This is a genomic window from Aeromonas sp. 96A (assembly GCF_051919165.1).
Classification (GTDB): Bacteria; Pseudomonadota; Gammaproteobacteria; order Enterobacterales; family Aeromonadaceae; genus Aeromonas; species Aeromonas veronii.
In genome coordinates this window covers 458,119-514,761 of record NZ_JBQBFE010000001.1, presented here as the reverse complement: position 1 = coordinate 514,761, position 56,643 = coordinate 458,119, and the positions used below count along the sequence as shown (strand labels likewise).

Sequence of the window (56,643 nt, the reverse complement as noted above, 5' to 3'; positions counted from 1 at the left end):
GACACCCCTCCTTCTGTGGGAAGTCCTCAGTCAGAAAGTCTAAGGCAATTTAGGTTGGAAATAGATAAATTTAACTCCAATTTTTCTCGTGGAAGTAATATTTCCAAGTCAAAGGCTGAATTGATGAAAATTCTTGATAAGGTGGCTGTGAGTCCTTAACCATCCCCTCATATGAGCGAGGCGTGGCGCGGCTTCTGAGGTATGATCGCCATCCTTGACCAGCTAATACCCAACAGACTATCCCCATGTTTAACCACGAACTAATCCTCAACCACATCGACGATATATTTGGACAGGACATGCATGCTAAGCGTGTTCTTTCCCTCGCCAATGCTACCCTCGGGGTTATCGAGTCAGGTTCACTGGCCATCCACGCCATCGGTAGTGGCCTCTCCTTGGCCAACGGTCTCGAACGTAAACATGCGGTTAAACAGGTGGATCGCCTGCTCACTAACACCAAGCTCAATGTCTGGAGCCTCTTTGACGATTGGGTGCCCTATGTGGTCGGTGAACGTACCGAGATCGTAGTCTCCATGGACTGGACCGAATTCGATGCCGATGATCACAGTACCTTGGTTATCAGCCTGCAAACCAACCACGGTCGCAGTACTCCGCTGCTGTGGAAAACCCATCGGAAATCGTTGCTCAAAGGGCAACGCAATGCCCATGAGAAAGAGCTGCTCACCAAGCTCAAGCAGACGTTGCCAGAGGGTATCTTCGTGACGGTAGTAGCTGACCGCGGCTTTGGTTACATGGAGCTGTTCGAACGCCTGGAGCAAGAGCTAGGCTTTGCTTATCTCATTAGATTTAAAGGAAATGTTTTGGTTGGTTACCCTGGTGTAGAGCAGGTTCCAGCTCGGGACTGGCTAACGCCGACCGGGCGCACCCGAACCCTCAAAGCGGTGGAGCTAACTGGGCAGCGACAGCCTGTCGAACGGGTCTATTGTTGTCATAAGAGTGGCATGAAAGACGCGTGGTTTCTGGCCAGTAACCGGACCGACCTGAGCGCCGCCAAGGCGTTGCAACTATACGGCCAGCGCTGGGGTATCGAGACCAGTTTTCGTGATATCAAAGATTACAAATTCGGCATGGGTATGGGAGATGTGCACATCAGTAATCCGGTCCGGCGCGACCGACTGTTTTTATTCAGTGCCCTGGCCATCGTCTTGCTGACGCTGCTGGGTAAGGCTGGAGACAGTGTCGGTCTAGAGAGAACGATCAAGGTCAATACCAGCAAGAGCCGAACCTATTCGTTCTTTCGGCAAGGGGTCATCTATTACCAGTTGTTACCTAAAATGAAAGAAGCCAATGCGGTCTTGTTGATGGATAAATTTATCTACTACCTGAAGCAACACCGCTTATATACCCGCACACTTGGAATTATTTGAGTCTCTAAAAATGAGGGGATCTCTGAGCTGTGAGTCTGATGGAATCACTCAAAAATAATTGAATCGCCCTTAGATGGATCGCTTATGAAACTGCATGCTTTACGGTTATCGAACTTCCATTCTTTCGGTGCTGCGCCTGTCGAAATTCCACTAGAGGAGATTACTTACCTCATCGGGCACAATGGGGCCGGTAAGACAGCTGTTCTACAGGCTTTGTGTCGACTATTTGCCTTTGATCCATCACTGCGCCGAATCTTACGCTCGGACTTTCATATCCCATTTAATGAGGAAACGCCACCTACGGAACGGCAGCTATGGATCGAAGCCGACTTTCTGTTCCCGGAACTTGGCGATGACGAAGACAACAGTACGGTTGCACCTCATTTCGGCCATATGCGCCTCGACGAAGTCGATGGCTCGCCACGTGTGCGTTTTCGCCTCAATGCAGCCATGGGGTTGGATGGGGACATAGAGGAAATCATGGTCTATGTGTTGGACATCAATGCTGATGGTTCGCCACTGACCACCGCTCAAGTACCCCGATCTGAACGTAACCATATTCACGTCCACTATCTGCCTGCACGCCGAGATCCCGCCGATCACATTGCCTACGGCGCCAATGCATTGCTGGGTCGCATGCTGCGGGCTGTAAACTGGAATGCAGAGCGAACTGTCATCAAGGGGCTGACCGACCAAATCAGCGATAGCTTGGCGACCAATCCGTCAATCAATGCGTTCAGCACAAGCTTGAAAGTGGTTTGGGGTACTTTACACAAGGGCAGCTTCTTTGCAGATCCAAAGCTCACTTTTGTAGCGTCTGAGATCGAGGCCTTATTACGGCACATGTCGGTGTCTTTCACACCAGGGCATGGCGAGCAACTAGTTGACTTCTCACGATTAAGCGACGGCCAGAAATCGATGCTGTATCTGTCGCTAGTGCTATCTTCGCAAGCCATCGGTCACGCTGTCTTGGCCGGAGATGACGATTCATTCGATGCAGACAAGCTACGCCCGCCCGTGTTTACGATAGTGGCGGTCGAAGAGCCTGAGAATAGCCTCTCGCCGCACTACCTTGGGCGGATTGTCAATGCGCTCAATGAGATGACTAGCGATGGTGATGCGCAAGCATTGATTGCGACCCACGCACCGTCAATGCTACGACGCGTCGCCCCGGAGCGCATACGCTATCTGCGGTTGACGCAGGTACGGACATCGCGGGTCACACTCATTCAGCTACCGGAAAGCACGGACGAAGCACATAAATTCGTACGGGAAGCCGTCCAAGCGTTTCCCGAGATCTATTTCTCGCGCCTTGTCGTCTTAGGAGAGGGGGATAGCGAAGAGATTGTGTTGCCGCGCTTGCTGCATGTCAAAGGAGCGCCGGTTGATGAGTCCGCAGTCACGATTGCGCCGCTAGGGGGCAGGCACGTTAATCACTTCTGGCGCCTTCTTTCCGCTCTTCAGATTCCTTATCTGACATTGCTTGATCTGGATGTGTCGCGTTATCAAGCTGGGTGGGGGCGAATCAAGTACGTGAATGATCAGCTCAAAAAGTATCGGCCCAAAAATACGTTGCCGAAGGATCACTGCATTCCACCATGGAACTCAAAGGAGTATCATGTCAGACGCTACAGCCACTATCTTGATCTGCTTGAAGATCGAGATGTGTACTTCTCATACCCTATGGATCTAGATTTCGCTATGTTACTTGCCTATCCAGATGCGTATGACGTGCTGAAGGAAGAGCCTGAGGTATCAACTGTCAAAGCTGTATTGGGTAAAAATCACCACGATGCAAGTCAGTACAGCAAAAGCGAACAGAAGTTGTTCAGTACTTACCATCAGCGCTTCAAGCTTGGCAGTAAGCCCGCAGCTCACATCGATGCACTGGCCCAATTGACCGATGAGAAATTACTGGCAGACATGCCAGCATCTCTACACAGACTAGTAGATGCCGTTATCACCAAGCTCGCGGAGCTGCCGGAATGATCGCAATTTATGCTTGGAAGCCTGCAGATGGGCTGACTCTTGAGCCGAATGCGCTACTTGCTGCCAAGGAGCAGGTGCGCAGCCTCGCGCTGACAGCAGGCCCTGGAGCGGGGAAGACAGAAATGCTTGCGCAGCGAGCCGACTTTCTGCTTCGCACTGGCACTTGTCGTTATCCCAAACGGATTCTGGCTATTTCGTTCAAAGTCGATGCCAGTAGCAACCTGAAAGAGCGAGTCAAGCGGCGCTGCGGTTCGGAGCTTGCTACGCGGTTCGACAGCTATACTTTCCACGCATTTGCCAAACGCATCATCGATCGTTTCCGTCCCATTCTAGTGGGGCAAGACGCTCTGAACGCTAACTACAAAATCGTTGAGCGAAAGGCTAGGCCGTCCCCCCAAGAAATTGAGTTTGGCGATCTCGTGCCTCTGGCAATCAAGATCCTTCAGACTTCCGCCGTTGCAAGGAACGCTATCCGTCAAACCTATAGCGACGTCTTCCTCGATGAATTCCAAGACTGCACTAACCTACAGTACGAGCTGCTCAGGCTCGCGTTTCAAGGCACGATCATTCGTCTGACCGCTGTGGGTGACACCAAGCAAAAGATCATGGGTTGGGCAGGAGCTTTGGAAGGTATCTTCCAGGACTTTGTTGCTGATTTTGCAGCGACTCCGCTCAACATGTACCGTAACTTCCGCTCTAAACCACGTTTGCTGTGCTTGCAGAATGAGATCATTCGCAAGCTTGACCCCTCATCCGTTATGCCTGATGAGCAGCTTGCAGGTGACGAAGGTGAAGTATTCGCGTGGCGCTTCGAAGACAGTCGTAAGGAAGCTGGCTACCTCGCAGACTTGATTACTGGTTGGATAAAGACCGAGCAGCTGCCTCCTGCAGAAATTGCGATCCTGATTCGTAATCAGCTCAACCTGTATGCCGATCATCTGATGGCGGCACTGGAGGTTCGTGGCATCCCCTTCCGTAATGAGCAGCAGATGCAAGACATCACGGTCGAGCCGGCTGCACGTTTGATCGTGGACTATCTCTCCTGCCTCTATGGTCAACGCGAGCCCAAAGCATGGATTCGGCTCATGAACCAGCTGATTCCTTTTGCTGATGAAGAGATTCAGTCGAACGTGCGTAAGGACTTTGATCGGCTCGTCAAGCAGCAACGAAAAGAGATAGCCATTGCCGGGCTGATCGACGAGTCCTTCTCCGGCTACTGGGAGTTTGTTCGAGCATTCCTGAAGCAGGTCAGTATCGAAACACTGGTGTCGCTTTCCCCGGACTACGAGTCGCATGGTCGGTTGAAAGAGGTTGTCCGTGATACCAAGGCCAGGATCGAGGAATTGCTAAAGCTGGAGCCTAACTTACCCAAAGCCCTTGAGCGCTTCTCAGACGACCAAGCAGTACGAATACTGACCATTCATAAGAGTAAGGGCCTTGAGTTTGATTCAGTCATTATCATGGCCGTCGAAAATGAAACCTTCTTTTTCAAGAACGAATCGGAACAGAAAGAAAATCTTTGCGCCTATTTCGTTGGGGTTTCACGTGCTAAGAAGCGCTTAATCCTTACCCATGCGGTTCAACGAGAGCGCCCAGCTGGATATACGCGACGCTGGGATGTGCAACGCTCGGCTCAAACTGAATATTTCGGTTATGTTACACCATTTGTGAAGTAAAAAAACAATATATGGTGTTAAGGGTGAACAGTATGGCAGGCCATAAAATGGTATCCAGACCGGGCAGGTGACTAACGTTGATCTTGCGAGAGTTATTGATAATCAGAAGATAAGATATTTAATAGCGCTGATTCGGATATTTTCATATTTATGCTATTACTCTTGATATGAATGAGTTGTTTGCCATGTATCAGTCAGGTCCATGAGGTAATACAACACTATTTTATCAAAAAAATCTACATCAGACGGATTAACTACAAGGTCAATATTTCGACCAACTCGTTTTATATTTCGATACGCCAGAGACGGTTTTGCGATAAGACATCCTCGCATTGAATCCCATACTGTACCGTTCAGAATGATAGTGTCTGATTGCTCTGTGTGGGTCCATTCGATTAATCCATAGGCAGTTTGTTGTAGGTACGAGCGTCCTGTTGTCATCATGGTTAACACTGCCAATGGGATCTGAGAGATCCATCCGTGCATACTGAGAGCACTCGCCAAGCTGATGTACGACAGCTAACAAGAGTGCAGTCGATTGATGAGATGCTCTAAACGATACATAGGGGTTGATCGGGCATCAGGCCAAGCATACAGACCTCCGCCCACTTTTAGCAGATTTCCTGCTTTACACTGGCGCACTAGAGCGTTTTTGAGCTGCTGTGGCTTCTCACCCGGGCAGAGTAGGGCAAATTTGTGCACACTGTAGAGCCAGTAATCGTGTTGCTGGTCAAAGTGTCTTAGCTGCTTGATGAGATTGGAGGACTTCATGCACATATAATAATCAAAAAAAATTATTTTATGTAAATTGTGAGTTTGGTTGCAATTGACGCCTGTGTCAATGTTGTACAATTCGTGACGTTTGTCGTATTTGCAGTCTCGACTGTGAGGTCTATGGCTTGTGTCTCAAGTGAGATTTTATGTCTTGGGGCATAGTTTGGTTTGCTATAGGATTTGGCTCTTATGAGCCTTGACCATCAATTATTTTAGACTTTCAAGTACCCCTAGTGGTCAGAACTCTTTAAATCGCATGAACGCCTTAATGGCCTCGCCCAGGTTATCCACCCCTCTAGCAACCGGAGGCTGTGAAGCCCCTAAAGTGTTCTTCACGTAAATCGCAACGGACTTAAAACAATGTGGCATGACAACGAAACAACCGTCGACTACCTCAATTTTGGCGTAGTGGCTGATGCGTGTGCCAGCCTTCTGCGGCAGAGCCATGGTGAGCCGATTTCTATTGGGGTGTCAGGTGGCTGGGGGGCAGGAAAATCATCCCTAGTTAAGATGATCGCAGCCCGCTTGGAAGCTCCCTTAGTGCCACCATATCCAGGAATAATCGACACCAAGATACCGTCAGTGGAGCACCAATACGTTGTCGTTACTTTCAACCCATGGCTTTACCAAGACTTCGAAAGTGCTCGCAGTGCCTTGTTGCAGATCGTAGGCGATGAAGTTCTGAAGCTGGCTAAGGGCAATGAATCTCTACAGAAGAAAGCTTTCGATCTCTTGAGGCGAATAAATCTCCTACGGCTGGTCCAAATCGGGGGTGAAGCTGCGATTACGATCACAACTGGTGTACCCGTTGGTACGATCGGCAGGGCCATCGGCAAGTTTTCAGATTTTTGGAATCCCCAAAGGGACGGCCCCCAAGTTTCAGAAGCCAGCAAGAAAGACGAGGAGACATCGTTGGATTTAAAGGCTGATGGTTTGTTGAGTCCAGCAAAATCACTATCGTTACCGAACGAAATTCATGCGTTTAGGCTAGCACTTGAACAAATATTGGAAGAGCTAGGTATCACTTTGGTGGTGTTTGTTGACGACCTCGATCGGTGTCTACCAGAAACTGCTATTTCTACCCTTGAATCCATCCGTTTGCTCTTATTCCTCAAACGTACTGCCTTCGTCATCGCTGCGGATAACGACTTTATCCATGGCGCGGTGAAGAAGCATTTTGAAGGCACCGGCATCACGGGAAATATCGCCACAAACTATTTCGACAAGTTGATCCAAGTGCCACTGCATGTACCTCGTATAGGTGTCAACGAGGCGAAGGCATATCTGGTTCTCCTCTTGCTGGAGCGTGAGGCTAGGGCTGGGTCATACCCTCAAGATAAATTCGATCAAGCAAAGCTGGAAATCCCCAGACGTCTGTCGAGAAGTTGGCTCGGAGAAACGATCACCTCCACATTTTTGCACGAACTAGTGGGAACTGATACACGCCTCCTGGCGCTCATGGAGCTGGCTCAAGGATTGGCAACCCTTATGTTTAAGTCGACCAGCATCAGTGCAAACCCACGGCTAATGAAGCGATTTCTCAACACTGTGTACCTTCGTGAATCGTTGGCTATGCCTCAAGGTATAACCTTGGACATCCCCTCCTTGGCTAAATGGCACTTACTGGAACGCTACAAAGAGGAGCTGGCCAACACATTATCCTCTATGGTCAGTTCCGAAAATGATGGCCAAGTAGCGGAGCTTTTGCGAGCAGAGGAAGCTGCTCGAGATGGCGTCGCATTAGCCAAACCCTTTGGGGATGACCCGTTCGTCATTGAGTGGTTGCAGTTATCTCCGCCGCTAGGTGCTACCGACTTGCGTCCTTTACTCCACCTCAGCAGGGATACTGCGACACGCGATTTTGGCGATGACAACATGACACCCGCTGCACGCGAGCTTCGAGATGTATTGAAAGTTGCGACAGGGCCAAACGAACACCTTACGAGAGCTATCGCAGCCGTCGACTGCGAGCAAGCTGAGCTGGCAATGGTGAAGGCCTGGCAGAGTAATGCATCGTCACGAACATGGAAGGCCAATGCCGAAATGATAATCCTGATCGAACCCTGTAAGGTTCATCCATCTCTCGGTAAGCGTGCATCTGGACTTTTAAGCCTTGCCCCTATTGGTGCCCTTGGGCCTGGAATTATTCCCGCATTGGCTACCCAGTCTTGGGCTAAGGACATGTTGCAATCGTGGATAGGAGATTCAGCCATTCAACGGAATACAAAGAGGGCCATTGAGGCTGTATTAAGGAGTAAAGTCTGATGGGAACTTCGACATCAAGTGGTGGTGGTAAAGCAGGCTCTCCATTTGATCCTGAATGGTTAGGTCAAGTCGAGTCCGCCGGTGGCGCAGGGCCTGGAGAGGGTACTGCAGATGGTGATCCGGATGGAGAGGAGGGGGTCAGTCAGGACGTCGCAGAAGATGGCAGCGCGGCTTTAGAACCAGCCCAGGATCAGGACGTCGCGCCAGATCGTAGATTTATGCCGGCCCGCTCAAAAATGGGCAAATACCTTTCAGGCGGCGGCCGTGAAGCCCTGCGTGGTGCTGCTAGTAGCATGATCAACAAAGGTATGGGCGGTGCGGGGCGAGCAAATAATACCTTACGTGGGGTAGCCCAAGGCGCCGGACGCCTGGGCTCGTTCCTCGAAGCTGTTAGGGTTGGTACCGATCCTCAAGTCGTTGATTGGATTCAGAGGATTCGCGGTCTGAATCTCTCAGCAAGCGATCTCGCGCTTGAAGTCATCAAAGAGGTCATGCCCGAGACCGGTAGCGTTGATGATGAGTCGTTGAGAAATGCTGCAGCTGATGCATTAGCGCAGTTGTATGAGCAAGAGCCCAACGTGGATATCTTCCAACTAAATGATGAGCAAATCACAGCTGTCATCGGGTTCACTATTAGCAATGAGGTTTGTAACCGAATAGATCTGCAGTTGGGCCAGACCTATGAAAAGCTCAAGTACTCTCCAGTCGAGATCCAAGAGTTACGAAACGATATCAAGGAATGGGTTCACGGAGAGGTGCAGCGAATCATGGAAAATTTTATGGGGCAGAGAGTTGATCCTCAAACGCTTGCCCAAACAGTGCTTCAAACTGCGTTGGAGGTATTTGCAGAATGATTAAGGTCATTTGTACAAGTGTGGCCCGTCTTCCTGCTGAGCTTGCCGAGGGCGAACGGGTATTCACCTACTTCAAAGGGGCTAAACGCGAGGGTGTTGGCACTATTGCAAAGAGTTGGCACGGCTCCTTGAAGCGCAGGGGATTCCGCCCAAGTCCTGCCACGTGGGATTTCGTTCAGTTCTGTTTGGCGGTGTGCGCTACTGATCTCTGCGCCATGAGAAACACAAGCGCGGATGGCTGGACGAGAACGATCGAGTTGAGCGTCGGGTTGTACGAACCTGAACGTTGGCAACCATGGAAGTCAGAGCTAGAGCAATTGCTTAAGGTTTTGACAGGCGATTACTGGACGCTGATTTTTACCGACGCGGGTTTACCTCCCCCCCAGGGGCGGCTCACCGCCAAGGATCAAGATTGTGTTTCTCTGCTCTCCGGCGGCCTAGATAGCTTAATCGGTGGGCTAGACTTGGTTGCTCAAGGACGCCGTCCGCTTTTCGTTTCTCAGCTTGCTCACGAGGATTCTGAGCGTCAGCGCCGCTATGCAAGTCTCCTCGGTGGTGCCGATGCTCACTATCAGTGGAGTCATGGCATTAGCTTTAAAGGCCCCCGTGAGCCTTCAACTCGTGGTCGATCATTGGCGTTCTATGCCTTTGCAGTGCTAGCAGCCTCCCGGCTGGATGTTGTACGCCCGACAATATACATTCCAGAGAACGGCTTCATCTGTGTTAATCCACCGCTTGTTCCGGGGCGAGTGTCGAGCCTGAGTACCCGCACTACGCATCCGTTGTTCATCAGTAGATTGCAGCAGGTGCTGGACGGCATAGGGGTAGCCGTGCGATTGGAATTGCCCTATCGGTTCAAGACCAAAGGGCAGATGATGAATGAGTGCTTGGATCAGGCGAGGCTTATTCAACTTGCCTCTGATACGACAAGTTGTGGGCGGTTCCGCACCTATAATCGAACTCATTGTGGGCGATGTGTCCCTTGCATGATCCGCCGGGCAGCCTTCTCTGCTTGGAGATCACAGGTTGATGCGACCGAATACGTGTTTCCCAGTCTACTCGGTAGTGACAAGTCTAGTGGGCCTGACGACCCGATGGCAGTTGCATTGGCGGTGCTAACGGCGAGAGAGAAGGGTATCGACAGGTTCTTGGGGGCATCACTTGCTTTTGCATCAGTCCCTGAACGATCTCAGTATCGGTCTGTGCTTACCAATGGAATTCATGAGTTGGAGGCTCTGCTGACCGGAGACGGACTGCTTTGATGGATTTTCACTGTCATCTCGACCTCTATCCAAACGCGAGGGATGTGTGTTCCCAGGCGGCTAAGAAAAACGAGTTCACTTGGTTGGTAACAACAAGCCCACGAGCATTCACTGCCACCAGTGAAATTCTAGGAGGGTATACAAATGTCCTGATCACTCCCGGTCTGCATCCAGAAATCGTACATGACCGTTATGGCGAACTTGACAATCTACTTGAGCAAATTAAGCATGTGTGTGCCGTTGGAGAAGTGGGGCTGGATGGTTCCAAGCGTTTCCAACACAGTTATGAAACTCAGTGCAAAGTATTCTCAGCTGTTGTATCGCTATGCGCGAGCGTGGGTGGAAGAGTTTTGAGTATTCACTCGCGCCAAGCTGTTAGAGATGTGTTGTCGATCCTTCGTGCTCACCCAGGCTTCGGGACCGCCGTGCTTCACTGGTTTACCGGAACAGCAGCAGAGCTCAAGGCTGCTTCTGATATGGGGTGCTGGTTTAGCATTGGCCCAGCAGCATTCAACTCTGCATCTGGAAAAGCACTTGTTAAAAAATTGCCTCGGGAAAGAGTGGTTCCGGAAAGTGATGGACCATTCGCCAAAGTCAATGGAGCTACCGTTATGCCGTGGAGTTCAGATCAAACTGCGGAGTTGCTGGCTCAGGCTTGGGATTTACCATTAGATGAGGTGAGGCTCTGCCTTGAACTCAATTCGAGGCGGCTCTTAAGCTTGATAGCGCATCCTATTGTGATCCTATGAGTGAATACAACCGCTAGGTGGTGCTATAAAAAAGCTGGCTTTCTGTCTACGAATAGTTCCTGAAATTTACGAAGACAGAAAGCCAGCTTGACGAAGATTGCAACCCACCGCCAGCGGCTCATTTTTTATTGCGAGTTAGCGAGATTTCCTCAACCTTACGCACGACAGGATCACCACATGTCGCTTGCTATAGTTCTTCATTTGTTCTTCATTTGTTCTTCATTTGTTCTTCATTTGTTCTTCATTTGTTCTTCATTTGTTCTTCTTTTTGGCTAAGATACTTCAAAAGTTCTTCAAAAGTTCTTCAAAAGTTCTTCAAAAGTTCTTCAAAAGTTCTTCAAAACTGCGTGGCATGCCCTTGTGTTTAGATCTCGTTAGAAGAGGGTTAAACCTTAAAATGGTTTTCACTGCCCTAATCACGTTCCATTTTTGTTTTTTTGAAGCTCTCTTATCATATGTTCAGACAATAAGCTTTCGATAGGGATCATGGTGTTAAGCTTTACTGCCTTGACGATATCAATTAAAGAATAAATGTTCCGTGCTAAGTGTTCATGTGCCTCTATTACCTCATCTTGGAGTTGTTTATTTCTGGATAATAAGGCTTGGCGGGTTTTTCTGTTAACGTATTGTTGCTTTTCCTTAGGCCGTAGGTTCAGAGGGCTAAGTTGTTGATCAATATATGCAGCAATTAGATGCTTGCGAGATATAGTACTCAATGTGCTTAACCCACCACCAAGAATACCTTTTGTTTTTAGACGTGTATGCAGAGCCTTAGCTGAAATAGGAGCTTTTTCAAATCCTTCAAGCAGCATCAATTGTAATTCATTTTCTATGAGAGCATCTAAATCCTGTCCACGCATTATTATTTCCCTTTTTTAAGGTTCTTATGTTCAAGAGCGAAAAGCTGCGCTAATGTTTTTATTTTACCATCTCCACTTAGATCACCACTCAGCAAGTTTTCTGTACTAACCGGCCGGTTAGATTCTGAAGATCGTAACCATTTGGTCTCCATAACATTAAGTTGAACCATGCTTTTATTTATTTGGCTTAATGATTTTTGATATCCAGGTGTATCTTTGGAAAGCTTCTCCAGTTGAGTTTTTGCTTTTTGTAACATTTGTTGTTTTATAAACAAGTTGGGTAATTCATCTATCCTGCCGGTCAATGTGAAGTGTTCACAGAACATGGATGACTGACATTTCATACGGTAAGGACATCCCCAGAGAGCAATCTCACGCATGCATGAACCAAATTTAAGAGGGTGCAGGGTTGCATGGCGCGCGACCATAGCAGCAGCTTCTTTCAAACCTTCTTTATTTGTGATCTCCTCGAATGCTGTTGCTATATCATCGAATAAGTTGTTATTAAATGATGCTTCGATGAAGGCTGAAACCTCATCTCTATTATCGAATGTATGTAAGTTGGCTTTTATGTTATGTTCAAGATTAAGTCTGTCAGACAGAACAATATGCCCAGTTTGCTTAACTAAATCTATAGGTAATGTCGTATTGGCCGTAGGCGAGGCGGACTGAGCAGTAAGTTCAGTCGAATTGCTTTTCTGGTTGGACAAAGATGCGTTTTTTCTACGTTCCGCTAAAGCAAGATGTTGGTAATGGTGGTTCTGTGATATATCCATACGCCCCATTAACATGGCCTGTAAGTGGTCAGATACCTCTGCTATAGCTAGAAAAGTATTTATATTATGTCTGGGTATGTGGGTGCGTAAACGGGTAGGAGAGCCACTATCTTCTAGCAGATTGTATTTGCTAAAAATTGAATTGTTACTATCTAAGTTGCCAAGGAATTTATTTATTAGGTCATTTTTAAGGGGGACCGGATTGGCTTTAAACACCATCGTTCGTTTTAATGAAAGCGACCCTAAATTATATAAAAAAAGAAGGTCCTCATAATTTACGACATACCTCTTACCATTTTCTACCCATGAGTGAGTGCAGGGAGTATTTAAATCATGCCGATCAAACTCAGACTTTATTAATGAATTAATGCTGCTTTTAGAATAAAAAAATAACTTGCTGCGTCTTGGACCGTCTTGTTCATGTCCTGGGGTCACGCCACGCTTTGCTAAAGCTTTGGAAGCCTTGTCACGTAAACCTGACTGTCCACGTAACTTAGTTGTACTATGCGCAACATGGGCTACGATATCATCCAACTCAATCATATCTCCGGGTAGGGCACTGATAGATCTAGGTAGATAATCGCTAAATGATTTTTCGCGCAGGTATAGCAAATGCTCTCGCATTGGTGCTGTCAATGCTTTCACTGCTGAGAAGATATTTTCAACTAATGGTACAGCCAAGGGTTCTACCCAGTGAGTTCTCTCACCCGCACCTTTCACGCCTACGTATTTAATGCCGAGAAAATAATCAGGAGACCTTTATTTCGTAGTCTTGCACTGATTGTTGGATCATCAACATGGCGCTTTATCAGTGCATTATGCCTGAGGTTGAATGCCTCTACAGAACGGAAACCGGTAACTATTAACAGTAACAAACAGTTAAGTGCAATTTTTTCGGCATCACTTTCAACTCGTTGAATGAGTGCCACAACATTTAAAAAACCACGAATGGTAATCAGGGTATTCTCGTCTTCCCCCGAACTATCATCTAACCTCTCTTGGTGCTTAAGCGCTATAGTTTCTTTAGCTTTACGAGTTAGGTTGGTTTTGTTGGTGTATTTTAGATCTGACACATAATTTAAGCTTACCAAGCTAAATGACTGATGATTGACTAATTTTTGTAGGCTAACGCATCTCCCTTTGTAGTTGGCTACATTAGGGTCGCCTGGCATTGATACGGCACTGAGGATATCCATTGAGCGTTGAATTACCTCTGTGGTCAGATACATTGGATGATTTTGACCAGTATGTTCAACAAGCGAATGATACCAGCGCTTCAAAACCATCAATGTTGCTACAGCAACTGAGGGTGACATGCGTCGGTTATTGCTATACGATAAACAATAACTAACATGGCTTTCATAAAGTGACAATACTCGTTAGCCACTACATGCTTACGATCAATTCCTTTAACCCTATTTATCTCGTCAAAACGCAGGGGGTTTTTACCATTGCCTCGAAGCCATCCAGTACCTTTGCTGCCGCTTATCCATACAGGTTCATCCCATGCGTGGGCAAAATCGAGAGCTAAATTCAGCTCAAACCAATCCTTCTGCTCAGTGATGAATGCATTAAATCGGTCAAGATGTGCTTTCATTTCACATCCTCCATTGCCGAAATGTACTTACAGCGATTGATCACGGACTGGATTTCTAGTTGAGTTGTTTCATGTACCATTATCAATGGATTTCGTGCATTTCCGACAGAGTCTGATAATTCAATAAGTTCATCTTCTTCTCTGTTAACACTGTTAAGTACTGCTTGATGGTCACCGTCCAAAAAAGGTCTGTAATAAAGACAGCCATAGCAGCAGCGTACTTCAGCGAAAGGACATTCATTATCAACGTTGGCTCTGGAACAACCACCAACCTCACTATGCAGCTGATCCCCAATAATACCCGCAACTCGTTTTCCTCGCCATTTAGCTGAAGACGTCACTTCTCCCGTTAGCATCATTGCCACCATATTTTGCCAGACGGGGTTAACCCCAAGAGCTTTTGCTCTGACTAGGGCGAGGGCTGGGGTTGCAAGAATGTAATGTTTTGCAACAACTAAAGCTGAGTGTCCTAAGATGTGCGCAATCTCTTCAGCGCTAACACCTTGCATGGCTAGGGAATGGCCAACATTGTGCCGTAAATCGGTAGGGGTGATCGTGGGGAGAGCGGCTTCGCCTCGAGCTACTGCGGCTTGGTAATCTGGAGGGCTGAAGCGAAGGACCGCTTGATTAATGGCTTGGGATACATATGCTGGGGCGGAGGCACCCATTTCGAAAAGTTTATCGCTCCTATCACGATTTGTTTGCTCAATATAGTGTTGTAACAGGGAGCCAATTTCTGGTGGTAATGATAAAAAAAGACGCTCAGTGGTGACTGTCCTTTGCTTCGCGTATGGTAAAAGTACACTGTACCGGACTAATCCGCTTGTCACATCTCTAGTATCGACGCGGATATCTTCAATCGCTAATCTTGAAAGCTGGACAGGTCTAGCTCCAGTTGTATAGATTAGACCAAGAATAACAGCATCAATTACTTCTTGTAATTTGTAACATTCACCATCTTTAATAGCTGCAGCCATTTTAAACAGACCATTCACAATCATGTTTTTTTCTAATGGTGGTATAATATTGTCTATTTCTTGATAAACATCCCAACGATCTGAACATGGACGTGGGATGAATTGCAATTCTTCATACTCATCAATACTGAAACCAGGAAATTCCTCCTGGCACAAAACTTTTAACCCAAAAATAATAGAGTAAAATCTTCGGCTGTCAATGGCTGGATTCTCTATATATCTTCGTAGTGTGGCGAATGAAAATTCACCTTGTTCGATACAAAAATCAATCGTATGTCGCCAATCATATAACAAGTTTTGGAGGTGAGTTGGTATTTTTGTAGATGCATATTTAAAACAAAAATATTGAGTTAATTTTGCAGTGTTCTCATTGTGAGGGAATAAAATATAACGGCGACTTCCTGAGTAGTCAAAAACCCATCTATTGCCAGTCGTCAAAATAAATTTATCATCAAATTCACTCGCGGTCTTTAAAAAAATCCGTTGTGGAATTTTTATATCTTTTATTTTCAAAATAAACCCAGGGGAGTAGATTGCGCTCTCTGGCCTATTTTTAGTAATAGTGTTAATCGGCAGCATGATTCATACCATCCATAACATAGGTCATTAATTCTTCTGACATTTTTGTATCTTGTTCAATTCTTTTTAGGTTGGCAGCATTAGCTTGTTTTGATAAGAAACGTTTGGCATAAACATCTGGCATTCGACTTTTCATGCTCCAACCTCCAATCAGGCGCAACTCTTCCTTTGCTTCTTCCATCAGGCCATGGATTGAAAAATCGACATCAGCTAATTGTGCAGTCTGGGTGTATTTTTGATATTTGTCCCAGTATATTCTATGCAATGTAAGAGTTGCCCAGGTATGCCGAGTTACATGAGGTGTTAGACGTTGAATAGCATCAAAGTGTGCTACTGATTTATACTCAGAAAAAGTCTTTTCAAAAACCTTGTCAATTTGTGAAAATATTGCATACACTGCATTATAAGATAGTGGATTCAAATTGTGTTGAAGTGATGTGAATATAAAATCATGATGTTTAATCGAAGGTCTAATCTTATCTATATATATGGTTAGAAATTTATAATCTTGTGAGTCTAGTTCTAACACTCTATGTGCATATACATTTTTAAGAGAGGGTACTCTTTTCCTGGGGTCTTCTACTTCACCTGTCGAAGTTATGATCAGACTATATTTATCCATACGAATATTTGGTTTTATTGAACTACATTCCAATAGTAATAATTCGCTGATGCGAAGACCATAATTCAACAAGAGTCGAACAATCAAAAAATTACGAAATTGAATATTGCCAGTAGGGAAGGGGTTTAATAGATTGGTTTTTCTGCTTGAATCAGGCGTTATTATTTTATACATGCTCATCACCATATCGGCAGTCATACTCTGAAAGCCATGATAGCTCTCGTTTCTATCGACAACCTTCTTAGGTGACAGCGATCGATATTCCTCTTTACAAAGAAGCAATCGTGTATGTAAACGAGATGCCAAACGGGACAATTCTTTAGGTGAGCCATCCTGATATGTAGGTGATATATATGTGTTTATCAAAAATGAAATAAAGCGGATTACTGCATGGATCCTGACTCCATTGGTAATACGGTTGGCTCCTGTCGCTAATGGAAAAGCCAGTAGGTTTGATTGGCAGGTACGACCATTTTCCAAGTAGTGAAAAAATGAGCCCATTTCATGAATAGCAATCAAGGGGTCGTGGCCAGAGGTGTGAAAGCTGTAGCAAAAAGTAACTTTATGTTTTTGCAGCCAGAATTCGTAAAAGAATTTGATTGCCTGTAGCGCTGCTGACTGAGTTGATAACGCACGAAATCCGAGATGATCGGTACAGTATCTGAGTGGATACAGAAGAGGTAAACAGGTCTGGCAATCCATCAGGATCCATTGGCGTTCTCGACCAGCTGCTGCCAGTTGAACAAGTGAGTACATGAATAGTTTGCCTCATAAACATAAAGGATATGAAGCAAATCTACTGTAAACATAAGGTAGGAAAAGAGAGGGCTGTCAAAAATCAGTAACTTGTTGATTTAACACAGCATAGGTGGTCTATATGAAGTAGTTTACCTCTGTAGGCTTTTTAACATAATATACATTATGCGCAGTCATGCCTGTAGATAGGACAAAGGGGCCGGAGGCCCCTAGATATGAGATACATCAATGCGTTGTATCATTTTTCATCTATGTTATTGGGCTTAGAGCTATCACGATTAGCACGAATATATTCAACATCATTCACCACAATAACATGATGATTTGGATGCTTTTTTTGCTTTACCTCTGTAACCGCTTTACTACGAGAAATCGTGCCACGACCAGGTATGGTGTAGCTCTGATTTTCACCATTTTTACCGTCAGCATTGCCTCTAATGATTTTAGCCATAATCATTGTTCTCAACGTTGAGCTGCTTTGAGTCGTTCTTCTGGCGTAAGTTGCTCAAACTGCAAGTAACGGCCTTTTGGAGATTGATGCAATGGCTGCAATCCACTTCCCAAATCAACAATCCCAACGATTTCGCCCGAATCCTGCAATGCCCACATGGCTACAGGAAAGACAGCAACATTAACGGCATCTACACGATAGTACCAACCATCAGCAGGTGTGATCTGCATGATTTTTTTTGGATTATCCATACGCCTCCAGGCTATTGAATGATAAAAATCGAGTTCAAGAGAAGAACCAAGCTACAAGATGCCGATAAATAGGGTTATCGGCATAATGAGTAAATCCTACTTCTTCCAAACGTTTTCTGGTTTCGAGGCCGCATAAAGTACGTTAAGCGCATCCTGTTCCTCTTCCATAGTGCTGCCAGCCTTCAAATTCTTTGGTAGCTCTACGGCAACAGTGAACTTTACCCTGCTGGTTTGCTGATATGCGTTGGATTCCTGAGCTGATCCACCAAGGCTAAAAACCTTTATCAATGACACTTTCCCCTCCCCCTGCAACTGCGAACCTTCACTTACAACCAGCGCAACATCAAAATCTATATTGGTAAGACGTGGAGAGCTTGATGGATTATGAGGGTTCACTCGCCCTCCTAGGCTGGCAACATCCTCAGACGCATTGGATACGCCTTTGGCTATTTGTTGAATAGCCGATTGAACAAATTTCTCTAGCTGCATCACGATACCTCGAGTCAGATTCTCTATTAAGCGGCATGCTCCATACGGATATTGGGGCGGTTGCTTGCAAAACAAGAGCTTAATGATAAAACCTTCACTTAGTGAGAGATAACACCCCTCCCCCGTGGATGTTGTGAGCATGGTTGTCTGGGAATTCCCCCCGTATTACGTTTTGGAGGTTTTTCGATGAAACACAGCCGTCGCCCACAGGATCGACTCTCGCTGGATGCGTTAACCGCCGGTGTCGACCTGTTGGCACAACTGCGGCTCCATCGGTTTCGGCGGCTAGATGTCACTGTGCCCGATGACCACCAGTTGCTGTGGTTCGACGTGTTCCCGTTGGCCGGTGCGTTGGTGCTGGTTCATCGGGACACCCCGTTGTGGGTCTGCCGCTGGCAGTTGGTCGACCGGGTGGCGGTTATCCACGACTGGCGGGCGTTCTGGTACACCCATCAACAAGACTTGGCCCATCTGCCGCTGGAGGCGATTTTCTGGCTGTCCGGTCGTTACCTGGTGAAATGGGCAGCCCCCAGTGGCGAGCACTTTTGGCGACGTTGCCTGCGGGAGGCCCACACCCGGGGTCTGTCGGTGAACTCTGGTGCCATCGGCCAGCCCTAAACATTGCTCACCGGGTTGCATGGCTCAGGCATGATCGATTGGCGCGACCTCGCGGCGTGCCGCATGCAGAACGTCGGACATTGTTCCCGGGCTGACCCCTCGCACCACATCGGCCGGACTGGCACTGCCTAGCCAGCCATTCGCCGACTGGAACCACACCGCAAGCGCCACAGGGCCGCGCTGGGTTTGCAGGACGCTGATGATCTCGTTCAGTTCCGGTGATGTTGGCAGGTTCAACTCGGACAGGCTCAGCACATATCCTTTGGCCAGCAGCTCTTCACGGGTTGCGACCCGAAAAACTGGTTTGGCTATGACGTGTTCACGTTCTGCCAGAAATTCCGGATTAACGGGGTCCGTTGAATCGCTGAAATCGTTCCAATTTCCCATATTGTGCGCCTGCTCCGTTAGAGATGTTGAAGGTCAAAATGGAGATGTTGAAGGTCAAACTTCACAGAATCTTTACAATTTATGCCGATAAATAGGTTATCGGCATAATTATAGGTAACTGTTACCGTAATTATATTGATGACCGGCCATCCGCCTGTCCGCCGCCCGCTAGCGGTCGTCGCCCAGTCGCACGGCCCTGCGCCTGCGGCGCCTACCGATTTGCCATCAGCGCGTCTGCGTCCTGTTGCAGATACCCGACCAGATCAGCATCCCGTATCACCCACTGGGCCACATCATCTCCAGCGTGAGCAAGCAGCAGCACGTTGGCGCCCTCGATCCGGTACGCCGGGAACGTATCCAAATTCGCATACCCCCCGCCCTCCCCCAGTTCGACGCGGTATTCGGGGTGACCGTTCACCACTACTCTGGAACGGAAAAACGCCTGCGGGATCGGCGGCGGCAGGCTGGGCTCGGCACTGGAGACGGCGGCGGACACCGCCCCCTGCTCGGCGGTGGTGACGGTGGCGGCCTGCTCTGACGGGATATCGCCCTGCCCCTGCTGCCAGATAGACCAGAACGACCAGGCAAACAGCGAAACTGCCGTCAGCAGCGACCCGATGAGCAGTGCAAATTTTTTCAGTGGTGGCCGGGATTTATGGGTATGAACCTCGGCCGAGGTATACAGCTCATACAGCGTTTTATCAAAGGGCTTTTTGGTGATCAGTGCGTTTTTCTCTCCCTGGGATGGTTCCGGATCCTCGTTACATGAGTTCCACTCGAAAACTTTCCGGTGCTCCATGCCAAAAGGCCTGTACGCGTGCAGGTGCCGCCCGACAGTTTTACGAGCCAGCACGTCGATGAGTTTCGGGTCTGGGGTCATCAGGATCAGGTCGATCCCTGCGTGACGATGCTCGTTCAGGTACTGCACATGGTGCGGCACTCGGGCACCGCTGGCGCGGGGGGGCATAAGTTTTTGGCATTCGTCGATCACCACGATGGACCCTGCTGGCAGATCTGGCCAGGTGGTCGGGTCCTCCAGTGGAAAACAGCGCAGACGGTCGTAGGCCAGGCCATCTATGTTCGCGAACAGCGGCCGGATCCGCTCGCCGTTCGCGTTGTCGCGGATCATCTCAACGGCCAGCAGGGTTTTGCCGCTCCCTGGGCGGCCGGTGATGAGGGTGATCATATGTTACCTCACACGCATCGTGGTCAGCGCCGCCATGGCCAATCGTGCGGCATAGGCGGACAGGATCAGGTTGATGCACAGATCGATGCGGGCCAGCCCCATCAGCCCCAGCGCCGTTGCAGGAAGCCCGGTGACCAACGCTCGGATCTCCGAGGTAGCCAGCGACAGAATGGCGTCTAGTCCCTGATAGGACACGACAGCAACACCCAGCGCGAGCAGAATTCTGGCCACGAAATTTCCGGCCATTAGTGTCCCAAATGCACCCCACATCAGCTAGGCCTCCCCACTCCGACGATCAAGATCGATAGGAACCCAAACAGCGAAAGCAGTCGCATAACTGGGGCGACAGCGCTCTCGATCAGCCCGCACAGGGTCGTGTAGTCGATGGAAAAATTTTGCCCCATGACTGGGACAACCGTGGGCGCTGGGCACTGGCGGGGTAACCAGCCGCTCCCCCAGTCGTAAAAACGGCGCACGTCGATCACATCCCTGGGCACATCGGCCATCGAGGCCAGATCGGTCTGAGCCTCGGGGTCCGGATCCGGGTTGGGTTTAGTCCCCTCGCCCGGATTTGGGGCCGTCTCATCGACGATGACTGGCTCAAAAATGTCGGGATATAGCCCTGGACTGATCTGTATCGCGGCAGGGTTAGACAGGACCATATCGGCAAATTCGGCATCGGAAATTTCACCGCCGTTTTCCGGCTCGACCTGTTGTTCCCCGCGGGCCCAGTTACGTTTGTAGTTCCACAGGTCGCCAGGCTGCGGGTTATTGAGGTCGCCCCAGGTGGTGTAGAAGATCCCGCGCTGGACACTGGGTGGGATGTCCGGTGTACGCCAGCTGTCCGCTGCGCCACTGGGGCCAGCAGTTTTGAGGACCCAATAGCCGGTTTTTTTCTCGATACAGGGCAACCCCTGGAGCGTTTTGACGCGTGTGCCATCGGGGCCAGGCAGAAAAACCCAGTCACGGGGGCATTCCCCAGTAGCGGTCGATGGCCGCTGTAACCAGCCGTTGATCAGATCGTACCCGGCGTAGGCGGCTGCGGCGGTGATGGCGCCGACCGCCGCACAGCGAGCTGCCCCCGCAGGTGACAGGCAGGTGCGACCGAACCGCGCCAGGGCGTCAGGCACGACCCGTAAAACGCGGTTAACCCTGACCGCGTTCCCGAATCGGTCCCGAGCATCGATAACGGCGCCGACGGTTCGGGCTGTTCGGTCGATGCTGGTGACACCAACGATCCGCCCAGTGGTGCCGTTGGCCACCCGAACTGTGCCCGCCCCAGGGAACAACTCGACCACATCCGCGTGCACCGGTGCAGTGAGCGCGATCAGTGGTAGAGCAGCCAAAAGGCTCCGATTACTGCTGATATGTACAGCCACCATTCACTCCCCATACTGTTGGCCTCCGATATAAAGAGGGGGGCTGCGGCCCCCCTAGTTCCTTACTTAAACGCTCCGCGCACCCAGGTGAACGTGCGGATCGTGACGTACACGGACAGACAGGCCAGCCCGATCGTGGTGATCTGAGTGACAGCGCCGGTGATCGCCGTGGTGATGGATGTAAGATCCATAAAAAACTCCTCATAGGTTGTGATTTAGCGGATTATTTTCCGCAGTTGACGTAGGACCCACGCAGTGGCCCAGAGCAGGCCGATGGCCTGCACCAGTTCGACCGCCTGCGCGGGGGTAATATCGGGGAGCAGATCCATTGTCTGTCAGACCCCCAGAATCGGTGTTGTGGCCAGCCGTCTCTCTGCCAGCATCAGCTCTGCGCCTCCGGATCCCGGTACTGTGTGTCCAGCACGCGAGCGCCATCGATCTCGTGCCCCGGCACGACGTAAAACCCCATCTTTTCCCCGACCAGCCGCTCAAAATGGGCCACGGGATCGGGCAGGAGTTGCAGTGCTAGCGGCGGGATGATCACATCGACGTCGCCCTCTGCTGTGCGCACGATAACGGCAAAATCCGGTGCATTTTTAACGCCGGCCAGCACGCCGGTGACAGTGGTCGTGTGCATACCTAGAGCCCCAAAATTTTCTGTTTAGAGTCCAGCATCAACGCGTGCCCTGCCCCGCGTTTTCCGGTGTAGGGCTGCACCCAGACAGGCAGACTGAGGATCTGACCGCGCAGCCCATCGAGCTGACGCGGCAGACCTGCATCGACGGCGGCCTGCGGCAGCCTGACCTCGACCAGCTCACTGGTCTCACCGCCATAGGCGTCGACCGTGGTGATCCGAACGCCGACGGTGTGTCGGATGATCTGCTGCTCCCCGTTGCGGAATGAGTCCTGCTTTACCCCGGCGATCTCGCCGACCAGGTACAGGCCGGATGCGCCGACAGTAGGTTGCGTTTTATCGTTCATCTGAATCAGTCCTTTTTGGTAACAGTTACTAAAATTGGTGCCATAAAAACCCCTCACACCAGCCGTAGCTGCGGATGGCGGGGTACGGCGGGAACACGGAGATCGGCCACATCGGACTGGACAACGATCAGATCCCAGTCGACCTCGGGCGGGAACAGACCAGCGTGGGAGCCCAGGCCGTGGCCGGCTGAGCGGTCGAGGAACGCTCGGATCTCGGCGTCGGTGTCGGGTCGGGTATCGACCGGACCGCAGAGGCCGTCGTCGGTGCCAACGCAGGCAACCAGACCGTCGCCCACGGCGAGGCGGTGACGGAAAGGGACCTGCATTAGGTCGCTGTCATCCATCCAGCGAGACAGGTCAGCTGGTTTGAACCATGTCGGGGCCGTGTTGACGGCTTGGACCTCGAGCACGGAGCGGATGGACACCACGACACCAGCGGCGAGGCGGCTCTCAGCCGTCCCCTCACAAGACTGGAGGGCTGCACGGGAGATCCCGGCGTCGATCAGCTCAGCGACGGTGCGATACCAGCTGGCCTGACTGGCTGGCGGCGATTTTTTTGCCGCAACCCAGCCGCGATCGATGATCGCCCGCAGGTGACACAGGGCCCGGCGCAGGCCCATAGAACGGGCTCGGCCAGTAAAATTTTGTTCGTAATAGTCGGCGAGTTTTTGCTCGAGCTCGGTCTCGTTTGCGAGCGACATGGTGGGATCTCCCCAGAGTGCAGATAAAACCGGGCGCCAGACGTGTGCCCAGAGGCTGTGTGTGAGTGATGTACCAAGGGCCGAGAGCTGATGCTCGCAGCGGATGAGATCGACGGCTGTGCCATCCCAGTCAACGATGCCGAGCCGCTCGAGCTGGCCGAGGATGCCCCGACGCATACTGCGGGCCTCAAAACGTAAGAGTTTTTCGCAGTAGCTCTGGTAGGCGGGGTCAGACAGGGCCTCGACCCGGGCAGCCAGGGCGACGTTGCTGGGGTCGCGACGGGCCTCGGCAGTCACGCGCTTCAGTTCCTCGCGGGCCTCGGGGCCCTTTGGGTAACAGACGCCGCGCTGGTGCTCGGAGGTGGCGTTGAAATAGACGCTGGTGCCGCATTTTTGGCGGATTTTCTGCTCGGCATCGGCGTAGTGATCCATTGTGCCAGCAGCGTGGACGTGGCCGATCTGCACGTGGCCAACCCGGTCGAGCATGGCCCCGACATCGGCCACGGTGGCGCACTGCACTCCGGAGGTGGAGTCGATCCGCATTACCCGGGCACCGGCCACGTCGACCAGCGCGGCGAGTTCAGGGCAGGCGCGGACAAACGCGCTCAGCGCGATCGGCAGAGCCTGGGCGAGGGTGCGAATGTCGCTATATGCGTTGCAGCCGTAGGTCAACTTTGTGGGATTTAGCTTCACGGATACGTAAGGATCGCGACCGAGCCGGGAATTGCCCCGGTTATAGATTTTGACCGCCATCGATCCTAGGTGTGATTCAACAGATTCAAACGGCGTGCGCAGATCGTCAGCGGTAAACGTACCATCCGGCTGGGGTTGGACCTCTGCGCACAGGCGCAGGTCAGGCACCAAAAGCGCCAATTTTTTCAGGTCGAGGTCGAACGATTTTTCGGTGGAGAGGGAGACGATGCCATCAGACTCGACCGCATCGGAGGCGCCGACGCAAAAACGGGCATCCCAGGGGAAAACAAAATCGAGTTGCAGGAAATCGCAGAACGGCCCGAACGACGCCAAAAGCGCCTCGAGGCTATCGTGATCGGTGGTGTGCTGTGATACGGAGTTCATGCGCCTGCCTGCAATGCGAATAATGAAAAATTCGGCCTCGGCGCCAAGGCCGAACCAGAAAACAATTTTCATTACCCCGGAGGGTGCATTGCCCGAAGGCGTCTTATCCCGAAGGATTGGATTGAGACACGAACGTGTCTCGAACTGACCGCCCCGCATAAAAATACGGGACTCGATCATCCTGCCACAGGGTCAGACGGAACACAACGAATTTTTACAGGTGAAAACAGACCCCAAAACAGGCCAAAAGAAGAGCCTCAAATGACATCGAATTTATCGCGGTGAGAATTGGGTGGGAGATTACAGTACTCCCACCCGACCCAACCACCCTCCCCCAGACCGACCGACACACAACAACAAAACCGCCCCCTACGGGGTCGCGCTCTCTGCCGCTGGGCAGGCCGACCGGCGTAGGTGGTCGCACAGATGACCACCTGTGCGGACGGCAAAATCAGGGCTCTGACTTACCGGTAACCGCCCGGTTGAACTCGGCGAACTCCTCTGCCCGCTCCTCCCAGTGCTCGATGCTAATGGACAACTGCTCTATCAACTGCTGATTGGCGTCATAGTCATCAACCAGCGCATCCATCAGCGCCAGCGCCTGCTCATACTCCTCCCGGCTAGAGATCTGCTCGTTCATGATTCCGCCAACGGTGCCAGCTGCGCTAGGGTGGCGGCCCGGATCGATTCCAGGATAGAGGCCGCGTGCTCTGGGGGGATGGGGGCATCGAGACCGGCCACGATGGCGCGAATGTGGGTGTCGAGCGCATCGATGGCCGCTCTGTCAAACGTCACAGTGACGCTGCGGGCCCGTTGGCGTTGGCGGTATCTGGCCTGTTTCTGGGCTGGGGTCAGTGCCGTTCCGGTGCTGGGGCGGCCACGGCGGCGGGGTGTAGGGAGCAGGTCATGGGTTTGGGTGTCGTTAGGGTCGCGCATCGGATATCCATTCTGGTAACGGTGACCAAAATAGAATAACACCATTTATGGTAACTGTTACCAAAAAAAATAAAGGCAGGCATCCATGATGCCCGCCCTGGTGTAAGAGATACCGCAAATTTATCAGATCAGGGTTGCCTTACCGTCGATGAACACCAAGCGCTTGCCATCCTCACGGGGGGCTACACGCGGCAAAACAGTTTTGGTGTGACCGACGACATAAGCGCCGTTACGGAACTGGAATACATGGTCAGTGGTATCAGATTTGATTTCAACGGTGTTCGGAGCATCTATCAGATAAACACCATAGTTACCCTTTTGAATGCTCAAAATATCACTGAATTCCATCCCATTTGCAGGTCGGACAGCAGCTATATAAAACTTATTCTTTGGAAATGCAGGATCCGCACACACATAGTCGAAGCCCTGAAGAATCGTACCCTCGCAGACCACATCGTTGAGCGTACCTTTTGCCATGAATGGCCTGTCATAACTGGCATGACTCTTCGCACTGAAATGTGTCACATCAAGCACTTGGTAGCTTGATTTCAAAACCCGTAATGCCGTTGCTTGATCGTCGTATTTCTCGCCTGGATTGAGCCGGGCAGTCCAGACATCGGAGATATTCAGAGGATATAGGGCTGTCAATCCAGACATAAATCCCAACGCCAGCCCCATGCCACCGCCCAGAGTTGCCCCCATATCTGATGACAGAAGCAGTACATTGCTGGTTGTTGTAGTAAGGGTATCTAAGCTCTTGCTGTAGTTATTATCCTTGAGTACACCGTAATACCCTGCATATGCCCCTACGTTCCCTGCATAGCTCATGTTTTTGTCTTGCACATAGAATTGCCCTGGATCCGAAGGGAGAGTAGCGCACCCGGACAAGGTGGTTACGGCCAACACAGAAGCAACAATAAAATTCCCTTTCATTTTTCTCTCACAGAGTCGGACGCACCGGCAAGTTTGATGGAGTCATTTGATTTCGCAGGGGATTCTAATGGAAATTTTTTCGCGCGATCTAGGCCTTTTTCTATTTTTTCTCACAGAACGTGATGGAGATAGACAATGACGCCTAGTGGTGGGTGCGGAGAGAAAGGATGCAACTGACGCATAATAGACATTATGTTACGGGCGGGAATTGGTATAACGATGCCGCTTCGCGGCCCACGTTCTACCAACCCCCGTCAGCACAAGTGCTGCAAACCCTCAACATAATGCTCGCATTATGCGCAATGACGGATGCAGGAGGACAGAATGAAGAAACCTGAGCAATGGAGCCGTTTTGATGTGGCTGACGGCTTGGCCACCGAGGTCGACATGGTTGCCTATCTGCAAGCAGCTCTTGAAGATGGTGATCCGGCGCTGCTGAAAGTTGCGTTGGATTATGTAGAACGTGCTCGCGTAAAACTGAATGGTCAGCCGCGCTACACGCTGGAAGAACTGACTGTTGGCTCAGTGTGACCCCAATGCCACGTCACTAGGTGAAACAGATTGGGGAACCGATGTGGGTTTAGAGCGTCAGAATTATCTGCCGGAGCTACTGGCCAAGGTCGATCCTGACGAAATCGGTTGAGATTGGGATGCATCCGACAAGTCACCGAAATCAACTGAACAATAAAGAATTACTCATCAGGAGCCGCTTCTGACGGATTTTCTTCCTAGTCTGGTCCACGCATTGTGATGACATCCTCGCGCTCAGTCAGGAAATCTGGGGATGCCGGTTCGGTATCAAAGAAACCATTCAAGTCACGTGAATTTGACGGCTCTGATCTAGAACTGCGCTGAGCTTCAGACAGGCTGTAAGTGAGCCCCTGTTCTATATCTGCCATGGACAATTCCAGCAGCTGAATCAATGGATCTTTTTGATGTTCGGACATGCCTGACCTTTTCAGCCGATGCCGATAAATGGGGTTATCGGCATCATTGTGAGAGATAACAAGGCTTATTGAAAGCAGTAGCCCGCAGCTTTTCCTTAGCTTAAAGGTTCGGAAATCGATCAGGATCGAGGCTGCATACAGACCTCCAGCGATCTGACTGCCCAAAGCAGAAAGACAATATCTGGTTGATTCCTCCTGCTGATGCTCTTGCAGCGACAACAGAATAACACAGTCAACCGCCCTGCCCCACATCACCGAAATGTCCCATTTTGAGACAAGAGTCCACTATTAAATCAATAAGTTGTGCGGAATTCCCCTCACTTATTGAACGTTATGTTTGATTTTCACAGTTATAACCTTCGTTATTACAATGAATATTCTTAGAAATATCTGTCCCTTACTTGAGAGGTCTCTCTCTGGAAATATTGATACTCCTTCTTGTAAAACAGCCATAAAAATGCCGACTATCGCGATAGATTCCCCTCCCCTTAATCCTCACGGCTTATTGTTGTGGCTGGCATGATTGCGACTTTTTTGGAAGTCGGGTCAATTCATATTCAAGGCACGTTTGGCGATGGCCAATGTGGGTGGCTGGCAGGTCAAGTAGAGGTTGCTGTTGAACTGCTGCAATATGCGTTTGAGCTCGTTCATATCATCGGGATGGAGGGTTAAGGACCAGAGTGCTCTGGGCTGGCCGTGATGGAGGCCATTGGTATAGATAATGGTGCAATCTTCGATACGCAACTCTTTGCAGTGGGCCTCCATCTGCAGGCCCACATCCGGAAACCAGATATGCAGTGTGCCTGAAGAGATAAAGGTGAACTGGGCCATGAGCGACCCTTTGCCAACGATCCTGAAGGTCTTTTCCACCACTGCCACTTGCATATCCGCTCCTTGGCCTCTCGTTAATATTAACATCAATATCACCAATGATGACTGGATATGCAAGTGTGATAACAAGGCGCAGTTCAAACCGAATATGATTGCTTCCGGCATGTTACTTAGCTTTCGGCATCAGGTGGTCTCGGTGTTTCAGCAAGCAATTTCGTTTTTTGCTTCTCTGTTATGCGATAAATATGTATGCCACAGATGGCAAGGTGCCTGTTCTGAATCATCCATGTGAGCCAAAAATATTTCCTGAACCGATTGCCATCCAGAGAAGTACAACATTGCCGCGCCAACTTCTATGACATCCCAAACAAGCCATTCTGTGTTCTAAGAGCAGTCAATACAAATCAGGGTCATGTCACGTTGTTCGTTAGCTTTTGTGAGCGTTATCTCTCACTTGTTGGTTCAATCGGTCCAGCGGCTTTTGCTGGGCGCTCTCATGTCGTTCACTGTTGCTGGTGTGCAGGTATTTCGAAGTGGTGTCGATGCTGTCATGTCCTGCATCGGCTTGTACGTGGGAGAGCGGCCGCCCGTGCAGATTGATGTCATGGGTGATCCCGGTATGGCGGATTGCATGGGGAGAGAGTTGCCGCATTTCGGCCGCATCCTGGACAAATCCATCCTGCTCTGCCAATTCTGCGCCTTTACCGATGATCACCATGATCAAATCCCGTAACTGGCGAATACCTAGATTGGCGTTTAACTCGCCCTGCTCGCGGCCGTGGGCTGCCGCTTTATGGCGAACGAACAGTGGCGTTTGTTCATCCGGTGTCGGAAAGGGAGAGAGACCGAGGAAGCGGCGGTAGCGTTCGAGTGCCGCCAACAGCGCTTGGGATACCGCCACGGTACGCCGTTTGCCCCCCTTGCTTTGCGGAATAAAGTAGCCCCAGACGCCGGTTTTACGATCCCGCCTGAACTGCCCCATCACAGGGGTAAAGCCCGGCCGGGCTGCAACTTCAGAGATCCGCAGATAGCAGGCGTACATCAGAATGGTGAGAAAACGGCTGCGCTCGTGCTGCTCCGGATGGTCGTTGGCAAGGGTATCGGCAGCTTGCATCACGTATGACCACTGCAACTCGCTGAAGGCCTGCACCTGATCATCGGCTTCCTGCTGTTGCGGCCGTTTGACCCGCTGCAGCAGCAGAGCGGGATTCCTGTCCATGTACTCCTCCTGGATCAGGAACTGGAAGAAGGCCGACAGGATGGCGAGCTTGGTCTTCATCGCCTGCTCGCTAAGACGATAGGGCAAGGTGCGGCCCAGCTCCCGCTTGCCGAGAAACGGTCGCCATTGCGGATTAGGCAACCGCTCTCCCCACTCCTTGTCGAGAATAAACTGCGCCACGTTGCGATAGGCGATCAACTCGTCAGGGGGCGACTGACAGTAGTCGAGATAGCGGATCATGATGCGGCGAGTGAGATCTTTCGGGCTGATGGCCGCCTCGCGAAAGCACCAGTGCAAAAAAGTGGTCAGTTCGCTGCGATAGGTTTTGTAGTTGTTTTCGCTGTTGCGCTGCTCCAGCAGCCAATCGACCGCCAGTTCGTAAACCAGACCGGCATCGGGCACATCGTTGAGGCTGAGGTTGGCAAGGTACTGATTGACCTGTGGGTTACCGGCCTCCAGATAGATAAGGCTGTCAAACAGCGGCATGGCTGGCGGCAAGGATAATGGTTGTTGAGTCATGGTGTTGCTTGTTGATGCTGAGATGAGTCGATATGAGCCTGTGAGCCGAGTTGATAGAAAAGGGCTCGTGATAGATGAAGCGGCTTCTATTGGGATTGGTACTGCCTCTTGTTGCTGATTAAGGTCACCGGGAGCGATCTGGATAACGTTCTCTCCACCGTTTGCTTAATTATTTCCTCATAGACTTGGCTGATGTCGCTCAGTGGTGCACGCTATTCAGTTATGCATTCGATATGCACCGTTGTTAAAAAATTCTCGGGGTAAATAGCCGTAAAAATGGTTTTAAATGCAAATAAAGTGAATGTCGCGAGCTGTTTATCCCGAGAAATAGCAGGTCTGTGCAATCAGGCCACCTGTTTGAGTGGCTTCTCCTTGCGCTTGGCTGCTGGAGTCTCTTCCTCTTTCGTGCCTGCCTGAACCTTGCCGCCGCGCAGCAGGGTTTGCAGCACATCGCGCTGCTCTGCCAGGTAGAATGCCAGACTCTCTTGCTGCTCTGGGGCCAGCTCGAGCGGGGCGCCAGCCAACAGGGTCATCAACTCGTCGGCCGTATCCAGCAGCTTGTCATAGGCATCGGCCTCTTTTTTGCTGGCAAAGGTCATTTTTTCCACTCCCCCACGAACAACCACATATTTGATCTCGACAGCCATGATGGCCTCCTCTTGGTGATGATGGATAGAGTATATGTATGGATATACAGTATTGCAAATAACCTCACCGGAAAAGAGTTCGCCAGGGTTTAGCGACAAAAGCCGAGCTGGATCAAGCTGTCTCAAAGTGCCATTTGACTTCCACGCCTGACTGGTCGGATCATGGCCATATGACGATCGTACGACACCTGTTTATCCTGCTGATGGTAGAGGTGCTGCTCCTCGGGAGTATCGCCCACTTGGTCGTGGGACTTCCCTGGTTGCTGACCCTGCTGTTTGTCGTGTTTGCCCTGCTTGGGTTGCGTTGTCTGGTGGTGCTCGGTAGCTGGCTGTTTACCCGCTTCTACCCCTCCCCGGCTATCGGCCCCTGGCGCAGGGTGAAGATGATGACGCAGGAGATGCTGGCCTACCTTTACACTTTCACCTTGTTGTTACCGTTCGAGCCTTTGCTGATGGCACCCGATCGGCTGCGTCCATGCCAGCGCCCCGTATTGCTGGTGCATGGTTACGGTTGCAGTCGCGGGATCTGGCGCACCCAGCGCGCCCGATTGGAAGCCGCAGGCCATGTGGTCGCCACCATTACCCTGATGCCACCATTTGGTCATATCGATGAGATGGTGCCGCTACTGGCCACCCGGATTGACGATGTGCTGGCGCAGACCGGGGCTGACAAGCTGGTGCTGGTCGGTCACAGTATGGGCGGGCTGGTCTGCCGCGACTATCTGGCTATCCATGGTGGTGACAAGGTCGCGCGCCTGATCACGCTGGCTACGCCTCATCAGGGCAGTCAGCTTGCCGCCCTTGGGCTTGGGGCCAATGCCCGCGAGATGGAGCCCGGTTCCGGCTGGTTGCAGCGTTTCGCCTCGGTTCCTCTCTGCGTACCCGGCATCTCGGTGCGCACCAGTCACGACAATGTGGTGATGCCGCAGGAGCGGCAACGATTGGCGGGAATGGAAGATATCGAGTTGCCCGCCATTGGCCATCTCTCTCTGCTCTACTCCCGTCGCACGACAGATCTGCTGCTTGATCTGCTGTCCCGAGTCTGACCCTCCTTATTCGTCCTTCAACTGTTATTCCAAATAAAACAGGGGCCTGATTGCTCAGGCCCCTGTTGATCTCTTTATCCCATCATCCGGTTAGAAGTGTATCCCCTTGATCAGGGTCGAGACGGCAACCTGATCGGCGGTCGCCTTGGACTTGTCGCCATCCTTGGGATCGGCAAAGGTGCGGAAGCTGGTGTTCATGATCACCTGGGCAACCCGCGGTGCCAGAGCGTGAACCACCTGGCCAAATACCCCGAGGCGTGTGGCCAGTCGCACATGCTTGTTGATGATGGTATCGCACACCAGATCGGCCGCCTCTTCCGGCGTCATCATAGGTACCTGCTCATAGACCTTGGTCGGCGCGACCATCGGCGTTTTCACCAGCGGCATATTGATGATGGAGAAGCTGACCCCCTTGTCGGCAAACTCGGAGGCGGCGGTACGCACCCAGGCATCGAGGGCCGACTTGGAGGCAACATAGGCGGAGAAGCGCGGCGCATTGGTCAACACCCCGATGGAGGAGATGTTGATGATGTGCCCTTTTTTCTTCTCGATCATGGTGGGCAGTACCCCCATGATCACCTTGAGCGCACCAAAGTAGTTGAGTTGCATGGTGCGCTCCAGATCGTGGAAGCGATCGAAGGAGTCCTCGATGGAGCGGCGGATGGAGCGGCCGGCATTGTTGACCAGAATATCGACGCCGCCGTGATCGGCCACGATGCGAGCGGTGATCTCCTCGGCCTGCGCCAGATTGGAGAGATCCCCCTGATAGATCTCGATGGTCAGCCCCAGCTCGGCAAACTCGGCTTTAGTCTCGGCAATCTTCTGCTCGTCGCGGGCGATGGTAACGACGTTGGCCCCCGCCCCCGCCAGCTTGCGTGCGGTGGCACGACCAATGCCGGAGGTGGCTCCGGTCACCAGCACTACCTTGCCCTCTACCCGACCACGCAGGGAGCGATCGATAAAGAGCTCGGGGTCAAGGTGGCGCTCCCAGTAATCCCACAGCCGCCAGGCGTAGCTGTGCAGCGGCGGTACTTCGATGCCGGTGCCTTTCAGTACCCGCTGGGTTTCGCGACTGTCGAAACGGGTGGGATAGCTGATAAGACGGAACACATCCTTGGGCAGACCCAGATCGGCGATGGCAGCATCGCGGATGCGGCGCACCGGCGCCATGGTCATCAGCATGGCGGTCAGGTGGCGGGGAATGAAGTTAAAGAGAGAGGCGTTGATGCGGATCGCAGGCTCTGGCGCATGGGCGGCGCGGGAGAAGGTGCTCAGCATGTCGCCGACCCGCATCGGGTTGGGGTCGGTCAGGTGGAAGGTTTTGTTCTCCTCTCCCTCCTGATGGGCGATATGCACCATGGCATCGACCACGAAGTTGACCGGCACGATATTGATACGGCCCCCTTCCACCCCAATGGCCGGCATCCAGGGCGGCAGCAGACGGCGCAGCTTCTGGATGGTCTTGAAGAAGTAGTAAGGGCCGTCGATCTTGTCCATCTCGCCGGTATTGGAGTCACCGACGACGATCCCCGGTCGATAGACTCGCCACGGAACTGTGCACTCGTTTCGCACAATCCCTTCCGCTTCGTGCTTGGTCTGAAAGTAAGGCATGTCGAGGTGCTCGGCCTCATCGAACATGTCCTCGCGAAACAGACCGTCAAACAGGCCCGCAGCAGCGATGGAGCTGCAGTGGTGGAACTGCCCCGCCCCCAGCCGCTCGGCAAGTTGAACAGCCTGACGGGTCCCTTCGGTGTTGACCTGCTGCTGGATCCCTGCCTTGGCGTTGAGGTCATAGATGGCCGCCAGATGGAAGAAGTGGTCGATCTTGCCGATCAACTGCTCCTGCATCTCGGCCGATACCCCCAGCAGCGGTTGCGTCATGTCGCCAAAAACAGGGACTGCGCGCGATTCATCCATATTCCAGAATGAGAACAACTCTGACAATTTCTCCTGATGAGAGGCGCGCATCAGAAAATAGACGGTACAGTCGGGATGCTGTTGGAATAACTTTTTGATCAATCGACGCCCGATAAAACCACTACCGCCAGTAATGAAATAGTTCATAAAGAGAATCCTGCTACTGATTAGGGTGTTACTAGGTTGTTAGATATATCACGATTCATATGGGAATCCGCAATTTGATTGTCGGTTCGTGAGCAAACCCTAATTTCGGTGGTGTGCCTGTTCCGTTATTAGGTAGAACCCTCTATTTTTTGTCCCTAGACTGGAGTTGAAAAATCAGTAATGCCACAACCCGATTGCAGTTTCGTTGTCGCCATTACATTTAACAGTCGTTATTCAAGGAGAAGATCATGGCTAAGAAATTGAAAGCGCTGGCAGGGTCAGTGACCGACAACCAACTCACCTCCACCATCAAGGAGTCTACCCAGCAGATCTGGTTGGCCGGTCTGGGCGCCTATGCCAAGGCGCAGGAAGAGGGTGGCAAGATCTTTGAAGCCCTGGTGCAGGAAGGGGAAGCATTGCAGGCCAAAACCCGTCAGAGCGCAGATGAGAAGATTGCCGCTGTGACCGACAAGACCGCCAATACCTGGGGCCGTCTGGAGCAGGTGTTTGAAGATCGCGTGGCCCGCGCTGTTGCCAGCCTCGGCATTCCGACCCGCAAGGATATCGACAAGCTCTCCAAGCGCATGGCCGAGCTGACCGACGTGGTCCAGCAACTGCTGGATGCGCAGGAAGAGGAGGCCCCTGCCGCTGAAGCCAAACCGGCTGCCGCCAAAAAGCCCGTTGCCCGCAAGCCTCCGGTAAAGAAGGCTCCGGTAGCCAAGGCCAAAGAGGCCGTGGTTGAGCAGGCCGCTGATCTCCTTTCCGCCGCTGAAGATGCGGTGAAAGAGGTGAAGGCCAAAGCAGAGAGCGTCCTGCCCTGATCCCTCGCGGTGACGGAAGGTGATTGATACCGGCCCATGCCCTGCGCTGGGCCGGTCTTGTCATGGTGAATGTCATGGATAGAGAGGCGACGCTATGAGTACCATCGCAATTGCCCTTGCTGGCGGCGGGCCGCTCGGCGGCATCTACGAGATCGGTGCCTGCGCAGCCCTCTCTGACAGCATCAACGGCTTGCGCCTTGACCATGCCGATATTTATGTTGGCGTCAGTTCGGGGGCCGTGGTGGCGTCAGCGCTGGCCAACGGCATCTCGCCGGCAAAGCTGGTGCGGATCCTGCTCAGCGATGATTCGGGGGAGATGTTTGACCCGGCCACCTTGCTGCGACCCGCTTTTCGTGAATATGCCGACCGCCTGACCTCGATCCCGCCACTGGCGTGGCAGAGCCTGACCTACTATCTGGCGGCGCCCTGGAAGCGAAGCCTGTTTGAATCGCTGCAGGGACTCTCCAAGGCCATTCCGACCGGACTGTTTGACAACCGCGGGGTGGATCGCACCCTGACCCAGTTTTTCTCTCGTCCCGGCCGCAGCAACGATTTCCGCCAGCTGCGCAGCCGACTGTTTGTGGTCGCTACCGAGCTCGATACCGGCCATCCGGTCGCCTTCGGTAGCCCGGGGCTCGATGATGTGCCCATCTCGGCGGCGGTACAGGCGTCAGCCGCCCTGCCCGGTCTCTTTCCGCCCTCCTTGATCAACGGTCGTTACTATGTGGACGGGGCGCTGATCAAGACTCTGCACGCTTCGGTAGCGCTGGAAGAGGGGGCGGATCTGGTGTTCTGCATCAATCCGCTGGTGCCCTATGATGCGGACATGGCCGCCGGTGCGCCGACCAATCTGGTGGACAGCGGTCTGCCGGTGGTACTGGCCCAGACCTTTCGCGCCATCATCCACTCCCGCATGCATGTGGGGATGGATCGCTACAAACACCAATATCCCGACGCCGACGCCCTGCTGTTTGAGCCCTCTTCTGCCGATGGCGAGATGTTCTTCACCAATGTGTTCAGTTACCGGGATCGCCGCCGTCTCTGCGAGCACGCTTACCAGCATACCCGCCGCGATCTCTGGCTGCGTCGTGACGAGCTGGCGCCGGTGCTGGCCAAGCATGGCCTCGAGCTCAATCTGGCCGCGCTAGCCGATGAAGATCGCACCCTGCTGGCCCCCGGCATTGGTTCGGTCGCCGCCCTCGACAAGTCGCTGGAGCAGTTGCAGCACTGGCTTGCCAAACGCTATCGCCACGGCGTGCGTCGTTCATCACCAAAGGAGTAGCATGGATCGCAAACCCAAACGTCGTACCCGGGAGCGGATCCTGACCACTGCCCTCGCCTGCTTCAATCGACAAGGGGAACCCAGCGTCACCACCTCGGCCATTGCGGCCGAGATGGAGATCAGCCAGGGCAATCTCTACTACCACTTCCACAACAAGGAGGAGATCGTCAACGCCCTGTTCTGCGAATTTGAACAGCAAATGGATCGCCTGCTGGAGGCGGTCAGCACCCCGTCCGATGAGCCAGAAGATATCTGGCTCTTTCTCCACCTGATGTTTGAAGCCATCTGGCAGTACCGTTTCCTCTACTACGATATCGCGACCCTGATGAGTGGTTATCATCAGGTGGAACAGCGCTTTTCCGCCCTGCTGCGCCGCAAGGAGCAGACCGCCATCGCCATTTGCAACCATCTGCAAACGGCTGGGCTGATGGAGGGCACGGCGCAACAGATGCGCACGCTGGCGGCCAATGTGGCGCTGGTCGGCACATTCTGGATCTCTTATCAGCGGGCACTGCACCCCAAGGCGGACGCCGATATTGCCCTTGGCGTCTTTCAGGTGATGCAGCTGGTCGCACCCTATTTGCGGGCCGATGCCCGCGCTCATCTGGGCGCCCTCGCCCATCACTACACCGACAAGGTTTGATTCACATGCTACAGGGAGAACAAGCATGACCACTTCACAACTCGAATTTGTCCCCTTCCCCTACGCGGATGCGGCCTATGACTATGCCGGCCAGAAGCTGGCGGACAACTGGGATCGTCTCCATCAGGGGGATGCCGAACCCTGGCCCGAGGATGAACAGGTACAGGATGCCTGGCGGGCCTATCATGCCGGGGATTTTGCCCGGGCCGTCGCCCTTGGCGAAGCGGCCGGTGAGGAGGGCCTCAATGTGGCGAACAAAGCGCTGGTGATCCACGCCAGCTACCTGCTGGAGGACAAGTATGCCAAGCGCGCCGCCTTCGAGCGGGCGGCCAGCCATGCCGAGAAGCTGCAAAAACGCCAGCCCAAGAACGCCAACGCCTGGTATTTCCACGCGCTGGCACTCGGTCGCTACAGTCAGGTCATTTCCATCTCCAAGGCCCTCTCGCAAGGAATTGGCGACAAGATCAAGGCAAGCCTTGAGAAGGCGCTGGAGCTGGCGCCCGATCACGCCGAGGCCCATATTGCCTTTGGCGCCTGGCACGCGGAGATCGTCGACAAGTTGGGGGCCATGATCGGCGGCCTCACCTATGGCGCCAAGAAGGAGGAGTCCGAGCGTCACTTCAAGGAGGCGCTGGCGCTGATCCCCGACTCGGCTATCGCCCGCATGGAGTACGCCAACGCTCAGGTGATGCTGCACGGCAAGAGCCACCTGAAAGCGGCCGAAGCCCTCTATGCCGAAGCGGCCGAGTGCGAACCGATGGATGCCATGGAACGCCTCGATGTGGAGGCGGCGCGGGAAGAGTTGGAGGATTAACCGCCACTCCTGCCACTAAGAGGTAGTAAAGCAAGAGGCCAACCCGCGGGTTGGCCTCTTTTATTATGGGAGCTGACCGGTTGGTTACGTCGTCACCGGTCGCTCAAGTGCACACTCAACCGAGCAGCGCATCCAGTCCGTTGGGGTCAAACAGCAGCTCCGGTTCCATCAGAACCAGCAACAGCAGTTGCTCGAACTCCACCGCAAACCGCTCGACCACCCGATCCGGATCCGGTACCAGCTTCTTGTCGGTGATAAGGCCCAGCTGCACCTTGTGATCGTAAGAGAGGATGGAGACGCCGACGCCGATATCTCCCGATTGCGGCACCCAGAACAGCGGCTGACGCAATTTTGCTCCAGCCAGATAGAGGGTCTGCTGCGGACCGGGCACGTTGGTGATCACGGCACTGGCTTTGGCTGTGAGCAGCTCGACGGCCTGCTGTTGCACCGCATTGGGGGCCATGCCAAGGGCATGTAACAAGTTGAGCACCACCACGGGTTGCAGCGAGGTGCGTAGCGCCTGCATCCGGTCACGCACGGTATAGAGCCGCTGCAACGGGTGTTCAACATCCAGTGGCAAGTCCAAGGCCACCAGCCCGAAGCGGTTGCCAAGTGCCCCCTCATCGTCCGGTGCTCGCATATTGACTGGCACCAGGGCGCGGATCTTGACCTTGTTGGCATCATCCCCCTTCTCCTGCAGGTAGTGGCGAAACGCCCCTGCGGTGGCGGCGATCAGCAGATCGTTGACCGAGCAGCCCAGCACCTTGCCCACGGCCTTGATATCCGGCAGATCAATTTGCTCCGACCAGGCCACCCGCTTGGTGCTGGTGGTCTTGCCCCGCAGGCGGCAGGGGGAGTCATCACCGAGGGTGGCGATATTGCACAGCTCGCTCGCCACATCCCGCCCGGTCTTGAGGTAATCCACCGCCTTGGTGGGATGGGTGACCACTTCGACATATTTGGACCAGAGGCTACCGGTCAGCTTGAGACCGGCCCGCACCAGACGGCTGCCCTGGTGGCAATCCTCCTCATCCTCGTCATCGCTGTCATCCAGTGGCTCCGGTGACGGTTGTCGCGGCGCCCCTTCCGGGGTGTTATCCATCATGGTCAGCATGGCCCGCACCAGCGAGAAGCCGTCGCCCATGGCGTGGTGAATGCGCACCACCAGCGCTTGCCCACCCAGCGAAGTGTCGGTGAGGTGCATATCCCACAGGGGGCGCTGGTGGTTGAGCGGCGTCGAGGCGAGATCGGCCACCAGCTTCTCCAGCTCCAGCTTGCCCGCTTCACCCGGCAGGATCACTCGCTTGAGGTGCTGATCGAGATCGAAATCGGGATCATGACGCCAGTAGTAGGAGCCCCCCTCCAGCACGGCCCGCTGGTGGAAGCGGGGTTGCACCGAAATGGTATGGCGTAATCCGGCCCGCAGACGCGCTTCATCAAGCTCTCCTTCAAACATCAGGACACCGATGATCTGCATCAGGTTGTTGGGTCTGTCCATGCGTAACCAGGCGGTATCGACGCAGGAGATAAATTCACTCAGTGGCATGGTTGTTTCCCTACAAAATGAATTTACCGAGGCGGCAAATTGCTCCTTCCCTCATATCCGGATGAAGGATTGATGCAATCAGAATGACATTAATGAGTGCCGACTCGAAATATGAAATAAAGATGAAAGATTACTTACAAAATAGAATCGAGACCTCGCCGAATAATAAATCTGACAAACCATATGGCTTGCCAACTTATTTCAAACAGCCATCGTTTACAGCTGGTTTATTTAAAGCCAGTACAACGAAAAGTTTCAAACACGTTTGGGGCAAGGTAAGCGATTGTCGACATAATCGAGGATCTCTTGCTCCAGTACGCTGCGTACCGGTAACAGCATCAAACCAAGATGCACTTCCAGTTCCAGGGTATCTTCGTCCAGGGTGAGAGTGCCATGTACCCCTGAGCCGCGAAAGTGTAGCTCGGTCTCCTCTTCATCTGCCCATTCGCAATCGAGTTGATAGCTCTCGCTCATGTCCGCAGCGATGGCTTCGGCCGCGAGCCGGGCGGCGGCCAGTCCCAGCGGATGCTGACGGCTGATCTGGATGGTAGATAGTGCGTTGCTGCCAGCGAGCGAGTTGAAGAACATGGTCGTTACTCTGGGTCATAAGTTAGTTATTGATATTAAACACATGTTCACAACAAATGAAAGGATGGTTCACATAAATGGGACTCACTTAACAGAGTCGAGAGGGATGCAGGCCATCAGCGGGGCATGGCATTTATTCCCTCCCTCGTGCGCGCTACACTTGTCACGGAACGGTCAGTAAAAGCTGCTTGTTTTTCATTCACTTGTATCTTCGTATCACCCAATCCCCATCAATGGGCCCAAGGCCAGAGAGCTGTAGATGACGCATCAAGAACATGCCCACGACGACGATAGCACCCTGGGTCGGCTATACCGCCAGCTCAAGCGGGTTGCAGCCTTGCGCGAGCAGATGCGTGCCCACCCGGAAGATCAGCAGGATCGGGATCGGCTACGCCAGTGGCAGGCCGACCGGTTGGGGCGAACCCATCGTGATCTGCTGGAGAGTGACCGCTACGGCCCTGCCGCCGAGTTTTTCCTGACCGATCTCTATGGCCCGGGGGATTGTGCCCGCCGCGATGCGGACGTAATGCGGGTGATGCCGACCGCCGAGCGGCTGTTGCCGGAGTCCGGCCTCAAGGTGCTGGCCCAAGCGATCGAGCTCGATGCCCTCTCCGAAGAGCTGGACTACCTGATGGTGGTGGCGCTGCGGCGCATTGATGGTATTGATCCCATCACGCCAGACCACTACACCATCGCCTATCGTGCCGTAGGTGAACAGGCGCGCCGGGAACATCAGATTGCGTTGGTGAGCGAGCTTGGCATGATGCTGGACAGGCTGGCGAGAAAACCGCTGCTGGGGGCGACCCTCAAGCTGGTGTCAGGGCCCGCCCATCTGGCGGGGCTGGGCGAGCTTTTCTCCTTTGTCGAACGCGGCTATCAGGTGTGTCATCAGATGGGGCGTGCCAACGAGTTTCTCGAAACCATCGCCAGTCGCGAGACGGCCATCATGACGGCGCTTTTTAACGGCGACAGCAGTGCGCTGGGGTGAGGCTTATCGAGGGATCAGCCGCCGGAATAACAAAGCGGGCCGATGAGCCCGCTTTTCGTTTATCACTGTTTGCCGATATGTTGGCCAATGCAAGAGCGATCAGATCACCAGCAGATCCATAAAGGCGTGCACTGGGGTGGCGGCAAGGCGCGGCCCATCCTGACAGAGGGCCAGAATGTCGCTGACCCGTTTGGCCGGGAAGCGGGTGGCCAGATTGTGCTGGAATTTCTCCACCAGCAGCGGGATCCCCTCCTCCCGACGGCGACGATGGCCGACCGGATACTCCACCTCCACTTTGGCGGTGTGAGTGCCGTCCTTGAAGAAGATCTGGATGGCGTTGGCAATGGAGCGCTTGTCCGCCTCCAGATATTCACGGCTGTAACGCTTGTCCTCCTGCACCACCATCTTGCCGCGTAGCGCGTCGATGCGGGGATCGGCGGCAACATCATCCTCGTAATCCTCGGCAATGAGGCGACCGAAGATGAGCGGCACTGCCACCATGTACTGCAGGCAGTGATCCCGATCGGCCGGGTTATTGAGGGAGCCGACCTTGCTGATGATGCGAATGGCCGACTCATGGGTAGTAAGTTCGATACGGTCTATCTCGTCGAGCCGCCCCTTCACCTGAGCGTGCAGCTTCATGGCGCACTCCACCGCAGTCTGGGCGTGAAACTCGGCGGGATAGGAGATCTTGAACAGCACGTTCTCCATCACATAGCTGCCGTATCCCTGATGCAGGGCGAACTGGTTGCCCTTGAACAGCACATCGTAGAAACCCCACTTGGGGGCGCTCAGTACGCCGGGATAGCCCATCTCGCCGCTCATGGTGATAAGGGCGAGGCGCACCGCGCGGGAGGTGGCATCCCCCGCCGCCCAGCTTTTGCGCGACCCCGCATTCGGGGCATGGCGGTAGGTACGCAGGCTCTGGCCATCGACCCAGGCCTGGGAGACCGCATCGATCACCTGATCACGGGTGCCACCCAGCATGTGAGTCACCACGGCGGTGCTGGCGACCTTGACCAGCACCACGTGATCGAGGCCAACCCGGTTGAAGGAGTTCTCCAGCGCCAGCACCCCCTGAATTTCGTGGGCTTTGACCATGGCCACCAGCACATCGGCCATGGTGAGCGGTGCCTTGCCATCGGCGACGCGAGTACGGGAGAGCCAGTCGGCGGTGGCGAGAATACCGCCCAGATTGTCGGAGGGGTGACCCCACTCGGCGGCCAGCCAGGTGTCGTTGTAATCGAGCCAGCGGATGATGGCGCCGATATCCCAGGCTGCCTTGACGGGGTCGAGGCAGAGCTGGGTGCCGGGCACCCGGGCACCATGGGGTACCAGTGTACCGGGGACTATGGGGCCAAGGTGTTTGGTGCACTCCGGAAAGCGCAGGGCCAGCAGGCCACAGCCAAGGGTGTCCATCAGGCAGTAGCGGGCGGTGTCGAGGGCCGCCTGGCTGGTAATGGGGTGGTGGCAGACATAATCGGCAATATCGACCAGCACCTGATCGGGGTCTGGTCGGTGGTTGACGTCGACGTTGGCGGACATCGTGATTTCCTTATCGTTGTTGTAGGGAGACAAAGTGACGGGGGGCCGGGCCGACATAATCGGCGCTCGGGCGGATGATCCGGTTGTGTTCGCGTTGCTCCATCACGTGGGCGCACCAGCCGGTGACCCGCGAGCAGACGAAGATGGGGGTGAACAGCTTGGTCGGGATCCCCATGTAGTGATAGGCGCTGGCATGGAAGAAGTCGGCGTTGGGAAAGAGCTCTTTCTCCTCCCACATCACCTTCTCCGCCTCGCAGGAGACGCGATAGAGGCGATCATCCCCCACCGCCTCGGCAAGCTTGGCCGACCACTCCTTGATGATGACGTTGCGCGGATCAGAAGTGCGGTAGATGGCGTGGCCAAAACCCATGATCTTCTCCTTGGCCGCCAGCTTGGCCAGCAGTTCGCGCCTTGCCTGCGTTTCATCTTGCCAATGTTCGATCATCGCCATGGCCGCCTCGTTGGCGCCACCGTGCAGTGGGCCACGCAGGGTACCGATGGCGGCGGTGATGCAGGAAAACATGTCGGAAAGGGTTGAGGCGCAGACCCGCGCCGCAAAGGTGGAGGCGTTGAACTCATGCTCGGCGTAGAGGATGAGAGAGACATGCATCACCCGCCGCTCCAGCTCGCTCGGTGCCTTCTGGTGCAGCAGCGCCAGAAAGTGGCCACCGATACACTCCTCGTCGCTGTCGAGGGCGATGCGAACGCCCTCGTGACTGAACTTGTACCAGTAGATCAGAATGCCCGGAAAGGCGGCCAGCAGCCGATCCGCCACTTCATGCTCATGTTCGAAACCATCTTCCGGCTCCAGATCGCCAAGCATGGAGCAGCCGGTGCGCAGCACATCCATGGGATGGGCATCGGCGGGAATCCGCTCCAGCACTTCCAGCAGCGGCTGAGGCAAGCTGCGCAGGCGGCGCAGCTCGCGCTTGTAGGCGTCAAGCTGCTGCTCACCGGGCAACTCCCCCTTGAGCAGCAGATAGGCGACCTCTTCGAACTGGGCGCTATCGGCCAGCTCCTTGATGTCATAGCCGCGATAAGTAAGACCGGTGCCACTCTTGCCTACTGTGCAGATACTGGTCTCCCCCGCACTCTGCCCGCGCAGACCTGCCCCACCCAACGGTTTTTGCTGTCCCATAAGCTGCCTCCTATTCCTTGGCTGTAAACAGACGATCCAGTGTCTGCTCGTAGTTGTGATATCCGAGGAAGTCGTAGAGCGACTCCCGGGTCTGCATGGTCTCCACGACGGCCCGTTGATGGCCATCCTGGCGAATATGGTGATAGACGTTGAGGGCGGCCTGATTGGCGGCCCGGTTGGCACTCAAGGGGTAGAGCACCATGTCGACCCCGTGGGCGGCCAGTAGCTCTTTGTCAAACAGCTCGGTTTTGCCGAACTCGGTCATGTTGGCGAGGATCGGCACTTTGGCCGCCTGCTTGAACTGGTCGTACTGGGCAAGCTCGGTCACCGCCTCGGCGAAGATCATGTCGGCCCCGGCGGCCACATAGGCAGCGGTGCGTTCAAGAGCAGACTCCATCCCCTCCACCGCCAGTGCATCGGTGCGGGCCATGATGACGAACTCGCTATTCTCACGGGCATCCACTGCGGCCTTGATGCGATCGCACATCTCCTCAAGCGTGACCACCGCCTTGTTGGGACGATGACCACAGCGCTTTTGGGCCACCTGATCTTCCATGTGCACGGCGGCAACCCCGGCCCGCTCGAACGCGCGAATGGTGCGGGCGATATTGAATGCCCCGCCCCAGCCGGTATCGATATCGACCAGTAGCGGCACTCGGGTGGCAGCAGTGATCCGCTCGGCATCGATCAGCACGTCGTTGAGTGAGGTCATGCCGAGATCCGGCAAGCCGTAGGAGGCATTGGCCACTCCGGCGCCGGAGAGATAAAGAGCTTGAAAACCGCTGCGTTCGGCCATCAGCGCCATATAGGCATTGATGGTGCCGACGATCTGCAGGGGATGTTCATTGGCAAGGGCGGTGCGAAAGCGCAGGCCTGCCGAGGGGGGCAAACTGGACATCATGACTCCTTTCACCTGTCTAGTCTGGCTATCTAATATCACGTTTACGTTAACGTCAATTATACTTTCGTAACATTCCGGCCGCAGGCAAGACAGGAAACCGGTTTTAGGGTAAATTTCACCAATTCCTTCAACAGGTTGAATTGTATGATGGAGCCCGGTTCCGTGATTGTCTGTCCGGCGTGCGACTTGCTGATCCAGCGCAAAGCGCTGCCGCTGCGTCGCCATGCCCACTGCCCGCGATGTCACCAGCATCTCTATGGCCGTTATGCCTTTCGTCCCTCCCAGTTGATGGCCCTGACCATCACCGGATTTCTGCTGCTGCCCTCCGCATTTTTTGAGCCGCTGATCTATCTGCGGCTGGCGGGGGTCAACACCGACGCCGACCTGCTGCGCGGTATCCTGGTACTGTTTGGCGAAGGTGAATGGTGGGTAGCCAGCCTGGTGCTCTGGTGCGCCGTGTTGGCGCCGGTGGGGTTATTGGCGGGGATCTTTGCGCTGGCTTCGGGTCTGGCCAAACGTTGGCACATTCTTCCCGTCACCTTGAAGCTGGTCGAGGTGTTTCGCCACTGGGCCATGCTGGAGGTCTATATCGTCAGCCTGCTGGTTGCCCTGTTCAAACTGATCGACATCGCCGATGTGCGCCTCGGTGGCGGCTTGCTCAGCCTCGGTATTCTGATGCTGCTCAACATGACCCTGCTGATCCTGTTTGACCCCGCCCCCTACTGGGCGAGGATCCCGTTAAAGGAGCCGGAACATGACCAGCGCCCGTGAGATGGGGCTCTGCCGCTGCCATACCTGTGGTTTGCTGGTGCGCTATCAAACCGGGGCAGTCTGCCCCCGTTGCAGCAGCAAATTGCAGGTGCGCATTCCCCGCTCCCTCGCCTGGTCGTGGGGCTTGCTGGCGCTCGCCACCTTCATGTTGCTGCCTGCCAATCTGTTGCCCATTACCCATTTCTACAACAAGGGGTTACTGCAGTCAGATACCATCTTCAGCGGTATCATGATGCTCTATCGCAGCAAAATGAGCGGGATTGCCACCATTGTCCTCACCGCCAGCATACTGGTGCCGGTGGGAAAAATATTGGGGCTGGGCTGGATCTGCTGGCAGTTGCAGCGGGCCAAACCGGTGCGGCGCAAGCGCCAGCTGGTGATGTATCGGGTGATCGATTTTATCGGTCGCTGGTCAATGCTGGACTTGTTCGTGATTTCGCTGATGGTGGCACTGGTCGATCGGGGTGTGCTGCTGAGTGTTCGCGCAGGCCCGGGGGCCACCGCCTTTGCCGGTGTGGTGGTGCTGACCATGATGTCGGCCCGCATGCTCGATACCCGCTTACTGTGGGACAAGGCGGCCCGTTGATGATTTCTCTGTTTTTGTCTGATGTGCTGTTTAATCCAGCCAATAAGGAGTCACTATGATCGGGGCTGAACCCGTCATCGAAAAGCGCCGCTGGTTATCGCCGGTCTGGCTGTTACCCCTGATAGCCCTGCTGCTGGCAGGTGGCTTTCTCTATCAGCAGGTATTGAGCCGTGGCCAGCTTATCCAGATCAACTTCGCCCAGGGCAACGGCATCTTGCCGGGCAAAACCCAGATTCGTTATCAGGGGGTGGCCATCGGCGTGGTGCAGGAGCTGGAGCTGGCTGAAGATGGCCGCAAGATTGCGGTGATGGCCAAGATTGACAGCCGTGCCAGACCGCTGATCCGCAAGGGATCCGACTTCTGGCTGGTGAGCCCCAAGGCGTCGCTTACCGAGATCTCCGGACTCGATACCCTGGTCTCCGGCAACTACATCAACCTGCAACCGGGGCGTGAAAGCAATCCGCTGGAGGAGACCTTTGATGCACTGGAAGGCCCTCCCCCCGGCTATCAGGCACAGGGACGCATGCTGCACCTGACTGCCGATTCGCTGGGTTCGGTGGGGATTGGCGCCAAGCTCTATTTCCGCGGTATCGAGGTGGGCAGCGTCATCAATACCCGCTTGGGTCAAGACAACCAGAACGTCATTCTGGATCTGGTGATCGAGCCGCGTTTCGAACATCTGGTCAAAGCTGATACCCGCTTCTGGAACATCAGTGGCATCAAGGGCTCCTTCAGTCTGGCCGGGGTGAGCGTCGAGGCCGGCAGCCTCACCTCCATTCTGAGCGGCGGCATTGCCTTTGACTCGCCCAAAGATTCACCGGAGCCTGAGAAGGGACAGACCTTCGTCCTCTATAAAGGGCTGGCGGAAGCGGCGCGTGGCGAGCGTATCGACATTGCGGCTGGCGATCTTCCGGTCAAAGAGGGGATGCCCATCCTCTATGAGGGGATCGAGATTGGTCGTATCGACCCCATTCACCTCACCGACAAAGGCAGGGTGGTGACGGCGCTGATCAACCCGGAGCAGGCTTACCGCATTACCGACAAGAGTCAACTGGTGTGGGAGAGCGTCTCCCTCTCCGCGACCGGCGTGCAGCATGCAGATCGCCTGCTCTCCGGCCCGGCCATTCGCCTCGACTATGTGGCGGGCAAACCGGTACAGAAGATGACCCTGACCGATCGCGCCCCCCAGAGCGGCACCAAGGTGGTGCTGCAGGCTGACGATCTGGCGGGGCTCAATCAGGATGCACCTGTCTGGTACAAGGGATTGCAGGTGGGCCGCATCAGCCAGCTCACCCTGGATGCGCGCGGCAATGCCAGCGTTGAGCTGATGATGGCGCCGAACTATGGCCATCTGCTCAATCGTGCCCGCTTCTATCGCGCCGCCCCGTTGCAGATCGATGCCGATCTGAGCGGCATCAAAGTAGAAACCAGTCCGGCCAGTGCCTGGTTGGGAGGCGGGATCAAGCTGATACAAGCCAGTAGTGGAGAGCGGATTAACCGTCTCTACCCGAGTCAGGAGCTGGCACTGCTCGGTACCCGTGATGCCAAGCCGAAGCGCTGGTTGCTCAAAGCAGATCAGGCCGATGGCATCGGCATTGGTTCGCCTGTGCTCTATCTGGGGTTGGAAGCGGGCAAGGTCAAACAGCTACGCGCCGCCAAAGAGGGGGTCGAGATCGAACTCGAGATTGATGGGGTCTATGCTCCCCTCCTCGCCCAGCAACCTCAGTTCTGGAAAAAACCGGCCATCGACACCAAGGTGCGGGTCGATGGGGTGCAGGTCAAGGTGGGCAACCTCGGTACCTTGCTGCGCGGTGCCATCGAGTTCGATCGGTTGGCCAATGGCCGCAGCAGTCATCAACTGTTCGATTCCAGGGAGCAAGCCAAGGCCAAGGTGCGCCAGCTGTCACTGGTGGCAGAGAGCAATCCGGGGCTCGGGATTGGCAGCCCGATCCGCTATCGCGGTGTCGATATCGGCAAAATTGAAGAGATCGAGCTGGAGCCGTCACTGGGTCAGGTGATCTTCAAGGCGGAACTCGATGGCCACTACGCCGAGCGTTTCCTGCAGTCCGGTGCCCGCTTTACTCTGGTGCAGGCCAAGCTGGGGCTGGGCGGTGTCGCTCACCTCGATACCCTGATCAAGGGGGCGTTTGTAGAAGCACAACCCGGTAAAGGCGCTGGCAAAGATCGTTTCCCTTTGAGTCAGACCGGTCCTCTGGGTCTGGCCCTGACCCTCAAGAGCCCCTCCGTCAATGGCCTGAGCGTCGGCAGTCCGCTGCTGTTTCGCAAGATGGTGGTGGGCAGTGTCACCAAGGTGGCGCTGGCTCGGGATGGCAGCGAGGTGGTGATCGACGTTAACGTAGATCAGGAGTATGCCCATCTGGTGCGGGCCAACTCCCGTTTCTGGAATGTCTCCGGGGTCAAGGCGGATATCGGGCTGACCGGCGGCACTATCGAAGTTGAGACGGTGCAGAGCCTGCTGGCCGGCGGCATTGCTTTCAATACGCCGGAGAGAGAGATGGGTCCAACCGTCAAGGCTGGCCACAGCTATCCGCTCTATGGCAAGGCCGAGAAAGAGTGGCTGGAGTGGAGTCCGCGTATCCAGCCCTGATCTCTTCCCTTTGTATCTCATCCAAGCCCGGCACAGTGCCGGGCTTTTTTATATTCCGGTGCCTGTTGATAGGGTTCAGATTCAGAATATTCTTAGCCTTGTGGTAGGATATCGCCCCTCTTTTTCGGTCAACGAGACGGCACAGTGCACGACAACACCTTCCTTCCCGATTACTTTTTACGTCACATTGCGGCCATCATGCCGGCCCATCTCTCGATGGATGAGTTTGTGGCCAGTTGTCGACGTCCGCTGCGCCGCAGCATTCGGGTCAATACCTTGAAGATCGCCGTCTCGGATTTCGTCGCCCAGATGGAGCCACTGGGTTGGCAGCTCGACCCTGTGCCCTGGTGTGATACCGGCTTCTGGCTGACCCGCAGCGATGAAACCGTCCCCCTTGGCAACACCGCCGAGCACTTGAGCGGGCTCTTCTACATTCAGGAAGCGAGCTCCATGCTGCCGGTGACGGCGCTCTTTGCCAGCGACAAGATCAAAGCGGATGGCATGTTGCTGGATGCAGCGGCGGCCCCCGGCTCCAAGACCACCCAGATCGCGGCCCTGATGAACAATCAGGGAATGCTGGTTGCCAACGAGTTTTCCAGCAGCCGGTTGAAAGTGCTTAGCGCCAATATCCAGCGCTGCGGCGTGACCAATGTGGGGATGACCCATTTTGATGCCAAGGTATTTGGCCAGTGGTTGCCGGAGACCTTCGACGCCATCCTGCTCGATGCCCCCTGCTCCGGTGAAGGTACGGTGCGCAAGGATGAAGATGCACTGCGCAACTGGAGTATCGAGAGCATCGACGAGATCGCGGCGGTGCAGCAGGGGCTGCTGGAGAGTGCCTTCCATGCCTTGAAACCGGGTGGCGTACTGGTCTACTCCACCTGTACCTTGAGTGAACAGGAGAATCAGGCGGTCTGCCAATCCCTGCTGGACAAGTTTGGCGATGCCTTGAGTTTTGACTCGCTGGCAGACCTGTTCCCCCATGCAGAGCAGGCCTGTACATACGAAGGATACCTGCACGTTTGGCCCCAGATCTTCGATAGTGAAGGCTTTTTCGTCGCCAGATTGCGCAAGCATCACTCGGTGCCCAACACCATGTTCAAACCTGGCAAGCTGGGTAAATTCCCTTTTGCGCCGCTTCCTGCCAAAGAGGCGGAACCCATGTTGCGCGAGATCGAAGCCAACTTCGGGGTGGCACCACAGGGTCAACTGTTTGGCCGCAATGACGAGATCTGGCTCTTCCCCCAGCTGTTTGATCAGGTGCAGGGCAAGCTGCGCTTCGATCGCATCGGCATCAAGTTGGCCGAGACCTTCAAGAAAGGTTATCGCCTCACTCATGAGTGGGCACTGGCCTATGGCGATAAAGCGAGCAAGGGCGTCGTTGAGCTGGATAGCACCAATGCGCGGGAATTCATGATGGGGCGGGATGTCTGGCCAGAACAGGATGTTGGCACTGGCGAGGTGATCGTCCGCTATCAGGGGCATACCCTGGGCATGGGGAAATGGGTGGGGAGTCGGGTCAAGAATGCCCTTCCCCGCGAGCTGGTGCGTGACAACAATCTGTTCAATGCGTAGTGGGTCGTTCGGTGCATCAGCACTTGAACGAGTCTGAAATACCCACACTCTGGTTGAACTTTTCTTCGGATCTTGAAAAGCCTTGAGCCTTGTCTAAGCTTAAGGCAATCCGAACACCAGTTAGCGCACGGCTCTGCAAGGAGCCAATTCCCCTATGCCAGGTACAAGGAATTCGTACCTGGCTTTTTTTATCTGTTCACGTTTCGCTGTTACTTCACTCTTGTGTCTATTCAACGGTCTCTTCGAGCTGTGTAGCGACTCTGTTTTCAAACGGAGGTTCTCTACCCAGCTCATGTTGGTAGAGCAGATCGATCGCCTGCTCGATGAGTGATGCCTGACTGTCTTCGAGATGAAGACCCAGTGCGGCCAATCGTTCGGCGTGGCGATTGCTGATCCAGCATTGCAGCCGGGTATGGGTCTCCTGCTTGCGTTTTACATGTTGGCGCTGCCGCTCGGCATTGTTTTGGGGCCCCACCTCTTGCTCTTCACGCACTGTTATTTCTTGGCTCATATGTCCTTGCGATATTACGTTTCCGAGTTTGTTATCTCTCATCACATGCCATTATCCATTGGAAGATACCCTTCCCCTTTGGGCTGCTGGCTGCACGGCAAATATATCATCAGATCAACAAGATATCATTTAACATAAAAAATGAAGTGACGCAGTTGTGTCAAAGCAAGCCATCAAGGGCATGATCGGAGAATTTGTGGGCGTCATCGAAGTACTCCTGCAGGGTTCGCATATCCTTGTGGCGAGTGACTTCTATGATCTTGTTCATCGGCTTGCCGGCAGTCACCGCCGAGGTAATAAATCCACGGCGCAGGCTGTGGCCACTGACGTAGAGATCGTCGATGGTTTGGCCTGTTCGCCGCTTGATCATCAGATTGATGCCCTGGGGGCCGAGTGGTTCAGCCATCAGTTGACCCCAGCGGTTCATGCGCCGAAACAGCGGCCCCTCGCTGATCCGGCTTTTGTGTAGCCACTTTTGCAGTGCCGAGACGGGACAGTAGTGCTTGCCCGGGATCAGGGCGATCTCGGTTTCATGCAGCTGATGTTTGCTCGGTTTGAGGCGAAGGCGGATCCCCTGCCCCATAAAATCGAGATCGCTCACTTCAATTCGGGCCGCTTCCGAACGGCGCAAGGCGCCACTGAACATCAGCAGTATCAGGGTGTGATCACGCAAACCCGCGAGGTCATTGGTGTCGATGCCATCCAGCACCTGGGTCAATGGTTGCAGCGTCAGGGCGCCGGTTTTGCGTTTACGGTTATCCCCCAACCTGACAATACCGCGCATCATCTCCTTGATTTCGGGATGTTCGGTGGGCATGGGGTGAATGCCTTTCTGCTTGAAGGCATAACGGATCCCCGCCAGCCGTCTCACCAGGGTTGCTGGTTTTCGAGGCTCGCCATTACGCAGTTCTCCTTTCCCCTCCTCTTTATCCAGCCATACCCAGTCGGCCAATACGCCGTCGGCCTGATCAGCGAGAAAATTCATGATGTCGTGATGGGTGGTTTGCAGCGGATCCAGCCCGTGCAATTGACACCAGAAGACAAAAATACGGGTATCCGCCTGATAGGCATTGAGGGTGGAATCCGCTTTTGCACTGCGCAAAAAGCGGCGTGCCCGACTATTTAGCTGTGCATCGAAAACAGTCTGCAGTGACTGATGAGCCGGATTGGATAAGGATGGATATGCCACGGAACACTATGATTCATATGAAGTTTGATAGGATCTTACAGGATCCTCCACACACATCAAGTATCGATAATGAATATTATCGATACTTAGATCATCCTATTTTAATACCCATTGACCACGCTGAATAAAGGAAACATAGGAATATCATTCGACCCGGTTTAGCAAAAACGAAAATGTAAAATTGGCAGGAAGAAGTGAGAGATAACGTAGCTCGGTATTGATATTCAGGTGGGTAATCAGCTTGGTATCTGAAAATTAAAAAGCCCCGAATAACGGGGCTTGGGGATTATTTTTTCGCCAGCTTGAACAGTTCAAAGAAATTCCGGCTGGTGGCTTCTGCCAATTCATTGAGCGGAATGTGACGCAGGTCAGCAATAAACTGCGCAACGTCTCGCACAAAGGCTGGTTCGTTCTCCCTCCCCCGATGCGGTACGGGGGCAAGATAGGGTGAGTCGGTCTCGACCAGCAATCTGTCGAGGGGCAGAGCCTTGACCACCTCTTGCAGGGCGGACGCATTTTTGAAGGTGGCGATCCCGGAGATGGAGATATAGAACCCCATCGCCATTGCTGCTTCTGCCATTTCGAGGGATTCGGTGAAGCAGTGCAGCACACCGCCAACCTGATCAGCGCCCTCTTCACGCATGATCTGCAAGGTATCTTGTTGAGCATCGCGGGTATGGATGATCAGCGGCTTGTTCAGCGCGCGAGCAACCCGGATATGTTCGCGGAAAGAGGCTTGCTGAACTTCCTTGTTCTCGGGCGAGTAAAAGTAATCGAGACCGGTCTCACCGATGGCCACCACACGTGGATCGGCAGCTTGCTTGAGCAGCAACTCGGCATCGACACCGGGTTCCTGATTGAGCGGGTGTACCCCGCAAGAGGCAAACACTTGGGGATAGGGAGCGATCGCCTCGAGCATGGTCGGGAACTGTGCCTGAGTCACACTGACACAGAGAAAATATCCCACGTCCAGTTTCGCGGCCTTGGCCAGTACATCAGCCATGCTGGTCTGCTTGCTGCCATAGCTGAGGCGATCGAGATGACAGTGGGAATCAACGAGTAACATATAAAACCTTTCTGCTTGTCGGTACTTATAACCAGCGACTGAGCCAGTTCATCAGATGGATGGTGGGATTGGAGAGCTGACCCGGCTGGCATGCCGCTTTCAGGGCAACAAGATCTTGTTCTGTTGCCAGCAGTTTTTCGCTGGAGTGCTGCTCCGCCAACCGCTGACTCAAGATGGCCAGATCAGGCATTGCCAGCTGATGGTGACCACATCCTGCCTGGGTTTTCAGGGCATCGCACAAGAAGAGCTGCAACCAGTGCAACCTGACCTGCGTCTCCTGACCAAGCTGGCTGCACAAAGCCATTGCCTTGACCGGACTTTGACTCAGGGCGACAAACTGTTCCAGCAGTTCGCGGCGAGTCCCATCCTGTTGCTGCTCGATATAGTCGAGTACCCGCAGCGGGGCACCCTGACAGATCCGCACCTGAGCCAGAGTGGCCTGATGACCCTGCTCGGCCAACCAGCGTACTGTCTCCCTTTCTGCAGGCAACTGACAGACATGTTTGTGACAGCGACTGAGAATGGTGGGAAGCAACCGGGAAACCTGGGAGGCAATCAGCAACAGCAAGCTGTCGCCGGCCGGCTCTTCCAGGGTTTTCAGCAAGGCATTGGCTGCCGATTCGGTCATCCGTTCCGCATCAGGAATGATCACCACCTTGCCACGGCCGAGCTGGGCAGAACCCTGCAGCCGGGTGCAGATCTCGCGAATGGCCTCGACCCCGATGGTCTTGCTGTCACGCGTTATGGTGCCGAGATCCGGGTGGTTGCCCTTGTCAAACAGCTGGCAGGAGTGGCAGTGGCCGCACGGCTCTCCGCGATCCGGTTGCTGGCAAAGGTGTAAACGCGCCAGTCGCTCGGCCAGTTGCTCCTTGCCAAGCCCGGGATCGCCCAGCAACAACCAGGCGTGGCCGAGACGACCGGACTGTGCCGTCTGGCTCAGGGCATGCCAGTCTGAGATCAGCCAGGGATACATAGCGACTCGTTCGACAGATAGTGATCCAATGCACACTCGATGGCAGCTTTGACCTGTTCCGGCGTTTGCGCCGCATCGATCACCACAATGGAATCATCCTTGGCGGCCAGTTCGAGATAACGAGTTCGGGTACGCTCGAAGAAGCTCAGTTGCTCCAGTTCGATGCGATCCAGTTCGCCGCGATGGCGAGCACGCTGCAAGCCAAGGGCAGGATCGATATCGAGATAGAGGGTGAGATCCGGCTTGAAGTTGCCGAGCACTGCCTGCTTGATGGCACCGATAAGAGCAGCATCGATGCCACGTCCCCCCCCCTGATAGGCCTGGGAGGAGAGATCGTGGCGATCCCCCACCACCCAGACACCGTCGGCCAGTGCGGGTTTGATGCGGGTCTCCACCAGTTGTACCCGGGAGGCATACATCAGCAGCAATTCCGCCTCGATGGTGAGGCGCTCGTCGTGCACCTCTTTGACGATAGCTCGCATCCGCTCGGCCAGCGGCGTACCACCCGGCTCACGGGTGCACTCGATCCGGTTGATGCCGTGACGCTGTAGATAGTCGGTCACATAACGAACGGCCGAGCTCTTCCCTGCCCCTTCCAATCCTTCGATCACAATAAATTTAGACATTAGGGTTTCTTCAATATGTATTCGCGAACCGCCCGATTGTGTTCATCGAGGGTCTTGGAGAAATAGTGGGCACCGCCCCCCTTGGCGACAAAGTAGAGATAATCGGTCGATTTGGGGTTAAGCGCAGCTTCGATGGAGGCCTTGCCCGGCATGGCAATAGGCGTGGGCGGCAGGCCGTCGATCACATAGGTGTTGTAGGGATTCTTGTCGGTCAGATCGCTGCGGCGAATATTGCCATCGTAGCGATCCTTCACCCCGTAAATGACGGTGGGATCGGTTTGCAACTTCATGCCCAGACGCAGACGATTGACAAACACCGAGGCGATCTGTGCCCGCTCGTCCGGCTGACCGGTCTCTTTCTCGATGATGGAGGCCATGATCAACGCCTCGTAGGGGGTCTTGTAAGGCAGGTTGGCCTGACGTTTCTCCCAGCTCTGCTGCAGGAAAGCCTCCATATCCTGATGGGCACGACGCAGGATCGAGAGATCGCTGGCATGGGTGGTATAGGCGTAGGTTTCCGGCAGGAACCACCCCTCCAGCTTGCCATTCTCGATGCCGAGCTCCTGCGCCAGGTCGGCTTCTGATTGCTCGACGGTCAACCGCTCAAGATATGGGGCGCTGGAGAGCTGCTTCTGCCAATCCTCGAAACGGGAACCTTCGACGAAGGTGAGGCTGAAGTGAAACTCCTTGCCCGATGCGAACAGAGAGAGGGTCTCCTTGAGAGGGGCCCCTTCCTTGATTTCATAGGTGCCCGATTTGATGGCCACCAGTTCGGGATGGCTGCGCAGCCAGAGCCGCACCGCCCAGGGGCTGGTTTCACCCTCCCCCAGTTCGGCGATGAGGCGCGCCGCATGGGCGCCCTTCTCCACTGTAAAGAGCCGGGTCGGTCCCTTGTTGGTGAGCGTCTCTACCTGTTGCCATTTGTAATGTACATAGCCCCCGGCAGCGGCTACCGTCAGTGCCGCCCCCGCGAGCAGGGTGTAAAGCCGATTAAACTTCAATGACCAAACGCTCCTGTAAACGGCGACTCAATACCGCTGTGGGATAATGGATATCCTCGATGCCATTGACCGGCACGACCCCCATCAGGGTATTGGTGAGCCACACCTCTTCCGCCTGCCATAGTGACTCCAGCGGAGCCTCTACCACACGCAACTCAATACTCATCTGTTTCAACATCGCCATCACCTGGCGGCGCATGATGCCATCGACACCACCGCGGGCGAGATCGGGCGTAAACACCGTCTTGCCCCGACGCCAAAACAGATTGGCACTGACCCCTTCAATGAGAAAACCACGACTGTTAAGCACTATCCCTTCGACTGCATTTCGGCTGACAAGTTCGCTTTTCAGCAATACCTGCTCCAGACGATTCAAGGTTTTAAGCCCGGCCAGCATGGGAGCATCACCGATCCGCTGGCGGCACACCACCATCTCGATCCCCTCCTGTTGCCACTGGCCATAGTGAGTGGGAAACGGCGCCAGAGTGACAATCCGGGTTGTGTGCTGACATCCGCTGCCGTCATAGCCCCGCCCCCCCTCGCCGCGGGTCAGGATCACCTTGGCCACGCATTGTGGCTGGTCGGCCACCATCTCTTCAACCTCTCGGGTCAAGAGATCCCAGTCCGGTTCAACCAATCCCAACCGGTTGTTCGCCTGCTGCAACCGTGCCAGATGGGCAGGCCACTGCAACACGCGACCTTCCCTGACCGCCATGGTGGTGAAATGGCCGTCACCATAGGCCAGCCCCCGATCATGGGCCGAGATGGTATCAAGCTTCATGCCATTGATAAGCAAAGGGATCCCTCCGATAAAAAAGGCCCGATACCGGCAGTATCGGGCCTGTGTCTTTGCCCTGCGGCAAATTATACGCGTTTGAAGATCAGTGAGCCATTGGTGCCGCCAAAACCAAACGAGTTGGAAAGGGCGTACTCGAAGCTGCCTGACTTGGCCACATGGGGCACCAGATCCAGGTCGCACTCATCATCCGGGTTGTCCAGGTTGATAGTGGGCGGAGCCACCTGATCACGTAGGGCCAACACGGTGATGATCGCCTCGATGGCACCAGCGGCGCCCAGCAGGTGACCGGTCATGGACTTGGTGGAGCTGATCATCAAAAATTTGGCGTGCTCACCAAACACCGACTTCATGCCACGCAGCTCGGCCACATCACCCAGCGGGGTGGAGGTACCGTGCGCGTTGATGTAACCAATCTGCTCGGGGGCAATGCCGGCATCCTTGATGGCATTTTTCATTGCGCGAGCGCCACCATTGCCATCTGCGGGAGGCGCAGTCATGTGGTACGCGTCACCGCTCATGCCAAAACCGACCAGCTCGGCGTAGATCTTGGCGCCACGGGCCTTGGCATGTTCGTACTCTTCCAGCACCAGTACACCGGCACCGTCACCCAGCACGAAACCATCGCGATCTTTATCCCACGGACGGCTCGCTTTTTGTGGCTCGTCGTTGCGGTTGGAGAGTGCCTTGGCGGCAGCAAACCCACCCATCCCCATCGCTGTGGAGGCTTTCTCGGCACCGCCGGCGACCATCACGTCGGCATCACCGTAAGCGATCATCCGGCCAGCCATACCGATGGCATGGGTACCAGTGGTACAGGCGGTCGTCACGGCGATGTTCGGCCCTTGCAGACCTTTCATGATGGAAAGATGACCGGACACCATATTGA

Annotated in this window: 58 protein-coding genes (2 of these 58 cut by a window edge); 20 read left to right on the top strand and 38 right to left on the bottom strand. The window is 54.1% G+C overall.

The window, feature by feature from the left end:
* From ACTG2W_RS02450 to qatD, 8 genes are all read left to right on the top strand, one after another.
* Positions 1–159 carry the final stretch of a hypothetical protein gene (locus ACTG2W_RS02450; protein ID WP_440016031.1) on the top strand. It extends 930 nt beyond the left edge of the window, so 159 of the gene's 1,089 nt are visible here — the last part of the coding sequence; the start codon falls outside the window, past its left edge; the stop codon is at positions 157–159.
* An 86-nt stretch (positions 160–245) separates the two neighbouring features.
* Positions 246–1,388 (top strand): IS4-like element ISAs18 family transposase, encoded by a 1,143-nt coding sequence (locus tag ACTG2W_RS02445; RefSeq protein ID WP_041204923.1) that lies wholly within the window; start codon positions 246–248, stop codon positions 1,386–1,388.
* 84 nt (positions 1,389–1,472) lie between these two features.
* Positions 1,473–3,377: an ATP-dependent nuclease gene (locus ACTG2W_RS02440; RefSeq protein WP_106843388.1), complete on the top strand. Its 1,905-nt coding sequence runs from the start codon at positions 1,473–1,475 to the stop codon at positions 3,375–3,377.
* The gene (locus ACTG2W_RS02435; RefSeq protein ID WP_106843389.1) at positions 3,374–5,053 is read left to right on the top strand and encodes a UvrD-helicase domain-containing protein; all 1,680 of its coding nucleotides are present in this window, start codon (positions 3,374–3,376) and stop codon (positions 5,051–5,053) included. Before ACTG2W_RS02440 ends, ACTG2W_RS02435 begins: the two co-directional genes overlap by 4 nt.
* Before the next feature lie 1,134 nt (positions 5,054–6,187).
* A complete protein-coding gene (locus tag ACTG2W_RS02430) occupies positions 6,188–8,092 on the top strand; it encodes a KAP family P-loop NTPase fold protein (RefSeq protein WP_106843390.1) in 1,905 nt (634 codons plus the stop codon).
* The gene (locus tag ACTG2W_RS02425) at positions 8,092–8,946 is read left to right on the top strand and encodes a hypothetical protein (RefSeq protein WP_106843391.1); all 855 of its coding nucleotides are present in this window, start codon (positions 8,092–8,094) and stop codon (positions 8,944–8,946) included. The genes ACTG2W_RS02430 and ACTG2W_RS02425 overlap by 1 nt, the downstream gene beginning before the upstream one ends.
* Positions 8,943–10,208, top strand: coding sequence for a Qat anti-phage system QueC-like protein QatC (gene qatC, locus ACTG2W_RS02420; protein WP_106843392.1), 1,266 nt, complete (start codon positions 8,943–8,945; stop codon positions 10,206–10,208). The genes ACTG2W_RS02425 and qatC overlap by 4 nt, the downstream gene beginning before the upstream one ends.
* Positions 10,208–10,957: a Qat anti-phage system TatD family nuclease QatD gene (gene qatD / locus ACTG2W_RS02415; protein ID WP_106843393.1), complete on the top strand. Its 750-nt coding sequence runs from the start codon at positions 10,208–10,210 to the stop codon at positions 10,955–10,957. The genes qatC and qatD overlap by 1 nt, the downstream gene beginning before the upstream one ends.
* Positions 10,958–11,373: 416 nt before the next feature.
* Here qatD and ACTG2W_RS02410 read toward each other — a convergent pair whose 3' ends face one another.
* The 9 genes from ACTG2W_RS02410 to ACTG2W_RS02370 form a co-directional block, all read right to left on the bottom strand.
* The gene (locus tag ACTG2W_RS02410; RefSeq protein WP_106843394.1) at positions 11,374–11,817 is read right to left on the bottom strand and encodes a hypothetical protein; all 444 of its coding nucleotides are present in this window, start codon (positions 11,815–11,817) and stop codon (positions 11,374–11,376) included.
* 2 nt (positions 11,818–11,819) lie between these two features.
* A complete protein-coding gene (locus ACTG2W_RS02405) occupies positions 11,820–13,274 on the bottom strand; it encodes a hypothetical protein (protein WP_219899344.1) in 1,455 nt (484 codons plus the stop codon).
* Positions 13,275–13,315: 41 nt separating this feature from the next.
* Positions 13,316–13,909, bottom strand: coding sequence for a hypothetical protein (locus tag ACTG2W_RS02400; RefSeq protein WP_219899345.1), 594 nt, complete (start codon positions 13,907–13,909; stop codon positions 13,316–13,318).
* Positions 13,888–14,190 (bottom strand): hypothetical protein, encoded by a 303-nt coding sequence (locus tag ACTG2W_RS02395; RefSeq protein ID WP_219899346.1) that lies wholly within the window; start codon positions 14,188–14,190, stop codon positions 13,888–13,890. The genes ACTG2W_RS02400 and ACTG2W_RS02395 overlap by 22 nt, the downstream gene beginning before the upstream one ends.
* Positions 14,187–15,746 carry a site-specific integrase gene (locus ACTG2W_RS02390; RefSeq protein WP_106843395.1) on the bottom strand — a complete coding sequence of 520 codons (1,560 nt, stop codon included), beginning with the start codon at positions 15,744–15,746 and terminating at the stop codon, positions 14,187–14,189. The genes ACTG2W_RS02395 and ACTG2W_RS02390 overlap by 4 nt, the downstream gene beginning before the upstream one ends.
* The gene (locus tag ACTG2W_RS02385; RefSeq protein WP_181281611.1) at positions 15,733–17,124 is read right to left on the bottom strand and encodes a site-specific integrase; all 1,392 of its coding nucleotides are present in this window, start codon (positions 17,122–17,124) and stop codon (positions 15,733–15,735) included. The genes ACTG2W_RS02390 and ACTG2W_RS02385 overlap by 14 nt, the downstream gene beginning before the upstream one ends.
* Before the next feature lie 238 nt (positions 17,125–17,362).
* Entirely contained in the window at positions 17,363–17,575 is a 213-nt protein-coding gene (locus ACTG2W_RS02380; RefSeq protein WP_106843736.1) for a DUF3892 domain-containing protein, read from the bottom strand.
* 11 nt (positions 17,576–17,586) lie between these two features.
* Entirely contained in the window at positions 17,587–17,826 is a 240-nt protein-coding gene (locus tag ACTG2W_RS02375) for a methionyl-tRNA formyltransferase (protein WP_146142128.1), read from the bottom strand.
* Positions 17,827–17,922: 96 nt separating this feature from the next.
* Positions 17,923–18,315 carry a hypothetical protein gene (locus tag ACTG2W_RS02370; RefSeq protein WP_106843721.1) on the bottom strand — a complete coding sequence of 131 codons (393 nt, stop codon included), beginning with the start codon at positions 18,313–18,315 and terminating at the stop codon, positions 17,923–17,925.
* A 186-nt stretch (positions 18,316–18,501) separates the two neighbouring features.
* On the opposite strand from ACTG2W_RS02370, the gene ACTG2W_RS02365 reads away from it, so the two are divergent.
* A complete protein-coding gene (locus tag ACTG2W_RS02365) occupies positions 18,502–18,933 on the top strand; it encodes a hypothetical protein (protein ID WP_106843720.1) in 432 nt (143 codons plus the stop codon).
* A gap of 24 nt (positions 18,934–18,957) precedes the next feature.
* Here the strand turns inward: ACTG2W_RS02365 and ACTG2W_RS02360 are convergent, their stop codons facing one another.
* The 11 genes from ACTG2W_RS02360 to ACTG2W_RS02310 form a co-directional block, all read right to left on the bottom strand.
* Positions 18,958–19,320 carry a hypothetical protein gene (locus tag ACTG2W_RS02360; protein ID WP_106843719.1) on the bottom strand — a complete coding sequence of 121 codons (363 nt, stop codon included), beginning with the start codon at positions 19,318–19,320 and terminating at the stop codon, positions 18,958–18,960.
* A 211-nt stretch (positions 19,321–19,531) separates the two neighbouring features.
* On the bottom strand, positions 19,532–20,506 hold the full coding sequence (locus ACTG2W_RS02355) for a zonular occludens toxin domain-containing protein (RefSeq protein ID WP_106843718.1): 975 nt from the start codon (positions 20,504–20,506) through the stop codon (positions 19,532–19,534).
* A 3-nt stretch (positions 20,507–20,509) separates the two neighbouring features.
* Positions 20,510–20,776 (bottom strand): DUF2523 family protein, encoded by a 267-nt coding sequence (locus tag ACTG2W_RS02350; RefSeq protein WP_106843717.1) that lies wholly within the window; start codon positions 20,774–20,776, stop codon positions 20,510–20,512.
* Positions 20,776–21,885 carry a hypothetical protein gene (locus ACTG2W_RS02345; protein ID WP_146142127.1) on the bottom strand — a complete coding sequence of 370 codons (1,110 nt, stop codon included), beginning with the start codon at positions 21,883–21,885 and terminating at the stop codon, positions 20,776–20,778. The genes ACTG2W_RS02350 and ACTG2W_RS02345 overlap by 1 nt, the downstream gene beginning before the upstream one ends.
* Positions 21,886–21,947: 62 nt before the next feature.
* Entirely contained in the window at positions 21,948–22,076 is a 129-nt protein-coding gene (locus ACTG2W_RS02340) for a major capsid protein (protein ID WP_005333101.1), read from the bottom strand.
* 191 nt (positions 22,077–22,267) lie between these two features.
* Positions 22,268–22,522: a hypothetical protein gene (locus ACTG2W_RS02335; protein ID WP_106843715.1), complete on the bottom strand. Its 255-nt coding sequence runs from the start codon at positions 22,520–22,522 to the stop codon at positions 22,268–22,270.
* Between the two features lie 2 nt (positions 22,523–22,524).
* A complete protein-coding gene (locus ACTG2W_RS02330; protein ID WP_106843714.1) occupies positions 22,525–22,866 on the bottom strand; it encodes a DNA-binding protein in 342 nt (113 codons plus the stop codon).
* A 53-nt stretch (positions 22,867–22,919) separates the two neighbouring features.
* Complete coding sequence (locus ACTG2W_RS02325) at positions 22,920–24,824, bottom strand: phage/plasmid replication protein, II/X family (RefSeq protein WP_106843713.1); 1,905 nt, start codon at positions 24,822–24,824, stop codon at positions 22,920–22,922.
* A 271-nt stretch (positions 24,825–25,095) separates the two neighbouring features.
* Positions 25,096–25,284 (bottom strand): hypothetical protein, encoded by a 189-nt coding sequence (locus ACTG2W_RS02320; protein WP_106843712.1) that lies wholly within the window; start codon positions 25,282–25,284, stop codon positions 25,096–25,098.
* Entirely contained in the window at positions 25,281–25,580 is a 300-nt protein-coding gene (locus ACTG2W_RS02315; protein ID WP_106843711.1) for a hypothetical protein, read from the bottom strand. Before ACTG2W_RS02315 ends, ACTG2W_RS02320 begins: the two co-directional genes overlap by 4 nt.
* Positions 25,581–25,703: 123 nt before the next feature.
* Positions 25,704–26,513, bottom strand: a complete 810-nt coding sequence (locus ACTG2W_RS02310; RefSeq protein WP_106843710.1) for a hypothetical protein — start codon at positions 26,511–26,513, stop codon at positions 25,704–25,706.
* Positions 26,514–26,837: 324 nt separating this feature from the next.
* On the opposite strand from ACTG2W_RS02310, the gene ACTG2W_RS02305 reads away from it, so the two are divergent.
* Positions 26,838–27,044, top strand: a complete 207-nt coding sequence (locus tag ACTG2W_RS02305; RefSeq protein ID WP_235657021.1) for a helix-turn-helix domain-containing transcriptional regulator — start codon at positions 26,838–26,840, stop codon at positions 27,042–27,044.
* 197 nt (positions 27,045–27,241) lie between these two features.
* Here the strand turns inward: ACTG2W_RS02305 and ACTG2W_RS02300 are convergent, their stop codons facing one another.
* From ACTG2W_RS02300 to ACTG2W_RS02285, 4 genes are all read right to left on the bottom strand, one after another.
* Positions 27,242–27,679, bottom strand: a complete 438-nt coding sequence (locus tag ACTG2W_RS02300; protein WP_440016030.1) for a hypothetical protein — start codon at positions 27,677–27,679, stop codon at positions 27,242–27,244.
* A 327-nt stretch (positions 27,680–28,006) separates the two neighbouring features.
* Positions 28,007–28,345, bottom strand: a complete 339-nt coding sequence (locus ACTG2W_RS02295; protein ID WP_005333109.1) for a hypothetical protein — start codon at positions 28,343–28,345, stop codon at positions 28,007–28,009.
* A gap of 373 nt (positions 28,346–28,718) precedes the next feature.
* Complete coding sequence (locus tag ACTG2W_RS02290; protein WP_181281636.1) at positions 28,719–29,996, bottom strand: tyrosine-type recombinase/integrase; 1,278 nt, start codon at positions 29,994–29,996, stop codon at positions 28,719–28,721.
* 377 nt (positions 29,997–30,373) lie between these two features.
* The gene (locus ACTG2W_RS02285) at positions 30,374–30,676 is read right to left on the bottom strand and encodes a YebG family protein (protein ID WP_106843708.1); all 303 of its coding nucleotides are present in this window, start codon (positions 30,674–30,676) and stop codon (positions 30,374–30,376) included.
* A 170-nt stretch (positions 30,677–30,846) separates the two neighbouring features.
* Here ACTG2W_RS02285 and ACTG2W_RS02280 point away from each other — a divergent pair, with 170 nt between their 5' ends.
* Complete coding sequence (locus tag ACTG2W_RS02280) at positions 30,847–31,722, top strand: esterase/lipase family protein (protein ID WP_106843707.1); 876 nt, start codon at positions 30,847–30,849, stop codon at positions 31,720–31,722.
* A gap of 90 nt (positions 31,723–31,812) precedes the next feature.
* Here the strand turns inward: ACTG2W_RS02280 and ACTG2W_RS02275 are convergent, their stop codons facing one another.
* On the bottom strand, positions 31,813–33,786 hold the full coding sequence (locus ACTG2W_RS02275; RefSeq protein ID WP_421211029.1) for an SDR family oxidoreductase: 1,974 nt from the start codon (positions 33,784–33,786) through the stop codon (positions 31,813–31,815).
* 248 nt (positions 33,787–34,034) lie between these two features.
* Here ACTG2W_RS02275 and ACTG2W_RS02270 point away from each other — a divergent pair, with 248 nt between their 5' ends.
* The 4 genes from ACTG2W_RS02270 to ACTG2W_RS02255 all read left to right on the top strand — a co-directional run bounded on the left by ACTG2W_RS02270 (position 34,035) and on the right by ACTG2W_RS02255 (position 37,346).
* Positions 34,035–34,607, top strand: a complete 573-nt coding sequence (locus ACTG2W_RS02270; RefSeq protein ID WP_139462516.1) for a phasin family protein — start codon at positions 34,035–34,037, stop codon at positions 34,605–34,607.
* Between the two features lie 94 nt (positions 34,608–34,701).
* Positions 34,702–35,889, top strand: coding sequence for a patatin-like phospholipase family protein (locus tag ACTG2W_RS02265; RefSeq protein ID WP_100645869.1), 1,188 nt, complete (start codon positions 34,702–34,704; stop codon positions 35,887–35,889).
* A gap of 1 nt (position 35,890) precedes the next feature.
* A complete protein-coding gene (locus ACTG2W_RS02260) occupies positions 35,891–36,532 on the top strand; it encodes a TetR/AcrR family transcriptional regulator (protein ID WP_040065536.1) in 642 nt (213 codons plus the stop codon).
* 25 nt (positions 36,533–36,557) lie between these two features.
* The gene (locus ACTG2W_RS02255) at positions 36,558–37,346 is read left to right on the top strand and encodes a hypothetical protein (RefSeq protein WP_440016029.1); all 789 of its coding nucleotides are present in this window, start codon (positions 36,558–36,560) and stop codon (positions 37,344–37,346) included.
* 115 nt (positions 37,347–37,461) lie between these two features.
* Here the strand turns inward: ACTG2W_RS02255 and ACTG2W_RS02250 are convergent, their stop codons facing one another.
* Positions 37,462–38,892, bottom strand: coding sequence for a wax ester/triacylglycerol synthase family O-acyltransferase (locus ACTG2W_RS02250; protein ID WP_440016028.1), 1,431 nt, complete (start codon positions 38,890–38,892; stop codon positions 37,462–37,464).
* A 255-nt stretch (positions 38,893–39,147) separates the two neighbouring features.
* On the bottom strand, positions 39,148–39,480 hold the full coding sequence (locus ACTG2W_RS02245) for a polyhydroxyalkanoic acid system family protein (protein ID WP_440016027.1): 333 nt from the start codon (positions 39,478–39,480) through the stop codon (positions 39,148–39,150).
* Positions 39,481–39,739: 259 nt separating this feature from the next.
* On the opposite strand from ACTG2W_RS02245, the gene ACTG2W_RS02240 reads away from it, so the two are divergent.
* Positions 39,740–40,468, top strand: a complete 729-nt coding sequence (locus ACTG2W_RS02240) for an FFLEELY motif protein (protein ID WP_323968376.1) — start codon at positions 39,740–39,742, stop codon at positions 40,466–40,468.
* A gap of 99 nt (positions 40,469–40,567) precedes the next feature.
* Here the strand turns inward: ACTG2W_RS02240 and ACTG2W_RS02235 are convergent, their stop codons facing one another.
* The 3 genes from ACTG2W_RS02235 to prpB are packed head-to-tail and all read right to left on the bottom strand — an operon-like array spanning position 40,568 to position 44,049.
* Complete coding sequence (locus ACTG2W_RS02235; RefSeq protein ID WP_323968377.1) at positions 40,568–42,013, bottom strand: bifunctional 2-methylcitrate dehydratase/aconitate hydratase; 1,446 nt, start codon at positions 42,011–42,013, stop codon at positions 40,568–40,570.
* 10 nt (positions 42,014–42,023) lie between these two features.
* Positions 42,024–43,151 carry a bifunctional 2-methylcitrate synthase/citrate synthase gene (gene prpC / locus ACTG2W_RS02230; RefSeq protein WP_323968378.1) on the bottom strand — a complete coding sequence of 376 codons (1,128 nt, stop codon included), beginning with the start codon at positions 43,149–43,151 and terminating at the stop codon, positions 42,024–42,026.
* A gap of 10 nt (positions 43,152–43,161) precedes the next feature.
* Positions 43,162–44,049 (bottom strand): methylisocitrate lyase, encoded by an 888-nt coding sequence (gene prpB / locus ACTG2W_RS02225; protein ID WP_440016026.1) that lies wholly within the window; start codon positions 44,047–44,049, stop codon positions 43,162–43,164.
* 147 nt (positions 44,050–44,196) lie between these two features.
* On the opposite strand from prpB, the gene ACTG2W_RS02220 reads away from it, so the two are divergent.
* From ACTG2W_RS02220 to rsmF, 4 genes are all read left to right on the top strand, one after another.
* A complete protein-coding gene (locus ACTG2W_RS02220) occupies positions 44,197–44,823 on the top strand; it encodes a paraquat-inducible protein A (protein WP_005333129.1) in 627 nt (208 codons plus the stop codon).
* A complete protein-coding gene (locus ACTG2W_RS02215) occupies positions 44,807–45,409 on the top strand; it encodes a paraquat-inducible protein A (RefSeq protein WP_058057039.1) in 603 nt (200 codons plus the stop codon). Before ACTG2W_RS02220 ends, ACTG2W_RS02215 begins: the two co-directional genes overlap by 17 nt.
* Before the next feature lie 55 nt (positions 45,410–45,464).
* A complete protein-coding gene (locus ACTG2W_RS02210) occupies positions 45,465–48,017 on the top strand; it encodes an MlaD family protein (protein WP_323968379.1) in 2,553 nt (850 codons plus the stop codon).
* Between the two features lie 144 nt (positions 48,018–48,161).
* The gene (gene rsmF, locus ACTG2W_RS02205) at positions 48,162–49,592 is read left to right on the top strand and encodes a 16S rRNA (cytosine(1407)-C(5))-methyltransferase RsmF (protein WP_440016025.1); all 1,431 of its coding nucleotides are present in this window, start codon (positions 48,162–48,164) and stop codon (positions 49,590–49,592) included.
* A gap of 226 nt (positions 49,593–49,818) precedes the next feature.
* Here rsmF and ACTG2W_RS02200 read toward each other — a convergent pair whose 3' ends face one another.
* From ACTG2W_RS02200 to fabF, 8 genes are all read right to left on the bottom strand, one after another.
* On the bottom strand, positions 49,819–50,103 hold the full coding sequence (locus ACTG2W_RS02200; protein WP_263086262.1) for a RepB family protein: 285 nt from the start codon (positions 50,101–50,103) through the stop codon (positions 49,819–49,821).
* A gap of 160 nt (positions 50,104–50,263) precedes the next feature.
* A complete protein-coding gene (locus ACTG2W_RS02195; protein ID WP_227342943.1) occupies positions 50,264–51,205 on the bottom strand; it encodes a site-specific integrase in 942 nt (313 codons plus the stop codon).
* 373 nt (positions 51,206–51,578) lie between these two features.
* The gene (locus ACTG2W_RS02190; RefSeq protein ID WP_106843695.1) at positions 51,579–52,358 is read right to left on the bottom strand and encodes a TatD family hydrolase; all 780 of its coding nucleotides are present in this window, start codon (positions 52,356–52,358) and stop codon (positions 51,579–51,581) included.
* Positions 52,359–52,383: 25 nt separating this feature from the next.
* Positions 52,384–53,331 (bottom strand): DNA polymerase III subunit delta', encoded by a 948-nt coding sequence (holB, locus tag ACTG2W_RS02185; RefSeq protein WP_106843694.1) that lies wholly within the window; start codon positions 53,329–53,331, stop codon positions 52,384–52,386.
* Positions 53,316–53,957, bottom strand: coding sequence for a dTMP kinase (gene tmk / locus ACTG2W_RS02180; protein WP_106843693.1), 642 nt, complete (start codon positions 53,955–53,957; stop codon positions 53,316–53,318). The genes holB and tmk overlap by 16 nt, the downstream gene beginning before the upstream one ends.
* Positions 53,957–54,958, bottom strand: a complete 1,002-nt coding sequence (gene mltG / locus ACTG2W_RS02175) for an endolytic transglycosylase MltG (protein WP_181281635.1) — start codon at positions 54,956–54,958, stop codon at positions 53,957–53,959. Before mltG ends, tmk begins: the two co-directional genes overlap by 1 nt.
* Positions 54,948–55,754 carry an aminodeoxychorismate lyase gene (gene pabC, locus ACTG2W_RS02170; RefSeq protein WP_106843692.1) on the bottom strand — a complete coding sequence of 269 codons (807 nt, stop codon included), beginning with the start codon at positions 55,752–55,754 and terminating at the stop codon, positions 54,948–54,950. The genes mltG and pabC overlap by 11 nt, the downstream gene beginning before the upstream one ends.
* Before the next feature lie 68 nt (positions 55,755–55,822).
* Positions 55,823–56,643 carry the 3' portion of a beta-ketoacyl-ACP synthase II gene (fabF, locus tag ACTG2W_RS02165; protein ID WP_106843691.1) on the bottom strand. Its footprint extends 421 nt past the window's final position, so only the last 821 of its 1,242 coding nucleotides appear in the window; its start codon lies off the right edge, out of view; the stop codon is at positions 55,823–55,825.

Coding starts and splice junctions, on each gene's coding strand:
- ACTG2W_RS02435 (WP_106843389.1), top strand. CDS start 3,374: ATGATCGCAATTTATGCTTGGAAGCCTGCAGATGGGCTGACTCTTGAG.
- ACTG2W_RS02325 (WP_106843713.1), bottom strand. CDS start 24,824: ATGATCGAGTCCCGTATTTTTATGCGGGGCGGTCAGTTCGAGACACGT.
- ACTG2W_RS02360 (WP_106843719.1), bottom strand. CDS start 19,320: ATGGGAAATTGGAACGATTTCAGCGATTCAACGGACCCCGTTAATCCG.
- ACTG2W_RS02425 (WP_106843391.1), top strand. CDS start 8,092: ATGGGAACTTCGACATCAAGTGGTGGTGGTAAAGCAGGCTCTCCATTT.
- ACTG2W_RS02390 (WP_106843395.1), bottom strand. CDS start 15,746: ATGCTGCCGATTAACACTATTACTAAAAATAGGCCAGAGAGCGCAATC.
- ACTG2W_RS02395 (WP_219899346.1), bottom strand. CDS start 14,190: ATGAAAGCACATCTTGACCGATTTAATGCATTCATCACTGAGCAGAAG.
- ACTG2W_RS02400 (WP_219899345.1), bottom strand. CDS start 13,909: ATGTCACCCTCAGTTGCTGTAGCAACATTGATGGTTTTGAAGCGCTGG.
- ACTG2W_RS02215 (WP_058057039.1), top strand. CDS start 44,807: ATGACCAGCGCCCGTGAGATGGGGCTCTGCCGCTGCCATACCTGTGGT.
- holB (WP_106843694.1), bottom strand. CDS start 53,331: ATGTATCCCTGGCTGATCTCAGACTGGCATGCCCTGAGCCAGACGGCA.
- ACTG2W_RS02310 (WP_106843710.1), bottom strand. CDS start 26,513: ATGAAAGGGAATTTTATTGTTGCTTCTGTGTTGGCCGTAACCACCTTG.
- ACTG2W_RS02335 (WP_106843715.1), bottom strand. CDS start 22,522: ATGCACACGACCACTGTCACCGGCGTGCTGGCCGGCGTTAAAAATGCA.
- ACTG2W_RS02430 (WP_106843390.1), top strand. CDS start 6,188: ATGTGGCATGACAACGAAACAACCGTCGACTACCTCAATTTTGGCGTA.
- ACTG2W_RS02320 (WP_106843712.1), bottom strand. CDS start 25,284: ATGAACGAGCAGATCTCTAGCCGGGAGGAGTATGAGCAGGCGCTGGCG.
- ACTG2W_RS02380 (WP_106843736.1), bottom strand. CDS start 17,575: ATGGCTAAAATCATTAGAGGCAATGCTGACGGTAAAAATGGTGAAAAT.
- qatD (WP_106843393.1), top strand. CDS start 10,208: ATGGATTTTCACTGTCATCTCGACCTCTATCCAAACGCGAGGGATGTG.
- tmk (WP_106843693.1), bottom strand. CDS start 53,957: ATGTCTAAATTTATTGTGATCGAAGGATTGGAAGGGGCAGGGAAGAGC.
- ACTG2W_RS02355 (WP_106843718.1), bottom strand. CDS start 20,506: ATGATCACCCTCATCACCGGCCGCCCAGGGAGCGGCAAAACCCTGCTG.
- ACTG2W_RS02350 (WP_106843717.1), bottom strand. CDS start 20,776: ATGTGGGGTGCATTTGGGACACTAATGGCCGGAAATTTCGTGGCCAGA.
- ACTG2W_RS02375 (WP_146142128.1), bottom strand. CDS start 17,826: ATGGATAATCCAAAAAAAATCATGCAGATCACACCTGCTGATGGTTGG.
- ACTG2W_RS02315 (WP_106843711.1), bottom strand. CDS start 25,580: ATGCGCGACCCTAACGACACCCAAACCCATGACCTGCTCCCTACACCC.
- ACTG2W_RS02295 (WP_005333109.1), bottom strand. CDS start 28,345: ATGCAAGTGGCAGTGGTGGAAAAGACCTTCAGGATCGTTGGCAAAGGG.
- ACTG2W_RS02260 (WP_040065536.1), top strand. CDS start 35,891: ATGGATCGCAAACCCAAACGTCGTACCCGGGAGCGGATCCTGACCACT.
- ACTG2W_RS02255 (WP_440016029.1), top strand. CDS start 36,558: ATGACCACTTCACAACTCGAATTTGTCCCCTTCCCCTACGCGGATGCG.
- ACTG2W_RS02410 (WP_106843394.1), bottom strand. CDS start 11,817: ATGCGTGGACAGGATTTAGATGCTCTCATAGAAAATGAATTACAATTG.
- ACTG2W_RS02210 (WP_323968379.1), top strand. CDS start 45,465: ATGATCGGGGCTGAACCCGTCATCGAAAAGCGCCGCTGGTTATCGCCG.
- ACTG2W_RS02265 (WP_100645869.1), top strand. CDS start 34,702: ATGAGTACCATCGCAATTGCCCTTGCTGGCGGCGGGCCGCTCGGCGGC.
- ACTG2W_RS02240 (WP_323968376.1), top strand. CDS start 39,740: ATGACGCATCAAGAACATGCCCACGACGACGATAGCACCCTGGGTCGG.
- ACTG2W_RS02235 (WP_323968377.1), bottom strand. CDS start 42,013: ATGTCCGCCAACGTCGACGTCAACCACCGACCAGACCCCGATCAGGTG.
- prpC (WP_323968378.1), bottom strand. CDS start 43,151: ATGGGACAGCAAAAACCGTTGGGTGGGGCAGGTCTGCGCGGGCAGAGT.
- ACTG2W_RS02220 (WP_005333129.1), top strand. CDS start 44,197: ATGATGGAGCCCGGTTCCGTGATTGTCTGTCCGGCGTGCGACTTGCTG.
- ACTG2W_RS02290 (WP_181281636.1), bottom strand. CDS start 29,996: ATGCCGCTGTTTGACAGCCTTATCTATCTGGAGGCCGGTAACCCACAG.
- ACTG2W_RS02200 (WP_263086262.1), bottom strand. CDS start 50,103: ATGAGCCAAGAAATAACAGTGCGTGAAGAGCAAGAGGTGGGGCCCCAA.
- ACTG2W_RS02270 (WP_139462516.1), top strand. CDS start 34,035: ATGGCTAAGAAATTGAAAGCGCTGGCAGGGTCAGTGACCGACAACCAA.
- ACTG2W_RS02190 (WP_106843695.1), bottom strand. CDS start 52,358: ATGTTACTCGTTGATTCCCACTGTCATCTCGATCGCCTCAGCTATGGC.
- ACTG2W_RS02245 (WP_440016027.1), bottom strand. CDS start 39,480: ATGTTCTTCAACTCGCTCGCTGGCAGCAACGCACTATCTACCATCCAG.
- ACTG2W_RS02365 (WP_106843720.1), top strand. CDS start 18,502: ATGAAACACAGCCGTCGCCCACAGGATCGACTCTCGCTGGATGCGTTA.
- prpB (WP_440016026.1), bottom strand. CDS start 44,049: ATGTCCAGTTTGCCCCCCTCGGCAGGCCTGCGCTTTCGCACCGCCCTT.
- ACTG2W_RS02280 (WP_106843707.1), top strand. CDS start 30,847: ATGACGATCGTACGACACCTGTTTATCCTGCTGATGGTAGAGGTGCTG.
- ACTG2W_RS02305 (WP_235657021.1), top strand. CDS start 26,838: ATGAAGAAACCTGAGCAATGGAGCCGTTTTGATGTGGCTGACGGCTTG.
- ACTG2W_RS02285 (WP_106843708.1), bottom strand. CDS start 30,676: ATGGCTGTCGAGATCAAATATGTGGTTGTTCGTGGGGGAGTGGAAAAA.
- ACTG2W_RS02275 (WP_421211029.1), bottom strand. CDS start 33,786: ATGAACTATTTCATTACTGGCGGTAGTGGTTTTATCGGGCGTCGATTG.
- ACTG2W_RS02340 (WP_005333101.1), bottom strand. CDS start 22,076: ATGGATCTTACATCCATCACCACGGCGATCACCGGCGCTGTCACTCAG.
- ACTG2W_RS02385 (WP_181281611.1), bottom strand. CDS start 17,124: ATGTACTCACTTGTTCAACTGGCAGCAGCTGGTCGAGAACGCCAATGG.
- ACTG2W_RS02370 (WP_106843721.1), bottom strand. CDS start 18,315: ATGCAGCTAGAGAAATTTGTTCAATCGGCTATTCAACAAATAGCCAAA.
- ACTG2W_RS02445 (WP_041204923.1), top strand. CDS start 246: ATGTTTAACCACGAACTAATCCTCAACCACATCGACGATATATTTGGA.
- qatC (WP_106843392.1), top strand. CDS start 8,943: ATGATTAAGGTCATTTGTACAAGTGTGGCCCGTCTTCCTGCTGAGCTT.
- ACTG2W_RS02330 (WP_106843714.1), bottom strand. CDS start 22,866: ATGAACGATAAAACGCAACCTACTGTCGGCGCATCCGGCCTGTACCTG.
- ACTG2W_RS02440 (WP_106843388.1), top strand. CDS start 1,473: ATGAAACTGCATGCTTTACGGTTATCGAACTTCCATTCTTTCGGTGCT.
- ACTG2W_RS02250 (WP_440016028.1), bottom strand. CDS start 38,892: ATGCCACTGAGTGAATTTATCTCCTGCGTCGATACCGCCTGGTTACGC.